Annotated in this window: 58 protein-coding genes and 1 pseudogene (2 of these 59 running past the window's edge); 40 read left to right on the top strand and 19 right to left on the bottom strand. The window is 39.8% G+C overall.

Features of this window, described 5'->3' with window-relative positions:
• Both J2Z48_RS06090 and J2Z48_RS06085 read left to right on the top strand, forming a co-directional pair.
• A pseudogene (locus J2Z48_RS06090) lies at positions 1–1,503 on the top strand (hypothetical protein); its annotated part reaches 126 nt to the left of the window's first position; the annotation flags it as partial.
• A gap of 121 nt (positions 1,504–1,624) precedes the next feature.
• Positions 1,625–1,873, top strand: a complete 249-nt coding sequence (locus tag J2Z48_RS06085) for a hypothetical protein (protein ID WP_307251789.1) — start codon at positions 1,625–1,627, stop codon at positions 1,871–1,873.
• 61 nt (positions 1,874–1,934) lie between these two features.
• On the opposite strand, the gene J2Z48_RS06080 is transcribed toward J2Z48_RS06085, so the two are convergent.
• On the bottom strand, positions 1,935–2,102 hold the full coding sequence (locus tag J2Z48_RS06080) for a sulfatase-like hydrolase/transferase (RefSeq protein WP_307251788.1): 168 nt from the start codon (positions 2,100–2,102) through the stop codon (positions 1,935–1,937).
• A gap of 186 nt (positions 2,103–2,288) precedes the next feature.
• Between J2Z48_RS06080 and J2Z48_RS06075 the strand changes: the two genes are divergently transcribed.
• Positions 2,289–2,903, top strand: a complete 615-nt coding sequence (locus tag J2Z48_RS06075) for a glycosyltransferase family A protein (RefSeq protein ID WP_307251812.1) — start codon at positions 2,289–2,291, stop codon at positions 2,901–2,903.
• Between the two features lie 54 nt (positions 2,904–2,957).
• Here the strand turns inward: J2Z48_RS06075 and J2Z48_RS06070 are convergent, their stop codons facing one another.
• Positions 2,958–3,716: a hypothetical protein gene (locus J2Z48_RS06070; RefSeq protein WP_307251786.1), complete on the bottom strand. Its 759-nt coding sequence runs from the start codon at positions 3,714–3,716 to the stop codon at positions 2,958–2,960.
• A gap of 615 nt (positions 3,717–4,331) precedes the next feature.
• On the opposite strand from J2Z48_RS06070, the gene J2Z48_RS06065 reads away from it, so the two are divergent.
• The 11 genes from J2Z48_RS06065 (at position 4,332) to J2Z48_RS06015 (ending at position 15,529) form a co-directional block, all read left to right on the top strand.
• Positions 4,332–5,408, top strand: coding sequence for a D-alanine--D-alanine ligase (locus tag J2Z48_RS06065; RefSeq protein ID WP_307251782.1), 1,077 nt, complete (start codon positions 4,332–4,334; stop codon positions 5,406–5,408).
• Positions 5,409–5,413: 5 nt separating this feature from the next.
• A complete protein-coding gene (locus tag J2Z48_RS06060; protein WP_307251780.1) occupies positions 5,414–6,829 on the top strand; it encodes a UDP-N-acetylmuramoyl-tripeptide--D-alanyl-D-alanine ligase in 1,416 nt (471 codons plus the stop codon).
• Positions 6,826–8,022, top strand: coding sequence for an alanine racemase (gene alr, locus J2Z48_RS06055; RefSeq protein WP_307251778.1), 1,197 nt, complete (start codon positions 6,826–6,828; stop codon positions 8,020–8,022). Before J2Z48_RS06060 ends, alr begins: the two co-directional genes overlap by 4 nt.
• 127 nt (positions 8,023–8,149) lie before the next feature.
• Positions 8,150–9,169 carry a CgeB family protein gene (locus J2Z48_RS06050; RefSeq protein WP_307251775.1) on the top strand — a complete coding sequence of 340 codons (1,020 nt, stop codon included), beginning with the start codon at positions 8,150–8,152 and terminating at the stop codon, positions 9,167–9,169.
• A gap of 120 nt (positions 9,170–9,289) precedes the next feature.
• On the top strand, positions 9,290–10,153 hold the full coding sequence (locus tag J2Z48_RS06045; RefSeq protein ID WP_307251774.1) for a HesA/MoeB/ThiF family protein: 864 nt from the start codon (positions 9,290–9,292) through the stop codon (positions 10,151–10,153).
• A gap of 19 nt (positions 10,154–10,172) precedes the next feature.
• Positions 10,173–11,033 (top strand): HesA/MoeB/ThiF family protein, encoded by an 861-nt coding sequence (locus J2Z48_RS06040; RefSeq protein WP_307251773.1) that lies wholly within the window; start codon positions 10,173–10,175, stop codon positions 11,031–11,033.
• A 25-nt stretch (positions 11,034–11,058) separates the two neighbouring features.
• Complete coding sequence (locus J2Z48_RS06035; RefSeq protein ID WP_307251811.1) at positions 11,059–11,496, top strand: DUF441 family protein; 438 nt, start codon at positions 11,059–11,061, stop codon at positions 11,494–11,496.
• Between the two features lie 15 nt (positions 11,497–11,511).
• Positions 11,512–12,552 (top strand): alpha/beta hydrolase, encoded by a 1,041-nt coding sequence (locus J2Z48_RS06030; RefSeq protein WP_307251772.1) that lies wholly within the window; start codon positions 11,512–11,514, stop codon positions 12,550–12,552.
• A gap of 19 nt (positions 12,553–12,571) precedes the next feature.
• Positions 12,572–13,945, top strand: a complete 1,374-nt coding sequence (locus J2Z48_RS06025; protein WP_307251771.1) for a LeuA family protein — start codon at positions 12,572–12,574, stop codon at positions 13,943–13,945.
• A gap of 142 nt (positions 13,946–14,087) precedes the next feature.
• The gene (gene rfbC, locus J2Z48_RS06020) at positions 14,088–14,621 is read left to right on the top strand and encodes a dTDP-4-dehydrorhamnose 3,5-epimerase (protein ID WP_307251769.1); all 534 of its coding nucleotides are present in this window, start codon (positions 14,088–14,090) and stop codon (positions 14,619–14,621) included.
• Positions 14,618–15,529, top strand: coding sequence for an NAD-dependent epimerase/dehydratase family protein (locus J2Z48_RS06015; protein ID WP_307251767.1), 912 nt, complete (start codon positions 14,618–14,620; stop codon positions 15,527–15,529). Before rfbC ends, J2Z48_RS06015 begins: the two co-directional genes overlap by 4 nt.
• Positions 15,530–15,573: 44 nt before the next feature.
• Here the strand turns inward: J2Z48_RS06015 and J2Z48_RS06010 are convergent, their stop codons facing one another.
• From J2Z48_RS06010 to J2Z48_RS05980, 7 genes are all read right to left on the bottom strand, one after another.
• Positions 15,574–16,806: a methyltransferase domain-containing protein gene (locus J2Z48_RS06010; RefSeq protein WP_307251765.1), complete on the bottom strand. Its 1,233-nt coding sequence runs from the start codon at positions 16,804–16,806 to the stop codon at positions 15,574–15,576.
• A 14-nt stretch (positions 16,807–16,820) separates the two neighbouring features.
• On the bottom strand, positions 16,821–17,876 hold the full coding sequence (rfbG, locus tag J2Z48_RS06005; protein ID WP_307251763.1) for a CDP-glucose 4,6-dehydratase: 1,056 nt from the start codon (positions 17,874–17,876) through the stop codon (positions 16,821–16,823).
• 1 nt (position 17,877) lies between these two features.
• Positions 17,878–18,645 (bottom strand): glucose-1-phosphate cytidylyltransferase, encoded by a 768-nt coding sequence (rfbF, locus tag J2Z48_RS06000; RefSeq protein ID WP_307251761.1) that lies wholly within the window; start codon positions 18,643–18,645, stop codon positions 17,878–17,880.
• On the bottom strand, positions 18,642–19,424 hold the full coding sequence (locus J2Z48_RS05995; RefSeq protein ID WP_307251810.1) for a glycosyltransferase family 2 protein: 783 nt from the start codon (positions 19,422–19,424) through the stop codon (positions 18,642–18,644). Before J2Z48_RS05995 ends, rfbF begins: the two co-directional genes overlap by 4 nt.
• A 386-nt stretch (positions 19,425–19,810) precedes the next feature.
• Complete coding sequence (locus tag J2Z48_RS05990; RefSeq protein WP_307251759.1) at positions 19,811–20,611, bottom strand: PHP domain-containing protein; 801 nt, start codon at positions 20,609–20,611, stop codon at positions 19,811–19,813.
• Between the two features lie 63 nt (positions 20,612–20,674).
• On the bottom strand, positions 20,675–21,019 hold the full coding sequence (locus J2Z48_RS05985; RefSeq protein ID WP_307251758.1) for a transcriptional regulator: 345 nt from the start codon (positions 21,017–21,019) through the stop codon (positions 20,675–20,677).
• 169 nt (positions 21,020–21,188) lie between these two features.
• Positions 21,189–21,359, bottom strand: a complete 171-nt coding sequence (locus tag J2Z48_RS05980) for a DUF896 domain-containing protein (RefSeq protein ID WP_307251757.1) — start codon at positions 21,357–21,359, stop codon at positions 21,189–21,191.
• Between the two features lie 77 nt (positions 21,360–21,436).
• Between J2Z48_RS05980 and J2Z48_RS05975 the strand changes: the two genes are divergently transcribed.
• The 8 genes from J2Z48_RS05975 to J2Z48_RS05940 all read left to right on the top strand — a co-directional run bounded on the left by J2Z48_RS05975 (position 21,437) and on the right by J2Z48_RS05940 (position 29,548).
• The gene (locus J2Z48_RS05975; RefSeq protein ID WP_307251756.1) at positions 21,437–22,114 is read left to right on the top strand and encodes a YneB family resolvase-like protein; all 678 of its coding nucleotides are present in this window, start codon (positions 21,437–21,439) and stop codon (positions 22,112–22,114) included.
• Positions 22,111–23,184, top strand: a complete 1,074-nt coding sequence (locus J2Z48_RS05970) for a M42 family metallopeptidase (RefSeq protein ID WP_307251755.1) — start codon at positions 22,111–22,113, stop codon at positions 23,182–23,184. The genes J2Z48_RS05975 and J2Z48_RS05970 overlap by 4 nt, the downstream gene beginning before the upstream one ends.
• Positions 23,185–23,308: 124 nt before the next feature.
• A complete protein-coding gene (locus J2Z48_RS05965; protein WP_307251754.1) occupies positions 23,309–23,998 on the top strand; it encodes a response regulator transcription factor in 690 nt (229 codons plus the stop codon).
• Positions 23,995–25,797, top strand: a complete 1,803-nt coding sequence (locus J2Z48_RS05960) for a HAMP domain-containing sensor histidine kinase (RefSeq protein ID WP_307251753.1) — start codon at positions 23,995–23,997, stop codon at positions 25,795–25,797. Before J2Z48_RS05965 ends, J2Z48_RS05960 begins: the two co-directional genes overlap by 4 nt.
• Before the next feature lie 112 nt (positions 25,798–25,909).
• Complete coding sequence (locus J2Z48_RS05955; RefSeq protein WP_307251751.1) at positions 25,910–26,599, top strand: N-acetylmuramoyl-L-alanine amidase family protein; 690 nt, start codon at positions 25,910–25,912, stop codon at positions 26,597–26,599.
• Between the two features lie 36 nt (positions 26,600–26,635).
• A complete protein-coding gene (locus tag J2Z48_RS05950) occupies positions 26,636–27,454 on the top strand; it encodes a polysaccharide deacetylase family protein (protein WP_307251750.1) in 819 nt (272 codons plus the stop codon).
• A gap of 114 nt (positions 27,455–27,568) precedes the next feature.
• Positions 27,569–28,645, top strand: a complete 1,077-nt coding sequence (locus J2Z48_RS05945; protein WP_307251747.1) for an oxidoreductase — start codon at positions 27,569–27,571, stop codon at positions 28,643–28,645.
• 39 nt (positions 28,646–28,684) lie between these two features.
• Positions 28,685–29,548: a metallophosphoesterase gene (locus J2Z48_RS05940; protein ID WP_307251744.1), complete on the top strand. Its 864-nt coding sequence runs from the start codon at positions 28,685–28,687 to the stop codon at positions 29,546–29,548.
• Positions 29,549–29,588: 40 nt separating this feature from the next.
• Here the strand turns inward: J2Z48_RS05940 and J2Z48_RS05935 are convergent, their stop codons facing one another.
• The gene (locus J2Z48_RS05935; protein ID WP_307251741.1) at positions 29,589–29,879 is read right to left on the bottom strand and encodes a DUF3817 domain-containing protein; all 291 of its coding nucleotides are present in this window, start codon (positions 29,877–29,879) and stop codon (positions 29,589–29,591) included.
• A 206-nt stretch (positions 29,880–30,085) separates the two neighbouring features.
• On the opposite strand from J2Z48_RS05935, the gene J2Z48_RS05930 reads away from it, so the two are divergent.
• Positions 30,086–30,865, top strand: coding sequence for a DUF6585 family protein (locus J2Z48_RS05930; protein ID WP_307251740.1), 780 nt, complete (start codon positions 30,086–30,088; stop codon positions 30,863–30,865).
• A 22-nt stretch (positions 30,866–30,887) separates the two neighbouring features.
• Here J2Z48_RS05930 and J2Z48_RS05925 read toward each other — a convergent pair whose 3' ends face one another.
• Entirely contained in the window at positions 30,888–32,183 is a 1,296-nt protein-coding gene (locus tag J2Z48_RS05925) for a purine/pyrimidine permease (protein WP_307251738.1), read from the bottom strand.
• 191 nt (positions 32,184–32,374) lie between these two features.
• Between J2Z48_RS05925 and J2Z48_RS05920 the strand changes: the two genes are divergently transcribed.
• Positions 32,375–32,920: a flavodoxin family protein gene (locus tag J2Z48_RS05920; protein WP_307251735.1), complete on the top strand. Its 546-nt coding sequence runs from the start codon at positions 32,375–32,377 to the stop codon at positions 32,918–32,920.
• 35 nt (positions 32,921–32,955) lie between these two features.
• Positions 32,956–34,131, top strand: a complete 1,176-nt coding sequence (locus J2Z48_RS05915) for an iron-containing alcohol dehydrogenase (RefSeq protein ID WP_307251734.1) — start codon at positions 32,956–32,958, stop codon at positions 34,129–34,131.
• A 46-nt stretch (positions 34,132–34,177) separates the two neighbouring features.
• On the opposite strand, the gene J2Z48_RS05910 is transcribed toward J2Z48_RS05915, so the two are convergent.
• The gene (locus J2Z48_RS05910) at positions 34,178–34,570 is read right to left on the bottom strand and encodes a thiol-disulfide oxidoreductase DCC family protein (protein ID WP_307251732.1); all 393 of its coding nucleotides are present in this window, start codon (positions 34,568–34,570) and stop codon (positions 34,178–34,180) included.
• Between the two features lie 109 nt (positions 34,571–34,679).
• Here J2Z48_RS05910 and J2Z48_RS05905 point away from each other — a divergent pair, with 109 nt between their 5' ends.
• From J2Z48_RS05905 to J2Z48_RS05880, 6 genes are all read left to right on the top strand, one after another.
• On the top strand, positions 34,680–35,024 hold the full coding sequence (locus J2Z48_RS05905; RefSeq protein WP_307251729.1) for a metal-sensitive transcriptional regulator: 345 nt from the start codon (positions 34,680–34,682) through the stop codon (positions 35,022–35,024).
• Between the two features lie 118 nt (positions 35,025–35,142).
• Positions 35,143–35,622, top strand: coding sequence for a DUF2975 domain-containing protein (locus tag J2Z48_RS05900; RefSeq protein WP_307251728.1), 480 nt, complete (start codon positions 35,143–35,145; stop codon positions 35,620–35,622).
• Positions 35,623–35,631: 9 nt separating this feature from the next.
• The gene (locus J2Z48_RS05895; protein WP_307251727.1) at positions 35,632–35,850 is read left to right on the top strand and encodes a helix-turn-helix domain-containing protein; all 219 of its coding nucleotides are present in this window, start codon (positions 35,632–35,634) and stop codon (positions 35,848–35,850) included.
• Positions 35,850–36,653 carry a DUF817 domain-containing protein gene (locus J2Z48_RS05890; RefSeq protein WP_307251809.1) on the top strand — a complete coding sequence of 268 codons (804 nt, stop codon included), beginning with the start codon at positions 35,850–35,852 and terminating at the stop codon, positions 36,651–36,653. The genes J2Z48_RS05895 and J2Z48_RS05890 overlap by 1 nt, the downstream gene beginning before the upstream one ends.
• 238 nt (positions 36,654–36,891) lie before the next feature.
• Positions 36,892–37,791: a GAF domain-containing protein gene (locus tag J2Z48_RS05885; RefSeq protein ID WP_307251726.1), complete on the top strand. Its 900-nt coding sequence runs from the start codon at positions 36,892–36,894 to the stop codon at positions 37,789–37,791.
• Positions 37,784–37,969 carry a hypothetical protein gene (locus J2Z48_RS05880; RefSeq protein ID WP_307251725.1) on the top strand — a complete coding sequence of 62 codons (186 nt, stop codon included), beginning with the start codon at positions 37,784–37,786 and terminating at the stop codon, positions 37,967–37,969. Before J2Z48_RS05885 ends, J2Z48_RS05880 begins: the two co-directional genes overlap by 8 nt.
• A gap of 77 nt (positions 37,970–38,046) precedes the next feature.
• Here the strand turns inward: J2Z48_RS05880 and J2Z48_RS05875 are convergent, their stop codons facing one another.
• The gene (locus J2Z48_RS05875; RefSeq protein ID WP_307251723.1) at positions 38,047–39,543 is read right to left on the bottom strand and encodes a solute symporter family protein; all 1,497 of its coding nucleotides are present in this window, start codon (positions 39,541–39,543) and stop codon (positions 38,047–38,049) included.
• Positions 39,544–39,864 carry a DUF485 domain-containing protein gene (locus J2Z48_RS05870; protein ID WP_307251721.1) on the bottom strand — a complete coding sequence of 107 codons (321 nt, stop codon included), beginning with the start codon at positions 39,862–39,864 and terminating at the stop codon, positions 39,544–39,546.
• Between the two features lie 272 nt (positions 39,865–40,136).
• On the opposite strand from J2Z48_RS05870, the gene J2Z48_RS05865 reads away from it, so the two are divergent.
• Both J2Z48_RS05865 and J2Z48_RS05860 read left to right on the top strand, forming a co-directional pair.
• Entirely contained in the window at positions 40,137–41,741 is a 1,605-nt protein-coding gene (locus J2Z48_RS05865) for a bifunctional metallophosphatase/5'-nucleotidase (RefSeq protein ID WP_370872886.1), read from the top strand.
• Positions 41,742–41,840: 99 nt separating this feature from the next.
• On the top strand, positions 41,841–42,074 hold the full coding sequence (locus J2Z48_RS05860) for a nucleotidyltransferase domain-containing protein (RefSeq protein ID WP_307251720.1): 234 nt from the start codon (positions 41,841–41,843) through the stop codon (positions 42,072–42,074).
• A gap of 188 nt (positions 42,075–42,262) precedes the next feature.
• Here J2Z48_RS05860 and J2Z48_RS05855 read toward each other — a convergent pair whose 3' ends face one another.
• Positions 42,263–42,748 (bottom strand): GyrI-like domain-containing protein, encoded by a 486-nt coding sequence (locus J2Z48_RS05855; protein ID WP_307251718.1) that lies wholly within the window; start codon positions 42,746–42,748, stop codon positions 42,263–42,265.
• 119 nt (positions 42,749–42,867) lie between these two features.
• On the opposite strand from J2Z48_RS05855, the gene J2Z48_RS05850 reads away from it, so the two are divergent.
• On the top strand, positions 42,868–44,457 hold the full coding sequence (locus J2Z48_RS05850) for a right-handed parallel beta-helix repeat-containing protein (RefSeq protein ID WP_307251717.1): 1,590 nt from the start codon (positions 42,868–42,870) through the stop codon (positions 44,455–44,457).
• Between the two features lie 47 nt (positions 44,458–44,504).
• On the opposite strand, the gene J2Z48_RS05845 is transcribed toward J2Z48_RS05850, so the two are convergent.
• Complete coding sequence (locus tag J2Z48_RS05845; RefSeq protein ID WP_307251716.1) at positions 44,505–45,749, bottom strand: NAD(P)/FAD-dependent oxidoreductase; 1,245 nt, start codon at positions 45,747–45,749, stop codon at positions 44,505–44,507.
• Positions 45,750–45,896: 147 nt separating this feature from the next.
• Between J2Z48_RS05845 and trhO the strand changes: the two genes are divergently transcribed.
• The 4 genes from trhO to J2Z48_RS05825 all read left to right on the top strand — a co-directional run bounded on the left by trhO (position 45,897) and on the right by J2Z48_RS05825 (position 53,631).
• Complete coding sequence (gene trhO / locus J2Z48_RS05840) at positions 45,897–46,784, top strand: oxygen-dependent tRNA uridine(34) hydroxylase TrhO (RefSeq protein ID WP_307251807.1); 888 nt, start codon at positions 45,897–45,899, stop codon at positions 46,782–46,784.
• A gap of 201 nt (positions 46,785–46,985) precedes the next feature.
• Complete coding sequence (locus J2Z48_RS05835) at positions 46,986–49,265, top strand: immune inhibitor A domain-containing protein (protein ID WP_307251715.1); 2,280 nt, start codon at positions 46,986–46,988, stop codon at positions 49,263–49,265.
• Positions 49,266–49,606: 341 nt separating this feature from the next.
• Positions 49,607–51,190, top strand: a complete 1,584-nt coding sequence (locus J2Z48_RS05830) for a N,N-dimethylformamidase beta subunit family domain-containing protein (RefSeq protein WP_307251714.1) — start codon at positions 49,607–49,609, stop codon at positions 51,188–51,190.
• 164 nt (positions 51,191–51,354) lie between these two features.
• Positions 51,355–53,631: an immune inhibitor A domain-containing protein gene (locus J2Z48_RS05825; RefSeq protein WP_307251713.1), complete on the top strand. Its 2,277-nt coding sequence runs from the start codon at positions 51,355–51,357 to the stop codon at positions 53,629–53,631.
• Between the two features lie 66 nt (positions 53,632–53,697).
• Here J2Z48_RS05825 and J2Z48_RS05820 read toward each other — a convergent pair whose 3' ends face one another.
• Both J2Z48_RS05820 and wecB read right to left on the bottom strand, forming a co-directional pair.
• A complete protein-coding gene (locus J2Z48_RS05820) occupies positions 53,698–54,639 on the bottom strand; it encodes an alpha/beta hydrolase (RefSeq protein ID WP_307251805.1) in 942 nt (313 codons plus the stop codon).
• A gap of 357 nt (positions 54,640–54,996) precedes the next feature.
• Positions 54,997–56,109 (bottom strand): non-hydrolyzing UDP-N-acetylglucosamine 2-epimerase, encoded by a 1,113-nt coding sequence (gene wecB / locus J2Z48_RS05815; RefSeq protein WP_307251711.1) that lies wholly within the window; start codon positions 56,107–56,109, stop codon positions 54,997–54,999.
• Between the two features lie 113 nt (positions 56,110–56,222).
• On the opposite strand from wecB, the gene J2Z48_RS05810 reads away from it, so the two are divergent.
• Together J2Z48_RS05810 and J2Z48_RS05805 are read left to right on the top strand one after the other, a co-directional pair.
• Positions 56,223–56,504, top strand: a complete 282-nt coding sequence (locus J2Z48_RS05810) for a hypothetical protein (protein ID WP_307251709.1) — start codon at positions 56,223–56,225, stop codon at positions 56,502–56,504.
• Between the two features lie 8 nt (positions 56,505–56,512).
• Positions 56,513–56,716 carry a hypothetical protein gene (locus J2Z48_RS05805; RefSeq protein ID WP_307251706.1) on the top strand — a complete coding sequence of 68 codons (204 nt, stop codon included), beginning with the start codon at positions 56,513–56,515 and terminating at the stop codon, positions 56,714–56,716.
• A 33-nt stretch (positions 56,717–56,749) separates the two neighbouring features.
• Here J2Z48_RS05805 and J2Z48_RS05800 read toward each other — a convergent pair whose 3' ends face one another.
• Positions 56,750–57,671, bottom strand: the 3' portion of a protein-coding gene (locus tag J2Z48_RS05800; protein ID WP_307251703.1) for a glycosyltransferase family 2 protein. 308 nt of this gene lie beyond the right edge of the window; the window shows 922 of its 1,230 coding nt (coding positions 309–1,230); its start codon lies off the right edge, out of view; the stop codon is at positions 56,750–56,752.

The following is a 57,671-nucleotide window of genomic DNA, read 5'->3' as shown; positions in this document are numbered from 1 at the left end:
GTTACGGGAGCTACTGGATCGACAGGGTTAACCGGCATTGGATTAACAGGACCGACGGGGGCGACCGGAACCACCGGAGTTACTGGAATAACAGGAGCTACTGGGTCAACTGGACCAACGGGAGCCTTGGATACAGGTGCTTCCTTATTCCTAGTCCAAGGAAATAGCGGAACGAGTGGAAGTGTTCCTCTGGGTTTTGGGGACACGCTAAATTTAATATCTGATACACTGGATATTAATGTAACCCCTGGTTCAGCCATAGTGAGACTAGAAGCTCCGACAGGAACAAATGGTTCAACCGGAGCAAAGGGAGCCGATGGGGTCACTGGATCAACTGGAGCCGATGGGGTCACCGGAGCAACCGGAGCCGACGGAGTCACCGGTTCAACCGGAGCCGATGGAGTCACCGGAGCAACCGGAGCCGATGGAGTCACCGGATCAACTGGAGCCGATGGGGTCACCGGATCAACCGGAGCCGACGGAGTTACTGGAGCTGATGGAGTCACAGGGGCTGACGGATCCACCGGATCAACTGGAGCTGACGGAGCGATCGGACCGACCGGATCAACTGGTATTGGACCAACTGGACCGACCGGAGCCGATGGGGTCACCGGATCAACTGGAGCCGACGGAGTCACCGGAGCAACTGGAGCCGACGGGGTCACCGGATCAACTGGAGCCGACGGAGTCACCGGAGCAACCGGAGCCGACGGGGTCACCGGGTCAACTGGAGCCGACGGAGTCACCGGATCAACCGGAGCCGACGGGGTCACCGGATCAACTGGAGCCGACGGAGTCACCGGATCAACCGGAGCCGACGGAGTCACCGGATCAACCGGAGCCGATGGAGTCACCGGATCAACTGGAGCCGACGGAGTCACCGGAGCAACCGGAGCCGACGGAGTCACCGGATCAACCGGAGCCGACGGGGTCACCGGATCAACTGGAGCCGACGGAGTCACCGGATCAACTGGAGCCGACGGAGTCACGGGAGCTACTGGAGCTACAGGATCGACCGGAGCAACAGGGGCAACGGGGATCACCGGAGTGAATGCAGTAGAAAATAATGCTATCTTTACACCTTTAAATGGTACACCTGTAACAACTGCTTTAGCTAATATTCCTTTTAGTCCACCGGTAGTAAATGGAAATCCTGCATTTATTTCATTTACTCCACCAGATACAATTAATTTAGTAGAAGGCTTGTATTATATATCTTACGATATACGAGTAACGCTAACCCCTGGTAGCGCTTCAATCGGTAGGCTTGAAGTTACTGGTTCTCCTGCACCTTTCCTATCTTTGACTTCACAAGTTGCACCTGTCGGAGCTTCAGGTACTGCAGCACCAATTGGTCGAAATATTACTTCAGGAGGATTAATCCAAGTACCTGGGGGAGGATCTAGTCTTATTCTTCAGATTATAGGAGTGCCAAATGAAGCTATCACCAGTCTTACGATATCTTCAACCTTCTCAAATGTCTCCATTATAAAAATTGATTGATCATCTATGTACAAATCCTTAAAGGAAAAAATAGCTTGAAGAACCGGGATCGGAAAATACAAAAGCATCTATTTCGTAATAAAAAAAGAATTTCCTTCAAATAAAAGGGAATTCTTTTTTTATGTCAAGTAATCCCTTTTTCTGCATAGAGTTAACAGAGGTGATGACATTGGATGGGGATTTAAGTCCAGATGCAACCTATAGTATTGGGAATACAACTATACATGTTATTGCACCCAAGATTACAGAAGAAGAGAGGCTAGCTCGATTAGAGGATATCAAGAAGCTGATTATACAACTACGGTTATCAAATGAATCTAACCAACAAAATAATAAACAAGTTTGCTACACAAACAAAATAATCAACTGAAGAACCTCAAAAGCCAAATATACTTAATTCCACAGTATACAACAAAACGTTTTTTACGCAGTCACCTGTAAAAGGTACTTTGGGTTACGTTATTTTCCGCTATCATGTTCTCAAATAAAATCCCATCTTTAGCTAGTCCATCGATGTTAGGACTAATATCATCATGATATCCATAACATCCTAAACGGTCTGCTCGCAAGGTATCAATAGCAATGAGTATGATTTTCAAAAGTACACCTACTTTCCATCAGGATGATATGAATAACATATGATGAATGAGAGGAATAGGTGTTTATTTCAAACAAGATGGATACTACGAGAAGCGAGGAGTTTGCTGATATTGTCATACTCACACGATTTCCATAATAAAATAAAACAATATACCCAACTACAAAAGGAGATAATCACATTGGAGATGAAATTATCTATTTTAGTACCTACAACCATTGAACGACTTACTCATGCATCTAGGACGATGGCGGAATTGCAAAGGCAAGCTCATCAGCTTCCTGTAGAAGTATTAGTTTTAGTTGATAATCGAAAGAGCACGATAGGAGCTAAGAGAAATACGCTTATGGATCTAGCACAAGGTGCATTTATCTCCTTTGTCGATGATGATGATCGGATCGAGATAGATTATGTTCAAACCCTATTAGAATGTATTGATCAATATCCGGATGCTGATTGTATTAATTTTGAGGTTGAAGTAAATTTAAGTGGATTAGGTAAGAAAATTTGCAAGTATGACGTGAACTACTCACATTCCGAGGATGAGCAATATTACTATCGAAAACCAAATAGTCGCGTGTGCTACGCCAAAAAAATAGCCGTCCAACACCGGTATCAGGATAGTAACTACGGAGAAGATGATGAATGGGGATGGAGAGCCTGTCAGTCAATAAGGAATCAAATTCAAATAAATAAAACATTGTACTATTATGATTATATATTGAAGAGACCTTCCGATAACCGTGGATTAAGAGACTGGGAAGATCATTTAATGCAACAATCATTAAATAGATATATGTAAATAAAAAAGAAATGGACGCTCACTAACGGAGTATCCATTTCTTTTTTATTTCTTTTACTTTGACGGTACTTCGGTCAAAACTGCCTTGATTCTTGGAATGTAATACTTCGTAATACCCTCGTAACCAGAATCAGTACCTACAATTAACCAAAGTTGTCCTTTGCTATCTGATTTGATATAGAAAGGCTTGGATTCATGCTTGAAGTTTTTGATTTCGTAGGAATCATCCGCTGTATGCAATTTGCCTAAATCGCCAACTAGTATAGCATTTTTCCCATCATTCTTTTGATCACCATGATCGATATTCAACCGATTATATCCCTCTTTTACATACGTCTTGGGCTTGACGATAGATGCCCCTACTTTCACATGGAGGGAAGAGGCTGGAGATCCCCCTATACCGAATGAATCGGCTGCTTCATTGGTGGCAATATCAAAATCGAAATCCACCTTATATGTCGTATTTGGTTTCACTTTATGGGTCATATGTACAGGCTTGGTAACATACATAAACAAATCATCGCTATGGTTATTTCCACCCAGAAAAAGAGCTTTTTGTTTGCTGTCTAAATTTGCAGGAAGATGTTTTAAGGAATAGGATAATTCATAAAATTCTTCACTTCCAACGGGGTAGTCTGAAAAGCTACCACTCCATCCGTTAGACCCTTGATTGAATGTATCTTCTAAGACGATTGGCTGAGCTACTTTTTGCTCTGTTTTTGCTTCTACTGGTTGAGTAGCTGTAAAAGTGGTAAAAGCTCCTCCTAGCATGAGGGATGTAGCGAGAACAACAGAAACCGTTTTCTTTTTCATCTTGTTCATACCTCCATTGATATTATTTTTACTTTCTAAGGGTTTCGTTATAAGGAACCCACATGCTCCATAATAGTCTTTGTAAATTTTTTTAACAACTATAAATTTATAAATAAATATAAAGAATTATAAATTATTTTTTAAGAATATGTATTTCTATATGATCCAGTTGGTCAACTATATCTTTTGATCAGTTGATCTATTTGATTCCAGTTACTCAAATAATTGATTTTAGGTTGATACGATCTTTATATAATCTTTATCTCTCTGTTCTATGATGTAATTCTACGATAATCAGGAAAAAGGTGACGTGATCAAATTGAAACATAAAAAGTTGATTTTGACAGTTACTACAGGAATAGTGTTAGCGGCCTTATTATGGTTCACCAAACTCCCGAGAAGTGGGAAGAGTAGTGGTACGAAAATATAAACTACTGATATGACCGATAGCATGAAGACTTTTCTAGCTATCTTACAATTTTGTAATGGAAGTGTAAGCTACTTCATTGGCTGTTTTTTTCACGAACGATTACTATGAGCATACAAGTATTGCTTAATATAAATTCTGTTATTTAGATTTAATATAAATTATGAATATAGAGGTGCGGAGAAAATATGAAGACCCAAGTATATGTCTTATACGGTGGAAAGTCTGTTGAACATGAAATATCGAAGCGGACAGCTGTAGCAATCATAAATGCGTTAGATAAAGAGAAGTATGATGTTTATTCCATTTACATCAGTAGTGAGGGAATTTGGGGTACTACAGGAATGGTGAAAGAAGAATTAAAAGAGCTACAAGAAGGCAAATCAGACTCTGCTATGACACCAACCCTTTCACTAGCAAAAGTTTTACAGGAGTGCTTTTCTCAAAGAGAAGAATGTGTAGTAATTCCTGCTCTGCATGGTACGCATGGTGAGGATGGAACGATACAGGGGCTATTAGAATTAATGGATGTTCCGTATGTAGGTAATGGAATTTTATCTTCTGCTATCGGCATTGATAAAGCAATGACCAAAGAAATCTTTTCCAAAGTCGGCATTCCACAAGCGGAATACGTATTCTTTACTCTCCATGAATGGCAACGACATACGAACCGAGTTTATGACCAGATCGAGAGAAAAATTGGCTATCCGTGCTTTGTTAAGCCTGCAAAGCTAGGATCTAGTGTGGGAATTCACCGTTGTCAAAATCAAGATGAACTAAAGGAAGCTGTAAAGGATTCTTTTACCTTTGATCAAAAAATAGTAGTAGACAAAGAAGTAATTGGGCGGGAGATGCAAATAGCTGTAATAGGAAATGAAGATCCCAAATGCTCTGTCGCGGGTGAGTATATTTTAGAGAAATCTTTTATGGATTATAACGCGAAGTACGTAGATGGAAAATTGATTCCTATTATACCGGCAAACATTCCTGATTCACTCCATCAAAAGATGCAAGAAATTTCCCAGCAAGCTTTCCAAGTATTAAATGGTTCTGGATTGATGCGAGTGGACTTCTTTGTGACTGAAGAAAATGAGTTGTACGTAAATGAAGTGAATACGTTTCCGGGATTCACGGGTCACAGTATGTTCCCTGCACTGTGGGAAGCGACGAATGGCATTACGTATTCAGAGATCATCGAAAAGTTTATTGATCTTGCTATTGAACGTCATCAGAATTCAAGACAAATTCAATACACCAGGGGATGAATGACATGATAAAACGAACGATACAGCAAATGGTAGAGATGATGGATGGAGCATTTTGTACGAGTCTAGATCAACATATCCAAATTCAAGGTGTTTCCATTGATTCGCGAACCGTGCAACTTCAAAATTTATTTATCCCTATTAAAGGGGATCATTTTAATGGCCATCAATTTGTGCAAAAAGCCATTGATTTGGGAGCTGCCGCTACGTTGTGGATGGAAGATGAACCAAGTCCACCTACTGAAATTCCGGTTATTTATGTAAAAGATACACTTGTAGCGATACAATCTTTGGCGAGAGAGTATCGGAAGCAACTAAAAACGAAAGTGATTGGGATTACAGGAAGCAACGGTAAGACATCTACGAAAGACATATTAGCGAGTGTATTAGAAACGCAGTTTAAGACTCAAAAAACATACGGTAATTTGAATAACCACTTAGGTGTACCCTTGACTATCTTACAGTTGTCCTCACAAACCGAGATGGCTGTGATAGAGATGGGGATGTCTGATCTGGGAGAAATTGAGCTATTATCCTCTATTGCCTTACCGGATGTTGCGATTATCACAAATATTGGAGAGGCCCATCTGGATCAATTAAAATCGAGAGAGCGAATTGCACAAGCTAAGCTAGAGATTCTCTCGGGTTTACGACATAATGGTATTTTCATTTACGATGGGGACGAGCCCCTATTACAAGAAGCTGTTCGTCTACAAAACCTCGGTGATCACGCGGTGACAGTTGGATTACAGTCTAGTAATTCGTACTATCCTAGTTTTATTTCGATTGAAAGGGAAGGGGTCTCGTTTGCTCTACCGGCACAACGTCCCGTATTCCATTTACCTATGTTAGGAAAGCATCAAGTGTTAAATGCCTTATCTGCCATTGCGGTTTGTCACTACTATGGAATTTCAAACGAACAGATCCAAAACGGATTCCTGAAAGCTAAAATTACGGGGGGACGTAATGAGATCATCAAGACACCTAAATATACCGTCCTAAATGATTCATATAAATCAAATCCATCCAGTCTTCGTGTTTCGTTAGAAACGCTTTCAACTTTACATGACTATAAGAAAAAAATCGTGGTCTTAGGTGATATGAACGGCTTAGGCGATGATGAAGTCTCTTTACATGAGAAAGCAGGAGCACAATTAGATCCAAATAAGATCGATTATGTTTTTACTGTTGGTATGCTTGCTGAACATATTGCTAAGATAGCAAAAAAACGCTTTATAGAAGGAAGAGTATCTTCCTATCAGTCAACACAACAAGAAGAGTTAATCGCCCAATTAAGAGAAGTTGCAGAAGCGAATTCCATTATTTTGATAAAAGGCTCTAGAGAAAACAAATTGGATCAGTTAGTAGACGATTTGAAAGATAGTCGTGTTTCAATGAGAGAGGCAGTGGGGGTATTATGAACACTTCTATGATACATCGTGATGCATGGGTCGAAATTTATCTTGATTGTATAGAAGAAAATATTCGACGGATTCGTGGGCATCTACCTCGTTCTACTCAGTTCATGGCAGCTGTAAAAGCAAATGCATACGGACATGGGGATATTCAAATAGCCAAAATCGCTCTAAAGGCAGGAGCGGATTTGTTAGCAGTCGCTCTGTTGAGTGAAGCGATTGTATTACGTAATCAAGGAATTAAAGCACCGATTTTAGTACTAACCCCGGTACTACCATCTAATGTAAATCTGGCTATCGATTATGACCTAACACTTACCGTTTTCCAAGCAACGTGGTTAAAAGAGATGAGGCAATATAAGAAGAGTACAAGCCCTCTTAAGATTCATTTAAAGATGGACACAGGATTAAGACGGATCGGAATTCGTGAAAAGCGGGAATGGCTCGAAATCCTCCCTCTATTACGGTATCAAGATGTGAACTTAGAGGGTGTATATACTCATTTCGCAACTGCCAACAGCAATGATACTTCGTATTACGATAAGCAGTATGCACGTTTTGAGGAAATGATGGAGTGGGTAAAAGAAGCAGGGATATCTATCCCCTATTATCACTGTGCTAATAGTGCATCTTCACTACGATTTCCAGAAAAGGCCCTCGATGTAGTAAGAATTGGTGTGGCTATGTTTGGAATTTATCCATCTCAACAGATTAAAGAAGAGATACCATTTTCCCTACAACCTGCTTTATCTCTGCATTCCAAAATTGCACATATCAAGAAACTCAAAGCAGGGGATTTTGTTGGATATGATAATGCATACCAAGCAGAGGATGAGGAGTGGGTTGCCACTATTCCAATTGGATATGCAGATGGCTGGTTTCGTTGTTTTCAAGGAATGGATGTATTGATAGATGGTAAGAAGATGCCTATTATTAGCAAAATATGTATGGATCAGATTATGGTCAAGCTTCCTTGTAAATACCCCCTCGGTACTCAAGTGACGTTGATTGGACGGCAGGGGAAGGAAGAAATTACACTATATGATTTAGCAGAGCATATTGGGAGCGTTCCCCAAGAAATTCCTTCTATGATTACGTATCGAGTTCCGAAAATCTATTATTATCACGGAGAAATAGTAGAGATTGTAAGTGAAGGCAACGGAAATACCAAACAATCCTATGCATTACAAAGTTTATAACAAAAAGTTCGCTAGTACCCTTTTCACAGGAATACCGTTTCAGTGTCCATTTCATGAGAATTGTGAACCGAAGACAGCCTCCATCCATATAATATGAAGAGATCACTGTGTCTTGGGAAAGGACCAGATGTGTATGAGAATTTTCTTCATTTCATCGGGATGTGGGTTTGAGTTTCAGAATCATCTGTCGGACGAGGACTCAAACATTTTAGCAGGGCTACAATCTATTGGAAAAAAGCGGACAAATTTCCATTTTGAAAAATTTATGATTCGACAAGATAAACGCAAAGAGTTGATTCCAAAGATTAAGGAGTTTCGCCCTGATTTTATTTTGGTATTTCGTGGACCGTTTTTGCCTGCTCATTATGTGAAATCCTTGAGGAAGATGAAGATTCCGGTAGGAATATGGGTGGTGGATGATCCTTATCGATTGAAGACACATAAAGAGTTAGTCCAGCCTTATAACTTAGTCATCACACAAGATAGTAATAGTGTTCCATTTTACCAAGAACTAGGGAAAACAGTGATTCATTTGCCGTTGGCAGTAAATCCGGATAAGTATCGACCAATGAATGTAGGCGAAAAGTATCAGTCTGATATTTGTTTTGTCGGGAGCGCTTTTCCGATTCGAATCCGTTATTTTGATCAATTGACCCCGATCCTTTTAAAGAATAAAACCAAGATTATCGGTCAATGGTGGGAGAAGCTAAAAAATTATTCTAAGTTAAAGAAATGTATTTTAAATAATCCCATTGCTCCTGAGGAAGTAATCAAATATTACAATGGTGCGAAAATCGTACTGAATGTTCATCGTACGAATAATGATCGAAAAGATAATCCGAAAAATATAGCAGCGCACACACCGAATAATCGAACCTATGAGATTGCAGCCTGTAAAGCATTTCAGCTAACCACGTGGCGTACAGATCTTTATCAGCACTTTGCAGAAGAAGAGATTGCTAGTTTTCATACATTGGATGAATTAAAAGAAAAGATTCACTATTATTTATCACATAAAGAGGAACGAGAGGAAATGGCGGCCAAAGCATATCAGAGTGTTCGTCGTATGCATACGTACCAGAAACGAATTCATGATTTACTTGAATATTTAGAAGGTCATGTTCATTACAAGAAAAACCGCGGCTAAAACCAAAGTCGCGGTTTATTTGTTTTTTATACACAAAATGATGGCTCTTATGGACCATTACCTTCTATTCGTACCCACGATAAGATAGAGGGTATTGAAATACATAACCAGGAGGTCGACATGTTCCAATCATTTCAAAACGAATCCGATTTTTACTGGGAATTAGTTAAGAAAAACGTCGGTGTCTATTCAGAAGCAGAACAACTTACATTAAAAGAAGCGAAAGTCGTTATTTTTGGATTAGGGGGAGTAGGAGGGGTTCAAGCGATCCTTTGTGCTCGTATGGGAATTGGGCATATCACGGGTGTGGATGCAGACGAGTTTGAAGTCTCAAATATGAATCGTCAGATGCTCGCATCTACTTCTGTTTTAGGAGAAGCGAAGGCAAAAGTAGCTGAGAAAACAGTAAAAGATATCAATCCATACATATCAACTCGATTTGTCCAAACCATGGTGGATGAAGCAAATGTAATTGAGCTCATTAAAGATCACGATGTGGTGATTGAAGCAGTCGACGACATGCCTTCACGGGTTATTATCCATCGAACGGCACGGGAGCTAGGGATTCCAAGTGTGGGCATGTCAGGGAGCCCACCTAATCGGGGCTTTGTATCCTCATTTTTTCCAGATGGGGTTCATTATGAAGATATCTTAAATCTACCTGGCAAGGGCGTTAAACTTACGGACGAAAGTGTGCGACAACAGATTGCAGACATAAAAAAAGAACGAGCTAGATATTCAGTGGAACAAGGGGCTCCAAAGGAATGGGCCGAGCAATTTTGCGAAGGAAAAGCTGGCTGGATTATTACACCCGTACGGGCAATGCTTTTAGCTACTTTTAGTTTCCACGAAGCAGTTCAGATCATCACGAAACGTACTCCTTCGGTTCCTGCACCTAAGGCGTTACTCATTAATCTGGATGCAGAGCAACCTGTCCAAATTAAAACAGCACCAGACGGTGGTTGGAATTATGCACATCTCTAAAATTTAGGAGGAAAACAAAATGGAAACCCAAACTATACAAAATCTATATGAAGCAAGCTTTGTTCGTAACGTAGGCGTTATTTCCAAAGAAGAGCAAGAAAAACTCCGGAATGGACGTGTCACAGTAGTAGGAGCAGGTGGAGTGGGAGGAATTACTCTTATTCAGCTAGCTCGCATGGGCGTTGGACATATCCATGTGATTGATCGTGATGTATTTGAAGCGAGTAATTTGAACAGACAAATGCTTAGCTCTGTGAGCCGAATTGATAAAAGCAAAGCAGAATCTGCTAGAGAAACATTAGAAGATATCAACCCGGATATCCAAGTAAAGGTAACAGAGCAATTTGTAACAGAAGAGAATGCGAGAGAGCTGTTACAAGGCGCGGATGTGATCATCGATGCAACAGATAATCTTGTCGCACGAGTGATTATTCATCGTACAGCGGCGGAACTAGGGATTCCTTCTATCTGGATTGCTGTAACCCCACCATTTAGAGGAGGCGTTATGTCGCTTACTCCTACTTCGGCGCCATATGAAGTGGTTTTAAGCCACCCTTCCTATCAACAACCTTTGACCGAAGAAATGAAACAGAAGATTAATGCCTTAAAAGATGGACGAGCTGTGCACTCAGTTCAATACGGTGCAGACGAAAACTGGGCAAATTCTTATGTAAAAAAAGAGGCTCCATGGGCCGTTCTTGCTCCAGTGGCAAATATAGTAGGCGTTTTGGCTAGTTTTGAAGCGTTTAAGTTTCTGGTAAAACGAGAGGATCTAAAACCAGTTGTGGGTCCAGACTTAATTCGTATCAACTTGGCAAGTCAGCAGATGGTAGAGGTTCAAACGCCAGCGGATGGGTACTGGGACAATACCGTTTTATAGGTGAGGGATTAAGATGATTCAGGTAGTGATTGCTTTTTTACTCATTGCGGGGGTATCCGCTATTTTCAAAGATTATTGGTTAGCATCCGCCGCTGTGGTATTGCTCTTGGTTTACTTGATCCAATGGAAGCCGATGATTACGTTGTTACAGAAACATTCTTTCCATGTAGGGATTTTCTTTTTGATGATTTTTCTCTTGTTCCCTTTAACAAATGAGAAGTTAAACTTACTTGCTTTAGCCAAGGAATTATTCTCCCCGATCGGGTTATTTGCTCTTCTAGCTGGGTTTCTCGTTTCTTATGTGGGCGGAAAAGGGATTGGAGTTCTCACTACTCAGCCTGTTATCTTATTTGGTGTTATCATCGGCACGCTTGTTGCTGTTCTCTTTTTCCGTGGTCTCCCAGCAGGGCTTATTATCGCAGCTGGATTGATTGCCATTTCCAAGTATTTTGTTTCGACATAGATGGAGGAAGTAAAAATGAATTTCAAAAAAGTCTTACCTGTACTAGCTGTTATATCGATTGGCATAACTAGCATCCTAAGCGGATGTCAATCAAATACAAATTCGAATCAAACGAAAGAGTCGATTTCCTTAGAAGAAACGAAAATACCATCCGAGGGCGGGACTCAAATTTATCTCCGCCATAAGAAACAGTCTAATGCAAAAGAAGCCGTTCTTTTTCTAGAGCCTTTTAGTGTTCCGACTGCAAAAGCATTTGATGTACCTGGCTACTCATGGATGGATGATTTAGCTAGCAAAGGGTACGATACATGGGCGATGGACTTTAGAGGGTTCGGAGGATCTACTCGTCCGGAGGAAATGAAACAACCTCCTAATCAGAACAAACCCGTGGTTACCCATACAGAAGCGATAAAGGACCTCGCTGCGACTGTGGACCACATTAAGAAAACACAAAAAGTAGAGAAGATAAGTATTGTAGGTTGGTCTTGGGGGGCGGTAGTAGCAGGTGAATACGCCGCTCAAAAACCAGAAAATGTAAATAGATTAGTTCTCTATGGATTTATGCACGGCTTTTCTCTTCCTTCTATGACGAAGTCATTTGAATCACCAGAAAAACCTGGTGAATTTAATTCTAAGTCTCCTGCTTATCAAGTAATCGACTTTGACAATGGTATGCATCACTGGCACATGATGATGAACGGAAAAGCACTTGCTTCAGACGATGCGATGAAAAAAGTGCGAGCTACGTTTATAGAGTCTGATGAAACAAGCAAAACGAGGGAGAACCAAGCGATTCGTCGCCCTATGGGACCGTTGCAAGATTTATTTTCGATTTGGTCAAACCGTCCACTCTATGACTTATCCAAAATCACTACTCCTACGCTTGTCATCTATGGAGATTCGGATTTCTTTGCAGAGAAAAATCTGTTGCAGAAGCTAACAGGCGTGAAGGATAAAAAAGAGGTTGTCATTCCAGAAGCAACACACTGGGCTCTATACGAAAAGAATAGAGATCAGCTTCTAAAAGCAACCGAACAATTCTTACAAACAAAGTAACAAGTGGAGGAGAACGAGATTGCGTCTAAAAATACTAGACTCTACACTAAGAGAAGGCGAACAGCAATCGGGAGTTCGCTTCCATAGTCAAGATAAAATCCATCTTCTTCGCCTGTTAGAAGAGTTTCAGGTCGATATCGTGGAAGTGGGTCATCCGGGGATTTCAGCAGAAGATGAACAAGTTTGTAAAGAGGTAGCAAGCGCTTCTAGACGCGCGGAAACGCTTATGCATGCACGAGCGATTTCAGAGGAAGTCCAAGCTGTTCATCGGGCTGGTGCAGACTGGATCGGGATTTGGGCTTCAATTAACCCGATTTCGCTTACTGCTAAGTTTGGGGATAAATCACCTGCTCAGATAAAAGATCGAGTAGCCTATGCGATTGAAGAAGCAAAGAAGTTAGGGCTCCAAGTTCGGTTTACGATTGAGGATGCCTCTCGCACTTCATGGGAAGATCTTTTCTATCTGGGAAAAGCGGCAGTAGGAGCAGGGGCTGATCGAATTAGCCTAGCGGATACAATCGGAATCTGGACACCTAATGAGTGTGGAGAGACTGTGAAACGGGCTGTCGAAGAGATTCACTCTGATATCGAGGTCCATTTGCATAATGATCTAGGGCTGGCAACAGCCAATGCATTAGCTGCTATTGATGCAGGAGCTTCGGTTATCGATACTTCGATACTGGGGATTGGAGAAAGAACTGGCATCGTGGATCTTCTTCAACTAGCCGTCATCTTAAAAGAGAAAATAGGATTTCAGCACTTTCCATTAGAAAGAATTCCTGAGCTATCTCATGCAGTCCAATGGACAACTGGATTTCGCCCTGATCACTTGAGGCCGATCGTAGGAAAAAATGCATTTACACACACATCTAGATATCATGTACAAGCTGTACAAAAAGAGGCTCATACCTATGAAATGTTTCCTCCAGAGCAGGTTGGGCGGAAGAGGAAGGTAATAGGGGAGAGACCCCAGTTAGACTCTCCTGTGCTATCTACTGCCTTACGAGTGGGGAGTCCATTTGAAAAGGGAGCTTCTGAATTAAAATATCATCGTAACGGACCCGGAACTCGGTGGGTACTTATGGATCATCGGGTGGATTCTCGCTCTACCTTATATGCGATCCAGCGCACTTTCGAAGATAATGAACCTGAAAATCATGTGGATCGTCATACACATGATTGCGATAGTGTGTTTGTCTTTTGGGGAGATCGTCCGGACGGAACTGGTTTAATTTGTTGCGTGCAAATGGAGGGAGAAGAGCAGGTGGTTCATAGTCCAGCTTCTATCTTTATTCCAGCTGGAATTGAGCATGCTTATTATTACGTATCAGGTAAAGGAACCTATACAAATATTGTGTTAGCACCTGAATATAATCAAAGCTTACGTTCTTAGAATCGTAAAGGCGACCCCACGAAGGTCGCTTTTTTTTATCAAAAACTACTTTATCAGACATGTTTTAGTCATGTACTCTATATTTAGGTATAAATATGGAGATAAATGGTTTTTTAGTTTCTAGGAGAGCGAGTGGTGTTCAATGATTTTTAAAGAACTAGAATTAGAAGGTGCGTATGTCATTGAATTAGAGCCCATTATCGATCATCGAGGTTTATTTGCAAGGACGTGGTGTGAAAAAGAATTTTCAGCACAGGGATTAACTAGTAATTGGGTTCAATGCAACATCTCTGTGAATAAAAAGAAAGGAACGATTCGAGGAATGCACTATCAGGCTCCTCCATATGAGGAAGTTAAATTAGTTCATTGTGTAAAAGGCGCCATTTATGATGTCATTGTTGACTTGCGTCCTGAGTCAGCTACCTTTAAAAAGTGGACCTCTGTTATGCTAGGAGGCGAAAATAGAAATAGTTTGTATATCCCTGAGGGATTTGCTCATGGCTTCCAAACATTAGAGGATGATACCGAGGTTTTTTACCAGATGGGACAATATTTTCATCCAGAGAGTGTGCGAGGCGTACGCTTTAATGACCCGGCTTTCCAGATACAGTGGCCAGATCCAGAGCATACTGCTATTTCGGAAAAAGACTTAGCTTACGAGGATTTTGGACTATGAAGAAGGTTTTAGTAACGGGAGCTAACGGTTGGATCGGAAAGAATGTATTACAGCCATTGCTTGAAAAAGGGTATGAAGTTCACGCAACGAGTACGAAGGTAGTGGATTCGTCTAATCAGTATCAATGGCATAACGTTAATTTGCTTCATTTCCAAGATATAAAAGAAGTTATGAAGCAAGTGAAGCCCACTCATTTGCTTCACTTAGCATGGGAAGCGACTCCCGGACAATACTGGATGTCCAAGGATAATTATCAATGGGTTCAATCAAGTATAGAACTAATCTCACATTTCGTTGATCATGGTGGGCAAAGAGTAGTGGTAGCTGGTACATGTGCAGAGTATGACTGGGATTATGGATACCTTACAGAAGAGACAACCCCTTGCTCCTATAAAACGCCTTATGCCGCATCAAAAAATGCATTACGATTATTAGTGCACTCATTTTCAGAGTTAGTGGGTTTGAGTTATGGCTGGGGAAGAGTGTTTTTTTTATACGGTCCAAATGAGCATCCAAGAAGACTGGTTCCTTCTGTTATTTCTTCTATCCTACATAAAGAAGAGATCTTATGTACACATGGGGAACAGTATCGTGATTTTTTACACGTAAAAGATGTAGCCAATGCTTTTGTAGCACTTCTGGAAAGCGATATTCAAGGAACTGTTAACATTGCTTCAGGCCAGCCGGTCCAAGTGAAGGAATTAATTTTAAAAATCGCGCAAAAGTTGGGATATCATCAGCCCATTCAGTTTGGAGCGATTCCGTATCCTGAAAACGAATCAACCTTTATGGCAGCGAATGCGGAGCGATTAAGACATATAGTTGGATTTAGTCCAAAACACACGCTGGATTCGGGTATAGAAGAGTCGATTCAATGGTGGAAAAATAATGATAGCAACCCCTTCTGATAGATTATTCAGAAGGGGTTGCTATTGAGTATAAAAGCTATTATCTACTCAATCACTTCAACCTCTGGGATGATGACTACGAACTTTCCTCCCCATTCACGAATAAAAGAGCACTGCTCCACAATTTCTTCTCTTAAGTTCCAGGGCAGGATTAAGAGATAGTCTGGTTGAGTCTGTTTAAGGATCTCTGGATTCTGTATGGGAATTCGTGTACCTGGTAGATATAGCCCTTGTTTGTGAGGATTGGCATCCACTGTATAAGGAAGAAACTCTTTCCCCACTCCATAGAAGTTTAAAAGGGTGTTGCCTTTCGCTGGTGCACCATACCCTACAATTTGTTTGTGTTCCTGTTTTGCTTCAATAAAGAATTTTAACGTATTGACCTTCAACGCTTCGATTTGTTTGGTAAATTGGAGATAGCTATTTAGCTGATCGAGACCTTGTTCGACTTCTTTTTGTATTAAATCTTGAACTCTAGCATTTATTCTTATGTCTTTGTGTTCATGCTTAATAAATAGTCTCAACGATCCTCCGTGAGTAGAAAGTTCTTCTACATCGACAATCTGTAGTTGATAGTGTGATAAAATTCTTTTTACGCTAACAAGAGAAAAATACGAAAAATGTTCGTGATAAATGGTATCAAATTGCTTCTGAGTGATTAATTGCAACAAATGAGGAAACTCGATGGTAATCACTCCATCGGTCTTTAATAACGTTTTTAATCCTGCGACAAAATCATGAAGGTTAGGTACGTGAGCTAGTACGTTGTTTGCAACAATTAGATCTGCTTGCATGTTTTCAGATCGCAATTCTTTAGCTAATCGATTGCCGAAAAATTCAGAGATGGTATTTATCCCTTTTTGAAGAGCTGCTTCTGCTACATTTTTGGCAGGTTCAATTCCAAGAGAAGGAATATTTTTCTTTTGAAAATATTGAAGTAAATATCCATCATTGCTAGCGATTTCGATTATTTGCGATTTTTCTGTCAAATGAAAACGCTTCGTTGCCATTTCTACATATTCTTCAGCGTGAAGTAGCCAACTGGATGAATAAGAGCTGAAATACAGATATTGATTAAAGATATTCTCTGGGGATTCAAATTCGTTTAGTTGAACGAGTAAGCAATTTTTACAAACAAATGTATGAAGGGGATAGAAGGGCTCCATCTTGTTCAATCCCTCAGAATCTACAAATGAGTTAGCAAGAGGAGAAACGCCCAAATCCAAAAAAGTGTGATCTAGGCTGGACTGACAAAAACGACATTTTTTATGATTCACTTTTTAGCGACTCCTTATTTAGTAGTAAATGCATTGATTTGTTGAAGTGTAAACACAGATAGATCTTCTCCGGCTATACATCTCTGATACCAATCAACAGTCCAAGCAAGTGATTCTTCTGTTGATAGCTTAGGAGTCCACCCTAGTTCTTCTTGTGCTTTCGTGCTGTCGAGTGTCAAGATTTGTGATTCATAGAATGAAGAAGAGGTAGGATAGATAACTTCTAATTCTTTCTCCCATAGCTTCATAGTCATTTTGGCTATTTTTTCGACTGTAATAGAAGGTTGATTAATGGGTCCAAAATTCCAAGCTCCTACGTATTTCTCATCTTCCCACAACCGTTCTGCTACGAGCATATATCCGTGTAGGGGTTCAAGAACATGTTGCCATGGGCGAACTGCATAGGGGTTTCGGAGATACAGTTGTTCTGAGTTTATATAACATCTCATGAGATTTGGTAATAAACGACCTTCAGCCCAATCCCCTCCGCCAATCACATTACCTGCGCGCACAGAGGCTAAACGGAGCGGGGAGTCTTGGAAAAATGATCTTTGATAAGAGGTTGCGATTAATTCAGCACAAGCTTTACTTGCGCTATAGGGATCATGCCCACCTAATCGGTCACTCTCTTGAAAGGAATACCCACCTAATCCGTCATTTTCATAGCATTTGTCACTCGTTACATTTATGACAACCTTTACACTCGCTACATTTTTTGCTGCTTCTAAAACATTGGCAGTTCCCATCACATTTGTTTCAAACGTGGAAAGGGGCTGTTTATACGAGGTATGTACCAATGGCTGGGCTGCGAAATGGAAAACGATCTCAGGTTGTGCTGTATCCATGGCATGTAGCAAGTATGGATAATGCGTAATTGTTCCTTGTAGAGAGTTACATACTTCTCTTACATTTGCTTGTTCAAATAAATAAGGGCTTGATGGTGGTTCTAATGAATATCCCACGATATCTGCCCCTAGTGAAGCTAGCCATAATGTAAGCCAAGACCCTTTGAATCCAGTATGTCCTGTAATAAAAACCTTTTTATTGTGCCAAAAGTCCTTGTGACCCATTTCACCAAACCTTCCAAGGAGCTTCCCCGTTTTCCCACAGCTCCACTAATTTTTTCTTGTCACGTAATGTATCCATGGGGTGCCAGAAATCTTTATGAAGATAGGCATTTAATTGGCCCTGCTCTGCTAACTGAACTAAAGAGTCTGTTTCCCAAATCGAATCATCGCCTGAAATATAGTCAAAGATTTGAGGTTCTAGCACGAAGAATCCTCCGTTAATCCAAGCACCATCTCCTAAAGGTTTTTCTTTAAATTCGGAAACGCTGTCTCCTTCAAGTATCAGCGAACCAAATCGTCCAGGAGGTTGAATGGCAGTAACAGTAGCTAGCTTTCCGTGCTCCTTATGGAACTGAATTAAGTTTCGTATATTTACGTTGCTTACCCCATCCCCGTAAGTAAGGCAGAAGGATTCATCTCCGATCGCATGTTGGATTCGTTTAATTCGCCCACCTGTCTGTACATTTTCTCCTGTGTCGATAAGAGTTACCTTCCAAGGATCAATTTGAGGCAAATCGGTACTTATTTCATTTGTACGTAAATCGATTGTAAAGTTGGACATATGCAGATGATAATTTTTGAAAAAGTCTTTTATGACATGACCTTTATATCCCAAACAAATAACAAACTCTGTAATACCGTAGTGACTAAAAAATTTCATGATATGCCAAATAATAGGCTTACCGCCGATTTCAATCATTGGTTTTGGTATTAAATGTGTTTCTTCACCAATTCGAGTTCCATATCCGCCTGCAAGAATTACGGCTTTCATTTTACCCCTCCAAAATGTGGAAACATATACTTGTATTCATTCGTTAGTCGTAAATCAGTTGTTTTTTGTGATATTTCGGTATACCATGTTTCTAATTGATTTCTGTCCACACGATGATGTATCCCCGCTGTTGGATGAGGAGCTAGTGTAGGAGCAATTTGCAATTTCCTTTGGACGATTTCTTCATTCCAAGGACTATATCCAAACCATAAGAGATACGCATGATCTGGATAAGGAATAGAATGATGTCCAGAAGAATGTCGCCCAGGAACGTAGGATCCGTGGGAATGGCAATGGATGAACCGTCCGCGACTATTGGATCCGATATAATGCCAACGAAGTTGATCTAGGAGATATCCATGATATTTTTGTTCCACTAAAGGACGTTCGTAAGTGAGTTCTTTATGACGTTCATTAGGGTGATCAACCATGAAAATGCCTTCTATGTGATACATCTGTGAGCCTAGTTTACTGAGAGAACGTAAAAATTTAGTTCTATCAGCGAAGCAGAGGAATTCCGTAATATTTAAAACCATTTTCCAACCGATTGCTTCTGTTTCTGCTTTCATTACCTCATGATCCGTTTGGAAGACATCAAAAAATGAGCCCGTATCTGAATGACGAATCTCCCAATGGGGTGCATATTCTTTACAAATCTCTACTGACCTATCCGTTGAGCCTTTATTAATTAAAATCCCATGATCGAATATTTTCGTATGATGCATTAACCACCATGGAAGTAAGTATTCTTCATTGTAAAAATGTGCGATGACGGTCATTTTCACGTAAAATACCACCCTATTTAGAAATATATTTGTGTTACTCATCATATTCGGGCGTATAGGGTGGTATTCATCTCGCATGGGAAAATGTACAGAGTTATGAACTCCAAATAATTAGCTTACAAAAGTGTAAGGTTTTTGTAAGCTAATTCGGTAGTCTGAGCCCTCATTTTAGTTTATAACTATGTTATAAGGAATTAAGAACACCATACGATTTGCCAACCAGTTGGTGTTTAGACAATCCTAACAACCCTGCCCGGGTTACCATATGTGAAGAATATTGGTAAAGGACTTGAGATTAGTAAACTCAAGTCCTTTTTGTTTGTTTTCAACAATGTAAAAGCCGACTTGAGTCACGTGTAGACACTCAAGTCGGCTTTTAATTAAGTTGGCTTTTTGATAAAATCACCAAGTTTATGAGAGGGATTATGATAGTCGGAGCCTCCTGTGACAAACAAATGATGCTCTTGGGCAAGGCGGATATAGTATTCCGAGTCCTTCCAAGAATGGCTCCGATGCCATACTTCAATCCCATCAAAGCGATGTTGGAGGAGGAGAGGGACCCAGCTTCGATCAGGCAGATAGACAGGGTGTGCTAAAACTGCTTTTCCACCTGTTTGGTGGATCATCTGAATGCCATCTTCTACGGAGATTTCGAGTTTGTCCTCGGCTGCGGGTTTCCCATCTCCTAGATAATGGTCAAAGGCAAATTGGAGATCAGGCACATAACCTTTTTTCACAATTGCGTGGGCAATATGAGGGCGAGCGATTAAGTGATCACCACTAAACTCTTTTACTTCATCTAAGGTGAGAGGCATCCCAAGCTGACATAGCTTCGTTACCATTCTTTCTGCTCTGTGTGTTCTTGCTTCTCGAAATGGACGAAGGAGCTCTTCAAGCAAATCGAGGTCTTCCATTCCATAACCTAAAACATCAATATTCTTCTTTTGAAATCGGGTGCTTATCTCTACACCTGGGATCACATGGATTCCTGCTTGTATACCAGCTGATCTAGCTTCCTGAACGCCATATATCGTATCGTGGTCCGTAATGGCAATGGTTTTTAGACCTTTATCCACTGCCTGCTGTACAATTTCAGAAGGAGTAAAAATTCCATCAGAGGCAGTTGTATGGATGTGTAAGTCGAAGGAATACAGGGGGAGATCTAGATAAATGTTAGCCATTTAGCCACCTCATTGTTGTTTTTCTCTCTAGAATATGCAGTATACATGATTTGGAATCCATGGTTAACCCGGAAATGCAATACTTGTCTCTTGGGACCACTGTTTTGTAATCTCTCGAATATGGTCAATCTGCTTCCAATACTCTACCAGAGCATGGGACCCAGTCGGAGTAATTTGGATGGTTGTCTGGGGGATTTTTTTTCTGAGAAAAGACTTTCCAATCAAGACGTAATTCGCTTTTTCTAGCTTGGAGAGATGGCTAGACATATTTCCTTTTGTTAGACCAGTCAATTCTTGCAAGAAGAGAAATTCAGCCATTGAACAAGCTTCTAGTGCACTCATGATTGATAGTCTGGCAGGTTCGTGAATCAGTTTATCCAAGCGAGCCATCTCTTTAAAAGGCATCATAGGTTGTATCCACTCCTCTAACAATGATTAACTAGTTTGCATTATAAACTAAATACACATTTATGTATATATTTCTGTTAATTTATGTCATAATAAAGCTCTGACTAAGAAAAAAGGGCTAGTTGAGATAATCAACTAGCCCTTTTTGTGTAGTTCGCTATAATAGAATTTAGTCTACAAATTCAATTGAATCAAGTTGTTGCTTCATCTGCCCGCGGATTCCTGCAAGATAGATTTTGTATAGTTTGGCTTGTTCTTGTTTTTCTTCCTCAGAAAGACCTACTGTTTTTTTCTTGCGAGACAGCTCATTGATACGTTGGATTAATTCTGGGCTAATCATGCCGATCACTTCCTTCTATCATACTTTAATAGATTTTTACAGGTACTGCAAGATTGAGAGGACGGGATATATCCACCATGAATGCCATCATCTATGCACGGGTTAGCACAAAAAAAGAAGAACAGGTGACGAGTCTAGAAAGACAACGAGAAAATTTAGTCTGCTGGGCTGAGGAATTAGGCATGCAAGTAGTGGAAGTAGTAGCGGAACAACACAGTGGATTTGATCTAAACCGTCCTGGGCTCGGACGATTATTACAAGCGATCCGAAAACACAGAATTAAACATCTCTTCATCCAAGACGACACTAGACTTGGACGGGGAGAAGCAAAATTAGCGGTGATTCACCAATTATGCAAATTAGGATGTAAGATTTATAGCTTTCAGCAGAAAAAAGAGCTAGAGTTAGAGGCAGGAGAATCAACCGTTCTCCATATTATTGCGAAGGTAGAAGAATTGCAACGCAAGATGATGAACCAAAAAATAAGCTGGGGAATGCAACGAGCAGTTAAAGAAAAGGGGTATAATCCTGCTAAAAACTTGAAAAATCAAGGGATTGGCGGTCGTGAGAAGATTGAGGTCCCGATAGACCAGATTGTGTCATTACGTGAAAAAGAGCTAACCTATGATGAAATTGTGGCTACTCTTAAAGGATTTGGTTACTCTATCTCAAGAGCAACTGTTCATCGTCGCTACACGGAATACATACTCACACAAGAAGCAAAGCTGAAACAGGAATTGGAGGAATCACGATGACAACAGTCGATTGGAAATTACTAGAAGAACTTACACAAGCTCCGGGGGCACCGGGGCATGAACATGAAGTCCGAAAAATAATGGAACGTGAAATTCAAAAATATACTTCTGAGATGGTTTCTGACTCTCTAGGGGGCATCTTTGGTATAAAAAAAGGAGCAATCGATAGTCCTAGGGTACTGGTAGCAGGTCATATGGACGAAGTATCCTTTATGATCACTCGGATCTCGAAGGAAGGTTATCTTTCTTTTACGGCTCTTGGAGGATGGTGGTCTCAAGTACTCCTCTCACAACCTTTCGAAGTCTATACTACTTCGGGGAGAGCGATTCATGGCGTAATTGGGTCGACACCGCCTCATAATCTAACTCCTGAGGAACGTACAAAAGTATACCCAATGAATAAAATGTTCCTCGATGTAGGAGCTCGTGATGAAGAGGAAGTAAGGAGTTGGGGAATCAAAGAAGGTTGTGTCATGATCCCTTATTCGCCGTATCGCGAACTTGAAGGTGGCCATCGCTTGCTAAGTAAAGCGTTTGATAATCGGTTAGGTTGTTCTATGTCATTAGAAGTACTGAGGGAATTACATAAGGAAGACTTGCCTAATACCTTAATCGCTGGTGCGACTACACAAGAGGAAGTGGGACTACGTGGAGCGCAGACTTCTGCCGTTCTCACAGAGCCGGATGCTTTCTTTGCCATCGATGTATCCCCCGCTGGAGATAATCCAGGTGCAAAAGATGCATTTGGCTATCTAGGTAAGGGAGTATTAATTCGAATTTTAGACCGCACGATGATTACACAACCTCTCATGCGGGACTATCTTTTAGATACAGCGGAGTCTCTCGGAATCCCGTATCAAATATTTGTTTCCCAAGGGGGAACCGATTCAGGAAAAGTTCACCTTTCAGGCAAAGGCGTTCCATCTGCTACATTGGGAGTATGTGGAAGATATATCCATTCTCATACGACCATTGTTGACCGAGAAGATATAGAAGCTTTAAAGACATTCGCCACTGAAATAGTACGACGATTTGACAATAGTACATTTCAATCTTTGATCTATCGGTAATACTGAAAAAATGAAAAAGCCCTTCTGACCCCCTTTCGAAAAGAATGAGGGGGGTTTTGGTTTGTCCGATTTGATACGTTATAATATGGTTATCATAAAAGAAATTAGTTGGAGAAGTTAACTTATGAAAAAAACGATTTTAGTGGTAGAAGACGAAGAGATATTGCGTGAAATCATTAAGGATTATTTATTAAACGAAGGCTATAGTGTTCTAGAAGCGACAGATGGAAACCAGGCTTTATCTCATTTCGAGGATCATGAAGTCCACTTGGTTATTCTCGATATTATGTTGCCGCAATTAGACGGGTGGTCTGTTTGTAGACGAATCCGTAAGACATCTAATGTGCCTATTATTATGTTAACAGCCCGTGCTGATGAAGATGATACGTTGCTTGGTTTTGAGTTGGGCGCAGATGATTATGTAACGAAGCCCTATAGTCCCCCGATTTTATTAGCAAGGGTCAAACGACTTATGGAAAGTAGATACTCTTCTTCTGTAGTGGAGCCTGTAAAGAACGATACGTTACACATTGATGGGATTGGGATTCATATACCATCTCGAAACGTTACAGTGGGTGAAGAGCCTATTAATCTGACTCATACCGAGTTTGAAATCTTATTGTACCTAATGCAAAATCAAGGAATTATTATCACCCGAGAACAGCTGATTACAAAAATTTGGGGCTATGAATTTGCTGGTGATGATCGGACAGTAAACAGTCACATTCGTAACCTGCGTCACAAATTAGGAGATAAAGCTCAATATATTGTTACAGTCGTGCGGGCGGGTTATAAATTTGAGGGAAGAGCATGAAAAAAGGAATTGTATTTAAGTTGTTTTTATTTACAACTGGATTATGCCTGCTGATTATCGCAACTATTTTCATCGGGCAAACCGTGTTTTTTGAACGATATTATGAAAGTCAAAAAGAAGCTGATTTGAAAGAAAGAGTCTCCACTTTCCATGGAAAATACGTAGCAGCAAAAGGCGATTCTACTAAAATCAGGTCTCTTGAGCAGGAGTTTCATCGTGACTATGCCATTTGGATAACGACGTTAGATAATCAAGGAACCATGAAGTATGGCAATGATTTTTCCATAGAAGTCCAGGTACAAGAGGAGATATTCCCTAGACTTAAGAAATATCCTCAAAAAATTATTCAAATACCCATGTATAACTTTGTAAATGTTGAGGATGAAAAGAGCAAATCTAACTTAGTGGTGGGGAAGGATATTACCATTCGAGGTATTGAAAAGGATAATATCTTTACTCCATCAGGGATATATTCAGGGAAAAATATGCCCAATGAGCAGTTAGAAGATAAATTGGATAAGGTAGAATCCAAACAATGGAACATTGTTATAGTAAAAGGGACAATCAAGGAAATACATTTCCCCAAGAGTGATGTAGCTTCTAGTTTCATTTATACCAATCGAATATTCCTTGAAAGAATGAAAAGCTTTCAAAGTAGCTTAATAGTGACCGGATCTCTGTCTGATCGGGATGGATACGCTGTAAGGAGTTATGGAAAAGGTCAATACTACGTGGAAGACTATGGCGAGAGTGGTATTACCTATAAAGTATTAACACAACCCATTCTAGATCCTGATGGGAAAACCAATTATTTGTTCGCTATGACTTCTCTACAGCCTGTTAACGAGGCAGTTCAGATGATAAACGGGTACTATGTTTATCTTATTATCTTAGTCCTCCTGCTTACTATGCTCCTTTCTTTTTACTATTCCAAGCAAATTGCGCGACCTCTGCTTCAAATCAATGAGACGACCCAAAAAATGGCACAGCTTGATTTTTCGGAGATGATTTCGGTCGATTCAAAAGATGAAATCGGGGATTTATCACAAAATATTAATGAGCTTTCTAATAAATTACAGTCTTATATTGAAAAATTGCAAGATGATATTGAGAAGGAAAAACAGCTAGAGAAGACGCGAAAAGAATTTATTGCGGGTGTGTCACATGAGCTGAAAACACCTTTAAGCATCATGAAAAGCTGTGTCTCTATCCTACGGGATGGGGTTGCAACACATAAAAAAAACCATTATTTTAACGCAATGGAAAAAGAAGTAGACAAGATGGATATGCTCATCGTGGACATGTTAGAGTTGGCAAAGTTTGAATCAGGGACGTACAAACTAGAAATGCAGTCATTCTATATCGATGAAGTGATGGAACAAATTTGTGATCAATTGATATGGAGAATGGAGAAAAAGCATTTACAGTTAGAGAAAGAACTGGATCACGTCGGAGTGACCGCCAATCAAAGTCGGATTGAACAGGTGCTCACGAACTTTATTACAAATGCAATCCGTTATACTCCAGAGGGAGAACGAATTGTCATTTCCACTATTATCGAAAAAGATCGTGTAAAAGTATGTGTAGAGAACAAAGGGGCTCATATCCCCCAAGCGCAGCTCGATAAAATTTGGGAACGCTTCTATCGCACTGATGCAGCGCGCCAACGATCAACTGGAGGCACCGGGTTAGGACTTTCTATCTCTAAAAACATCTTAGAATTGCATGATGCCATGTATGGTGTGCAAAATACAAAAGATGGTGTTCTCTTTTATTTTTATCTGAAAACAAGCGTGTAGGATAAAATTTCCACACGCTTGTTCGTTTCTTTAACTCATGTTTATGTCGTCTGCACCTGATCTTGATATAAATTCTTTATGATCTCCTTAGAACAAGCAAAGGAGATTATTTATGAAAAAGAAGATTATTATTTCCATTTTACTAATCGCATTATCCATCGGGATTGGTTATCAATTTCTCGATTTAGATATAGTTGATAAAGTTACCGCAGAAGACCTACGCTTGAAAGGGAAAACCATTATACTTGATCCAGGGCATGGAGGAATGGACCAAGGAACAAAAGGAAAAAAACAGGGAACGATTGAAAAAGATCTAAATTTAAAGGTAGCGAAAAACATCAAGAAAGAATTAGAAGAAAGAACAGATGCCAAAGTCATTTTGACACGTGATACAGACACTAGCGTACTACCTCAATTAGATCAGAAAAAAGAACTTCAAGCTCGTGTGGATATGGTAAAAAAGGAATCTGCAGACATATATGTGAGTATTCATCATGATTCTTATGAAGACCCCAACGTAGAAGGAATTACGACTCATTATACTGCTTTTCGATCGGATGATAAGAAGCTAGCACAGCTTGTACAAAAAGCTATATTTGATCAAAAGATTGATAGTCGTGATCGAGGAGTAAAAGATAGTGATTATCTAGTTCTCAGAGAAAATAAAGTGCCAGCTATTTTAATTGAATTAGGATTTACCTCAAACGAAAGCGATGAAGTACGAATGAACTCTACGGAATTCCAAGATAAAGCAAAAAAAGGAATTGTAGATGGTATTATTGACTTTCTTTCAAAAAAATAGGGGTCTACTACACAGATCATCGGGGAGTCGATTGAGATGAGGATTTTTAAAAAGAAGAATCGAATTATCATCATTTTAGCGAGTATGCTATTACTATGTTCCGCTGTGCTACTATTTTTCAATATAGATTTAAATGCTTCAAAGCCTGCTGAAGCGAATCAAACTGAAACGAATCAAAAAATAGCAAATCCCGAGAAACCTGTAAATCCCACCAACTCTGATCAGACAAAGAAAAGTGAATCAAAGAAAGTCGTCTATCTAACATTTGATGACGGACCCAGTAAGTTAACCGAAAACTTTTTAGATCTATTAAAGGAACATAATATCAAAGCCACCTTTTTTATGATCGGAAAAAACATTCAAAATCCTGACTATCAAAAAAATATGAAGCGTGCAGTAGACGAAGGCCATTATATTGGGGCACATAGTATGACACATGATAATACGAAACTGTATAAGAAAAAACAATTTCTTTCTGAAATGGATAAAACAACATCCCTTATCCAGGATGTTATAGGACAAAGTCCCAAACTAGTTCGACCTCCATATGGTTCCGCGCCAGGTTTGAACAATAAAGGTATTCGAGACCAAATTGCCAAAAAAGGATTGAAAGTTTGGGACTGGACGATTGATTCGAATGACTGGAAACTCAAAGATAATCCTAAACAGATCATTGAAAATGTAAAACAACATACCTCCAAAGACATAGAGGTTGTGCTCATGCACGAAACGCCTCAAACATTAGAAGCATTGCCTGAAATTATAAAGTTCTATAAAGATGAAGGATATGAATTTGATGTATACAGCGAATCAGCACATTTTGTATGTAATTTTCAAAAAGATGAACGTTTGTAATCTGGGATCATATCTACTATTTCTATAACTCTGTATTTATAGCTCAATATGGCGTGCATAGGAATTTTATATATAATGTAGCTATATGACTGAATGGATCAGGGGGATCTCTCATTGAGTATAGCAAAAGTGCGAGTTGGAATGATTGGTTATGGATTAGCTGGAAAAGTATTTCATGCTCCATTACTAAAAGCAAATGAAGGTTATGAAATTGTAAAAGTAGTGACAACGCGAGAAGAGGAAGTTGAAGCAGACTTGCCTGAGGTTGAAATCGCGTATTCGGCAGAAGAAATCTTTGAAGATTATTCGATTGATCTTGTCATTATTTGTACACCTACAGAATCTCATTATTCCTTAACCAGAGCCGCTCTACAAAGTGGAAAACATGTTGTCGTGGAGAAGCCATTTGTGGTTACATCAGCAGAAGCGAAGGATTTGATAGAATTAGCTCGTGAAGAAGAGCTAATTCTTACTGTTTTCCAGAACCGTCGTTGGGATGCTGACTTCCTCACTCTGCAAGAATGTATGAGCCAAGGTTTATTGGGAGAGATCCATACGTATAAGGCACATTTTGATCGGTATCGTCCAGAGGTAAAACAGCGTTGGAAAGAGCACTCCCTCTCTGGTGGGGGTGTGCTTTATGATTTAGGGGCTCATTTAATCGATCAAGCACTCACCTTATTTGGCATTCCGTTAACCGTCTGGGCAGATGTACAATCACAACGGGCTGGTTCTACAGCTCCTGACTACTTCCATATTATTTTTGGATATGAAACAGGTTTACGTGTTGAATTGCGTGCAGGATCACTTGTTATTCAGCCAGGGCCAAAGCTTGAGGTGCATGGTCTAAATGGAAGTTTCCGTAAGTTTGGATTGGACCCACAAGAGGAACAGTTAAAAGCAGGAATGACGCCTACTTCTGAAAAATGGGGACAGGAAGAAGTAGCCAATTTTGCAGAGGTAACGACGATTATTGACCCTTTGAGCGGAGAACAGGAAACATTTTCGATTCCAAGTATTGCGGGCAACTATGATCGTTTTTATGATGAGGTGTATGATGCAGTGATTGATGGAGCTGCTTTGCCAGTCCATCCAACAGAGGCTTTAGAAGTGATTCATGCAATTGAATTAGCAATAAAGTCGTCTAATGAGAAAAGAGTCATTCAGTGGTTTGATGAAGTGGAATATTGATTGACCCACGGAACTCTGTAGAAAGGTGAATCGAATAGAATGAAAGAAAGTCGAAAGATCAGCCGAAGGAGTTTCCTGAAGAAAAGCATGTATTATTCAGTGGGGACGATAGGTGCTTTAGGTTTGTCGGGTGCTTACTCCCGTTGGATCGAGCCGTATTCGATCGAAACAACTAATATTACGATTAAGCTTTCTCATTTACCGACCGCATTTGAGGGCTTCCGAATCTGTCATTTTAGTGATTTGCATCTAGGATTTCATATGGAAGCAAAAGATTTAGAGCCTCTATTTGAGCAGATCCAGTCTCTGAAGCCAGATTGTATTTGCTTTACTGGAGATCTTTTCGATCATCATTCAACGGGAGCTTCTGAAACGACACGCTATCTAAGCAAATTAGAAGCTCCGTACGGGAAGTATGCTGTACTCGGAAACCATGATAATTGGGGCAATCGAGAGGCTGTAAATCGAGTTTTAACAAAATCGAACTTTACTATTTTGCATAATGAAAATAGGCAAATAAAAAAGCAATCCGATTCTATCTATATCGTTGGAGTAGATGATCCATGGGTGGGAGGCGCAGATATTCTTAGCGCACTACAGGGGGTGCCGAAAGATACTTGTAACATCTTATTAGCTCATGAGCCAGATTTCGCAGATGAGTTTTGTCAGTATCCAATCGATTTACAATTATCTGGGCATAGTCATGGAGGACAAGTTCAAATTCCATTTATCGGAGCACTTCACACTCCACCCCACGCACAAAAATATATTGATGGTTTATATCAAGTTGAAAACTCTTCTATGCAAGTCTATACAACGAGAGGAATTGGAATGACCCGAATGCCGGTTAGATTTAATTGTAGGCCTGAATTAGTTTTGATTACACTAAAATCAAGTAAATAAAAAATTCCCGAGTATGCGCATATACTCGGGAACCTTTTATTTATACTTGATCACGAAGCTTTCTCTCTAAGACAAACGTTCCAAACGGGATTACAGATGCAAGAACAGCTCCAGCTACTTTTGTAACAGGCCATTTGTATCGTAAGGTTACAATGCCTAAAACGATCATAAACCAGACAAAAAGGATACCGTGTAAGCCACCCACGATGGTCACAGCCAAAGGTTGGTTAAACATGTATTTCAGTGGCATGGCGATAAATAGGAGTAGTAAGAAGGAAATTCCTTCAATAAATCCAACAATCCGTAATTGGTCAATTATGTTTCGAAACATCTTTATCCTCCTCATTCCAAATCTAGTACTATAGTATCAACTATGAAAGGTATATTCATTTCTAATTCAATATATTTGTTGCGATTGTATGAACGGTTATATGATATAATTTTGTTATTTGTTAAACTCTTTTTATTACTCTTTACATGGAACATGATATTTGCTATAAATTTCTTATATTTCCAGTTGCCAAGGGGGCAGAGAAAATGGTCCAGTATGATGATTCACAACTGGGAGACAAAGGAAAGCTATACTCTGTTAATAAAGGAAAAGTATTGACCATTTCACTTTTATATGGCTTCGTGGCCATTTTGATGAGTGCTGGGTGCGTATATTTTACTTGGAAAGCACAGCAAGGAAAGGCAGACGTGCTTCTAATCAGCCAAATGATTGCTACAGGGATGTGTGGTTTGTTTGGATTTGTCATGATGTTATGGAAAGGAAAAGATCTTAGCGAAAAAGTTCGATTGTACCAAAATGGGATTATCGTGTTTGGTCGTAAAAAAGAGATTTTGTTACCTTATTCAAGAATGGATCGAATCTACTGGAACATTAGGAGCAAACGGAAGTGGTCTGGAAAAGAAAAAACCATTCACACTCTAAGTATTGATTCTCTAGATTATGACGAAGAAATCTCCCTATCAAGTAAGCGGTTGGTAGGGGCTAAGGAACTAATGGAGCAGGTGGAAAGAGGCGTAAGTAGTTGGCGTCTGGATATTTTATGTGAAACCTTATCAAAAGGGGAGGAGATACATTTTGATGATGTTTCTCTGCACATTGATTATGTACGCATCCCGGATGGCTACATAAACTGGTCTAACTTTGGAGGTATCACTCTGCAAAATGGCATGGTATATCTTATCAACAAACAAGATGAGCCGTTTTATGGAGTAAAGCTATCCAAATTCCCTAATTTCTCTCTTTTCACTAACGTAACGCAACATATTTGTGAGCAACATGAGCAGCAAAAAGAAATCGTTGTATAAAAAAAGGTAGCCTTTCCACAGGCTACCTTTTTTCTGGTTTCCAAATCAATTCTAATAGGATGGATAAAATCATCCCAACTAATAAACCATTCCCAACTATACTTTGCACAATGGTAGGCATAACTTGAAAAAATTTCTCTGGAAGTGACATAATCCCAACAGCCATTGAGATAACGATCCCTAAAATCGTCATTCTTCTTGCATCCAATGGCTCTTGGAGAACGGTGTTTAATCCTAATCCAAACATAGTAGGGAAAGCTGCTAGAAGAGTCGCATAGGCGATCGGTCCAGGTAGTTGTGCGAGAAATCCAGTAATGATAGGAAAGAAAGAGAATAAAGCAAGCGCGCCACATGCGATTAAGAAAGGTCTTCTTTCCTTTTGTCCAGTCATCCGAATAAAGCCCGCCGCAACCGAAAGTGGCACCATCCCTACTGTCGAGAATACGGAGCTTAAAAGATTCGTTACTCCACCCATCAAACCAGCTCGATTGAGAACTTTTGAGGAAGGGATTGTCGTATCAGAAATCGTTTTTTGTACGGCGTTGATACTGGCTACTGTGTTAGACATAAGAACAAGTGAAACCAAAATACCTGTGATGATCATGCTTCCATTCCATATAGGCATACCCCAAGCAAATGGAGTAGGGAGTTGAAACCATCCCGTGATGGAAGGAGCGTCTGCGTGATATCCAATGAAAGTGAAAGCGCCCCAACCGAACACGATTCCGATTAGAACCGCAAAGCTTTTTAACCAACCTTTTCCCCAAGTAGAGAGGGAAAATACCAGAATGACTACGCCAATGGAGACCATAGCTTCTAGAAGGTGAGGAGTTGGTTGATTTTTACTAATTCCTAAAGCCCCTTGCATAAATGTCCCACTTAATTGGATCGCTAGTACCATGAGGTAAGATCCTGTTACCAAAGGTGTAAAGAGAAATAACAACTTTTGAAACCAACCGATCCATCCCGTAAAGATTAAGATGAGTCCACTCACAATCATGGCAAATTCGAGTGATTGAAGTGTCAGCTTTAGATCGGTTCCTTGTGCAGAGGCTAACCCGCCAACGCCAATAAATATCCCTAACCAGATTCCAGCAGGACCATCTAACAAAGGGAGACGGTGACCTAACCACCCCTGTAGCAAAGAGGAGAGACCAACGATAAAAAAAGTTCTTTGCATAAGTTCTGCCACTTCTACATGACTAAGGTGAAACACACTTCCGATTACAACAGGAAGGGCTAATGCATTTGCTAATAGAAAGACCAACCATTGAACAGAGCCCATGGTGGTCATCGTGAAGCGATTTGCTGAATTCATTGATTTTCATCCTAACTACCACATATTCTCATCATAAGTTAACATTCTAACATAAAATGTGATTCATACATAAAATCAAAACGAAAAAAGGGTAAACTATCAATATACCTACAATGAAGGAAGAAGGGACTCCATAGACAACTGAAGAATTAATCCAAATGGATAATCTGATAAATAAAGGAGAAATCATAATGAAGATCTTAGCACTTAATGGAAGTTCTCGAGATAATGGAAATACAGAATATATGGTAACATCCCTATTAGAAGGGATTGAGGCAAGTATTGTAGATTTACGGAAGTATACGATCAATCCTATTATAGACAAAAGACATGATCCTGAAGGATTCGGACCTGTTGATGATGATTATGATACGGTTATCAGTCAAATTCTGGATCAAGACATTTTGGTCTTTGCAACCCCTCTCTATTGGTACGGAATGTCAGGCCACATGAAAAATTTTGTGGATCGTTGGTCACAGAGTTTGCGTGATCCACGTTATGATTTTCGCAAGATCATGTCCGAAAAAAAAGCTCTTAGTTTAATCGTAGGTGGAGATCGTGTATATCAAAAAGCGTTACCCCTTGTACAACAGTTTGCATTGATTTATGATTTTATGGGAGTAGAAAATCTCGGATACGTAATCGGGAGTGGATCAAAACCCCAAACCGTTCAAGCAGATGGGCGAGTTGCGGGCGATCTTCGCTTTTGGAATGAATATCTAAAGCAAACGATTTAATATCTGAGTAGACAACCAGAAGGAGCGAACAGCACATGGAGTCATATGTAGCGTATAATCCAACGAAATGTATCTTTGGAAAAGATCGTCTGTCAGAGTTAAAGAATGAGATTCCACAATACGGTAAGCGGGTTTTATTGGTTTATGGTGGTGGAAGTATCAAGAGAAGTGGTCTTTATGATAAGGCGATGGGATATTTACAGGAAATAGATGCAGAGGTATTTGAACTAGCAGGAATTGAGCCTAATCCACGTGTAACAACTCTACATAAAGGAATTCAAATCTGCAAAGACGAGAATATTGATTTCATCCTCGCCATCGGTGGTGGTAGTGTCATCGATGGTACAAAAGCAATTGCTGCAGGGGCAAAATTTGACGGAGACATTTGGGATATCGTAACGAAGAAAGCAACTGCCCAAGATGCACTTCCATTTGGAACCGTGCTTACCCTAGCTGCAACTGGCTCTGAGATGAATGCGGGTTCTGTGATTACGAACTGGGAGACAAACGAAAAGATTGGATGGGGCTCTCCTTATGTGTTTCCTAAGTTCTCCATCCTAGACCCGACACATACGTTTACAGTGCCTCTCGATCAAACGATCTATGGAATGGTAGATATGATGTCTCATGCTTTGGAGCACTACTTTAGTCCGTCTCCTAATACTCCTTTGTTAGAAGGGATGACGGAATCGCTTTTATCCACAGTGATTGAGACAGCACCGAAGTTGCTAAAGGATCTTCAGAATTATGAGCTTCGGGAGACGATCATGCAATGTGGCACGATCGCTCTTAACGGCACCTTGAATCAAGGGATGATTGGTGACTGGGCTACACATGGCATCGAACATGCGGTATCTGCTGTTTACGACATTCCCCACGGTGGTGGTCTAGCGATTATCTTCCCAAACTGGATTCAATACGCAATCCAAAAAGGGCACACTCAAAAAGCTAAGCAGTTAGCAGTAAGAGTGTTCGGTATTGATCCAGCTGGTAAGTCGGATGTAGAACTCGCAGAGCAAGCAGTGAAAGAGTTGCGCAATTTCTGGGTCAGTATAGGAGCTCCAAGCCGCTTAGCTGATTACAACATCGATGATTCTAAGATCCAACTGATGGCTGAGAAGGTTGTCAGTATTAGCCCGTCAGGAGTAGTTGGACGTTATAACCTGTTAAAGCAGGAAGATGTATTAGCGATTTTGAAAATGTCTTTGTAACAACACCCTATAAAACAACCTCCTTCATCAATTGAAGGAGGTTGTTTTATAGATAAAAGCGATTACGCACTTCTGGAGTTGGAATCATACATACTTCGCTTTTTCCAAACCAGCGATATCGATTTTTCGCAAAACGACGATAAAGGTTGTCCCGGATAGATTCAGGAATGAGAGACAACACGTACAACAACTTCCACCCTTTTCCTAGTTCTCTAATGATTCGTAGAACGGCAGTTGAGTGGGAGTAAAGCTTATCACCATCTATGAAATACATACTATCTTCTAACTTGACTCCGTTTTCCGAAACCCAGTTTTGTACAAAATCGGATTGCAAAGAAGCGAAACGGAGTTCTTTTTTCTTATCATGTTTTAGAAGGAACTGCACTCGATCGTTACAAAAGTTACAAACGCCATCAAATAAAACAATTTTTTGTTTCATATGGATCGTCCATTCTGATGTAAGATGTATTTACCTCTAGTATAGCATGAACATTTGCTTTTTTGGCTTCCCATACCTATACAGGGTATACTAGATATAAGAGGTGAGTATGTTGAAAGATGAAAATCTACTAATACATTCTAGTGATGATCCATGTTGTAGCGGTAAAAATGAAGAGCGGAAGAGCCATCATTCAGATGAAATGAAAAAAAATATGATATCTCGATTAAATCGGATCGAGGGGCAAATTCGTGGAGTGAAAGGCATGGTTGAACGAGATGTATACTGTGATGATGTGTTAAATCAAGTAGCAGCCATTCAAGCAGCCTTAAATAGTGTAGGCAAATTATTATTAGAAGGACACATGAGGAGTTGTGTGATCGAGAGAATCCAAGCCGGAGACGATGCGGTTGTGGATGAGCTTCTTACTACTATGAAAAAATTAATAAAATAAATAGGAAAGGATTATTACTTGTCTATGACATACAACGTTCAAACGATATTTTTTTATTGTAAAACGATAAATCATGAATTATAATTACCTTAACTATAACAAAGTGAGGTATCTTTTAATGAATCATGGATCCACGCTATTTCTAAAGATAGTTGTTTTTCTGATCGGTATTCCCGTTCTGGCTTTATGTTTATATGGTTTGTTTTGGTTCATTCACCACCCATTCAATTCCAATTATTCCTATATCATGTATCCTATTTTAATCGGCGTATATGGATCAGCGATCCCGTTTTATATTGCCTTGTACAAGGCTTTGCAACTTTTAAGCTATATTGATCGAAATAAAGCTTTCTCACAAATGTCTGTTACTTCCTTGCAACAGATAAAGTACTGTGCAATCACCGTTAGCGGGTTGTATGTGGTACTAATGCCATTTATTTATCTGGTAGCTGAAAAAGACGATGCCCCAGGGCTTATTATCATTATTGGGATCATCCCTATCTTTGCGTCTACAATCATCGCAGTATTTGCTGCTGTTCTGCAAAGGCTTTTACAAGAAGCGATTGATATAAAATCAGAAAATGACTTAGTGGTCTGAGGTGGTAGTATGGCAGTAATCATTCATATTGATGTGATGCTCGCGAAGAGAAAAATGAGCGTGACAGAGCTTTCGGAGAGGGTTGGGATCACGATGGCTAATCTTTCTATACTGAAAAATGGAAAAGCAAAAGCGATTCGCTTATCCACTTTAGAAGCGATTTGTAAGGCGTTAGATTGTCAGCCTGGAGATATTTTAGAATATAGAAGTGACGAGGATCCTTCATGATGAGAGCACTAAGACAGCTCATTCGGTTTGGTTGGGAGCAGGCTTTATCTTGCTTATTTCCAGTCGTGATTTTCACCGCTTTAGCATTTACACAAATGGTGCCACTTCCTTTTCTACCACGGTATGATTGGCTCCTGATTATTTGTCTTTTGATGCAGTGGTGTATGGTGTATTCTGGGCTTGAGACAAGAGATGAACTAAAAGTCATCACCTTGTTCCACCTGATTGGACTAGCTCTGGAACTCTTTAAGGTACACCTGGGTTCATGGTCATACCCAGAGGAAGGATATTTCAAAATATTCGGGGTTCCTTTATATAGTGGATTTATGTATGCAAGTGTAGCGAGTTATCTTTGTCAGGCATGGAGGAGGTTTAACGTTGAGCTGGTGAAGTGGCCATCGTTTTTACTAGTAGTCCCTATTGCCACAGCAATTTATGTAAACTTTTTCACTCATCATTATTGGATTGACATACGCTGGTGGTTATCCGGACTGGTCGTAATTGTCTTTTGGAAATCATGGGTTACATACGAGGTTAATGGAACTCGTTATCGCATGCCGCTAGCGCTTTCTTTTGTCCTAATCGGATTTTTTATATGGGTAGCCGAAAATATCGCAACGTTTTTTGGAGCTTGGAAATATCCGAATCAAGCGGATGCGTGGAGTCCTGTTCATTTGGGGAAGGTGAGCTCTTGGCTCTTATTAGTGATCGTTAGCTTCCTTATTGTATCGACATTAAAGCACTTGAAAAAGTCTCAATCTATCTCCATTCAGCTACCATCTGATGTTCATTTTAAAAGTTAATTCAGCTCAGCATGCTGCCCTCTTTTGGATTTGAAAGAGGGCTACTTTGCAAGGAATTAGATCTGGTGTATATTTTTTACTTCTCTAATTCACCACACTATACCATCGTATGTTCCTTCACATATACTACATGATAGCGAAATCATCTTGATATTTTCATGTTATTTTTTTAAGAAAATAGGGAATATTTCATTTTAAACACCGTATGTTACCTTTTCTTCCTCTGAAAGGGGTAGTGATGATGAACTGGGATGCCATTTTTGAGTTTTTTAAAACCCTTGATGAAAATGGGGGTTGGTTTTTTGATTTTTTATCATTTTTAGTGGCGGGCACGCTAGCGGTAATTGTTCTTATTTACTTTTACCGCTTAGCTAGGGGGGATATTGACTGGTTTGGAAGGAAGATTATCGATCAGGAGTCAATTGAGGAAACCGAAAAGATAAAAATGGAGTTACAGGAACAATTAACCGTGGTAAAAAGCGAAAATGCGCAATATACTCAGGTAATCCAAGAGCAATCCAAAAAGCTAACTGAAATCCAGAATTTATTTACGGAGCTAGATAGTAAGTATGATGACGAAACGTATTTCACAAGCCAAGTGATGTACGCTGCGCAAGAGGTGGCAGCCGCGATAGCAGCGACAAATGAATTTGAAGGGAATCGGGATGATACGTTTGATTATCTATTGGACTATCTCATTAATAGTTTAAAAGGATTTCGAGAGAAGAACCCAAGAATTGTCATTCATGTGCAACATAGCAAATCAACAGAGAAATTGAGTCATTATGTACATTCTAGTGGACATTCTCCCCGAGTAAAAGAGTATGAACCGATTATTGATGGAAGTGCCGCAGGACGATGTTGGAGGACGAACAAGATCTACTATATTCCAGATACAGAGCAAGATTCAATCGAGTATGAAAGAATTGAACTAGTAACAAAGCAATATCGTAGTCTTCTGTGTATTCCCATTCATGCAGGCCCTGATAAAAGTAAGCGAATTGGAGTTATGTCCCTGACGGGCAGAGAAGTTCATGCATATGAACAAATAGAGATCGAAAGAGCTGTTCTATTTAGCTATCTATTATACCCTCTCATCTATACAGATCTAAAGAATAGGGGGGCACTACATGGATGATTTTGAACATCTATCTCAAAATGTCCGTCATGAGTTAAGTAGACTATACCGCAATGGAGAAATCACCAAAAAGCAACTGATGGAGCAGATGAAAAATGGTTGGTTTGATCACGAGCGTATGAAGATTAGGGAGAAATTTCTAAAGTGGATCAAGAAAGACACTCCTTCACAGGATTGATCAGGAGCAAAAGGCAAGCACCATCTTGATGTAAGATGGTGCTTGCTAATGTTCACTATTACTGGACGAAATCCAGTCTAATCTTTCATACCAATGCCTGTATTGGCCCTTACATACAACTCTGTGTATGATTCCTCAGAGGTTGTATTTTTTGATAAAAGCGTACCTAAAATGGCACCTATAAAACCAAGTGGGACAGAGAGGAGTGCTGGATTTTTGAGCGGGAAAATGGCGCTAGCTTCCATCACATTAGGACTAATGATTACCAAGATGATCGAGCTAAGTAAGCCTGTTAACATACCAGCTACTGCTCCGTAAGTATTAAAGCGCTTCCAAAACAAACTAAAAATAATCACTGGTAAGTTGGCACTAGCTGCTACAGCAAAAGCAAGTGCAACTAGAAACGCTACGTTCTGGTTTTTGCACAAAAGGGCTAAGATGATCGAGATAATTCCTACTCCAACAGAACCATATCTTGCAACCTTTATCTGCTCTGATTCTGTCGCTTTACCATTACGTAGTACATTTGCGTAGAAGTCATGGGCAAATGCTCCAGCTGCTGAGATGACTAATCCAGCTACAACAGCTAGGATTGTCGCAAAAGCAACTGCTGAAATGAATGCGAGGAAATAGGGTCCGCCAAGAGCTTCTGCTAGTAATGGTGCAGACATATTACCTGATTTGTCTGCTAACATAATCTTGTCTTGACCTACAAGCAAGGAAGCCCCAAATCCTAAAAATGTAGTCATGATATAAAAAGCTCCAATAATCAGCATGGCCCACACTACTGATTTTCTTGCTTCTCTCGCGGTAGGAACTGTATAGAATCGAATTAAAATATGAGGTAAGCCAGCAGTTCCGGCAAGTAGGGCTAAGCCAAGGGAAATATTATCAAGTGGATTTTTGTATAGCTTCCCTGGCTCTAAAAAGGATTGACCATATCGTTCTGAAACTTGGTTAAACATCTCTACCATGCTGAAGTTAAACTTACTTAAAACAAGAAAGCTTAAAATCACTGTACCTGCCATCAGAAGAACAGCTTTAATGATTTGTACCCAGGTGGTTGCGAGCATTCCTCCGAACACAACATAGAAGATCATCAGAACGCCGATGATAATGATAGATAATTCGTAGTCTAAGCCGAGCAGAAGCTTAATAATGCCGCCAGCTCCAACTAATTGAGCAATCATGTAGAAGGTAGAAATGGTAATCGTACTAAGAGCAGCTACTGCACGAACAGGCTTTCTACTCATCCGATAGGCGAGCATGTCCGCAAGAGTATACTGACCTGTGTTTCGTAAAGGTTCAGCTACTATAATGAGAACTACCAGATAAGCAACTAACCAACCCACAGAATACATGAAACCATCAAATCCATTTAAAGCAATAATCCCGGCAATCCCTAAGAAGCTAGCTGCACTCATATAATCGCCTGCAATGGCAATGCCATTTTGCCAACCTGAGATTGATTTTCCTGCTACATAAAAGTCTGCTGTAGTGCTTGTACGTTTAGATGCCCAGTAGGTAATCAACAATGTTATAAGGACTATGATTGAAAAAAAGAGAAATGCCATTTAGGATAAACCCTCCTTTGATAGGTCTTTTTTGATTTGTTCAATCGTTTGATCCAGTTGATTGGCGTGTCGAACATAGATAAAAGCAAGAATCCATGCCATAAAAAATTGAGAAAGGGCAAAAAGATAAATTCCATTTATTGAACCAAAAACACTTTTGTTTAATAAATCTGTATAACCTGCTAGTACAGGGAGTGCAAAGTAATACAAAACAAAGAATATTGCCGAAAAAATCTGAAATTTTTTCCTCTTTTTCATTAGTTTAATAAATTCCGATGAGCGAGCAATTTGCGCCCATTGATAAGACTGTCTTGGCTCCAACGGGATTCCTCCTTGGGATTTCATTACGTATATATATAACATATAACGTATATATATAATATAGCATGCACAAAGAAATAATTCTATTTTTTTATCTATATTTTTACTATGTTTATATCAATTTATTAAATAGAAATACGAGAGTTGCTTCCATTAATTATAAATTATATAGAAAATAGTTACTTTTGTGCTAAAATGAAAACGTTGCAGTCAAATTGATGGGTAAAGCTGATTGATCGCAATGATGAGAATATAAAGGAGAGTTGATATTTTTGAAATATCCAATCAAACGCACTTCAATCGGATTTATGACCGGTGTACTTATCTCAGCTAGTTTATTAACAGGCTTTGATAGGGGAGCGAATGTAGAAGTTGGTGATCCAGATCTACATTTGCAAATTCTCAGTATCAATGATTTTCATGGACAGATTGATAAAGCTGGGAAAGCAAATGATAAAGTGACGGGTACTGCTGAATACCTAGCTGCACATCTCAAACAACGTGAAGCACAAAACAAGAATACACTGCTCGTCCATGCTGGCGATATAGTGGGAGCGAGCTCTCCGGCATCTGCATTATTGCAAGACGAGCCGACTATTGATATCTTAAATAAGTTGAACTTTGACGTGGGCACAGTAGGTAATCATGAGTTCGATGAGGGTTTAACTGAGCTAAAGAGAATGATTGATGGAGGTTATCATCCAAAGACAGGATTCTTTAAAGGAGCAAATTTCCCCTATATTGTAGCCAATGTATTAGACAAGAAGACGAAGAAGCCAATTCTCCCTCCGCGTGCTATTAAAGTAGTAGAAGGTGTAAAGATTGGATTCATCGGAGTTGTTACCCAGACCACCCCGAGCGTTGTAACGCCAGAAGGGGTAAAAGATGTAATCTTCACGGATGAAGCAGAAGCTGTGAATCAACAAGTAAAGGAATTAAAGAAACAAGATGTCAAAGCGATCATGGTTTTAGCGCATGAAGGTGGATTGCAAGATGCTTCTACGGGCAAGATTACTGGTCCGATAGCAGACATCGCCCAAAAGCTTGATCCGGAAGTAGACGTTGTATTTGCTGGCCATAGTCATACATATTTAAACGGAACAGTGGATGGCAAGATGGTTGTACAAGCAGGTAGCTATGGAAGTGCTTTTGCTGATGTGGATCTAGTGGTGGATAAGAAAACGAAAGATGTTGTAAAAAAATCTTCTGAGATCGTTTATACCTATCATGAGGGCATAACGCCTGATGCTCGTACACATGAAATTGTGGAGAAAGCGAAAGCCAAAGTAGCTCCGATAATTAGTAGGGAGGTTGCGCAATCTTCAGGAGTTATTACAAGAGCAGAAAATGCCTCTGGTGAGTCAGCACTCGGAAACTTTATCGCAGATTCGCAACGCTGGAAAATGTCAACAGACTTTGCTTTTATGAATCCAGGAGGCATTCGTGCAGATATGCCAGCAGGGAAAGTTACATGGGGAGATCTTTTTACCATCCAGCCATTTGGTAACGATCTCGTTTCGATGAAGCTTACTGGGGAGCAGGTAAAAAGAGTGCTTAATCAACAATTTCAAGATCCAGATCGTGTTCGAATGTTGCAAATTAGTGGTTTAACTTATAAATGGGATAGTGCTCGTCCTGCTAATGATCGAGTATATGATTTGAAAAAATCAGACGGAACAGAGATTGACCTAGCAAAAGAGTATACCGTAACAACCAATAATTTCCTTGCAACGGGAGGAGATGCATTTACTGAATTCGGAAAAGGAACTCATCGTACTGTAGGGCCTACGGATTTAGATGGTCTGGTAGAGTTTATAAAACAATTACCACAGCCTTTCCATGCAGAAATAGAAGGGCGCATTACCAAAGGGAACTGATTTACACAGGTAACTTATCAGGCTAAGATAAGTTACCTGTGTTTTGTAACGTTATTTTATTTTGTTTCAGGATCAAACACATGTCAGGAGGGATTTTATTTGATTTATTCCCCAGAGCTTAATCTGGTTGTAGAGATAATGAAGCCGTTTCGTTATCCATGGTTTATCGCTGGTGGCTGGGCCTTAGATTTGGATCATGGTAAACAAACACGGCTACATAAAGATGTGGACTTATGTTGTTTTCGCGAAAACATACACGAGTTGCTGAACTATTTTTCGGATTGGAACCGGCAGGTCGTTATTCCGGGTGATCATCATAACGTCAGTTGCTAACTGTAGCAACTGACGTTATTTTCATTTCTCATTTTCGCCAAAATCCTACTAATTTCTCAAAACTATAGTTAACTCTATCTAGTGAGAAGTAAATCTAATTAGATAGCACATGAAAAATACTGTAATTAATAAGGGTTTGTCTCCATCTGATACATCAAGGTTACAAAATATTTGTTTTGTAACCTTGATTAGGCTTGTTTTATTGATATATAGACATCCACAACCGCCTTCTCTGGATTTTCGCTTCTTTCATCATATAATTCAAAGTCTCCCGCGAAGGCTCTCTCTAGGTCATGCTCTTGAAACCATTTCCAAATTCCTTTCCACGTTTCGGGTACTATTTGATGAACCGGACCTACTTTCGAGCTAAAAACCAAATATGCAGATGCAGGAAGTCTCACTGTTACTAGATCGTCATTTGGTCGATTTGTTTCAGATATTTGTTGTCCGATTAACATCAAATAATCTCCCTCATCCTTATTTTCATACTGAGTATAAACTCCGAGCACTTCTGTTGAAGAAGACTGAATGATCTTGTGAGAAATTTTCTCTGTGTAAAAACGACTCCATAGTTTAGGGATATCTCCTGAATCGGAAACTTCTCGCTTGTTGTTTGTTTTTACGGCAATTCCTGTGATTAACATCTCTTCCTTGTGAATTAACTTTGGTTCCATGTCGCATGAACTCCCTTTTTGTGGATCTCAAATACACTGACTCTATTTTTCCATTTTATACTAATACATCAGTAATATACATATCCATATTATTAGTATTCTTTTGGGAGGTGAGCACCTTGCAAGTTGCCAGGATCTCAATCAGTAAGGTCGATAGAACCCCTTATGAACAAAATGATGTAGGTAGGTTCCAACGCGCCATTTCATCCCTGCAAGATGGCGGTGAACTAATCGTCCCTAGCGGAACCTATTATCTAGACTCCGTGCTCATCAGAAAGCCAATCCACATTAGATGCGCTGGGGTTGTTGAGTTCATTCCCACAGATCGTAATAAAGATATTTTTATCATTGAAGGAACTCGAAATGATCTCTCCTATCAGCTACTCGAACCAGCAAATCGACGAGATCAGAAAATCAATCTTTCGATAAATCCAAGTGATATCAAACCTGGGGATATGATTGTTGTAACAGATGATTCGGTGCGATTTAAGGATAACCACACTGATCTAAACACAGAAGTACATGAAGTTTTTTATGTGGAGAATAATACAATATGGCTTCGAGATTATATACGCTTACCCAAGTCCCCTTCCCCATCCGGAGTAAATGTATATAAGGTAAATCCAGTAGAGAATGTAAAAATAGATGGTTTTCGGTATCGGATGTTAGAAGGATCCACTTGCGGAAGAGGTATTTATGCTAACTATGTTCGCAATCTTCAGGTTACAAATATTCAAGGAACAAGGGGTGCCGGATCTGGAATACAGGTGCGAAAAGCGATCCAAACACGCGTAGAAGGTTTTGAATTTACCAATCCTCAAGTAGTTGGTGGCGGTCAAGGTTACGGGATTCAATTTTTCGGTGGGTGTAATGGTATTACCGTTCGGGATGGATATACATATGGAATGCGCCATTCAGTCGATCTAGAAGGCTCGTGCGAAGCATTGATAGATAATGTAGTAGATGTTTGTGCTGCTGGAGCCTCTTTCTTGCTTAGTCACAATGGTTATAGCTCAGATATTACGATTCAAAACTGCAGGGCTATTAACTCAGCTGGAACCGGGATTGTAGCCGATTCACAAGCAATCAGTTCAGGGAATCCTGATAAGTCCTCTCCCCTTCAACTTACTTTTTATGGCTTTCAAATTCGTAACTGTGAAATTATAAATTTCAGCTTTGGCAACGCAGGAATCCATTTCTATTCCCCGTGTAAAGAAGTATTTATCGAAGGATGTAAGATTCGATACCGTTCAGGGAGTGAACAAGAGCTATCGAAGTTATCAAACGCCGGTATTCGCTTATACCCTGCTCAAACAGATGCTCGAATTGCGAACTGTACCATTGAAGGTTACCGGAGGGGTATCGCTTTTCAATCTCCCGCAGGTGACTATGACAATCGTGATGATTGCCAAATCCACATAAGTAACACAGTAATTCGAAACTGTTGTTCAGCCCTCTTCTTTAACCACGGTCGTTCAAAGAGGTTCCGAATCTCTCACGTACATTGCGAGGGTATTGAACAGCAGTTTATTGAATTAAACCAAGGGGATTTTTCTTATCTTCAGATAGAAGATGTGACGATTATCCGTTCTCCCAAGTTGCGATTTGCCAACCATAAGATACAGATGACTAGCAAAAAATCAGCTGGAGCCGTTCGGAATATATTTATCGACAACAAGGAGTTCTCTCCCCTTCCGCACATCCCATAAGAACACAAACCACCTGCCGTGTATTGGCGGGTGGTTTGTTAAGAATGCTATCGCTGAAAATTAAACAGATCTAAATCTGGACTCTTTGTTCCCTGATATAGATCAAGTAACAATTTTGACCCAGTTAAAACAGAAAGGATTCCATTACTTCCATATCCCAAGTTGAAATAACAATTTGGATAGTAGTCGACTTGACCAATAAAAGGAAGCCCATCCTTAGTGTTATTAAAAAGTGCATGGTATTGGAATTCAATGTCAGAATGCTGCACTTGTAACTGGGGAAAGAGTTCTTGAAGTTTGGTCAACAACCGGTTATATTGCTGTTCGACCAATGGATCGTCATCATCTAGGTTGGATATCTTACTACTCACACCACCGGCATTCACATCTTCTCCGCCGATGATAATTCGTTGATCTTTTGTACCTCTAACATATGTATAAGGTTCGTCAGTATCACGTATGATACATCGATCATGCCAACCAGGAACCTCTGAATAAGGCTTGGTGACAATGTTAAATGTACGGGCTAATGATCCTAAGCGTTGCCCTCGAATCAAGTTCTTAGCCTCGTATCCTGTACAGATGATGATTTTGTTGGCTGTTATATGGAAGCCGTGTTGAGTGGTTACCTTTGTTTGACCATTAGAGGGATCGTCAACAATTTTGTCTATATCTGTATTTTCATAAATACGTGCCCCTGCTTTTTCTGCTTCTCGGAGCAGAGCATGTGTAAGCCTATATGGATTTACCGTTCCAGCTCCGTCAGAAGATAAAATTCCTCCCGCAATCGGAAAAGCAAAACGTCCATTGTCTTGTTCTGATTGAATCCACTCTACAGGAAATCCATGCTTTCTGCGAAGATTGAACTCTCTCTCTAGCCAGCGAACATCATTCTTTTTTGGTGAATAATACAGGCAGGATGAGCGAGAAAATTCACAGTCATCATCGAGAGTCTGAATCACCTTTTCTAAGTCGGATACAGCATCAAAACATAATTGAAATGATCGAACTGCCGCATCAATCCCATACATACTTTGCAACTGTACCATATTGGTATCTATTTCATATTGGAGAATCGATGTCGAAGCTCTAGTACTTAGATATCCAATAATTGTCTTCTCAACTAATACAGTTTGAATTCCAGCTTTTGCAAATTGATAGGCTGTGATTGCTCCTGCGAGCCCTCCGCCTATGATAACAACCTCTGTTTGAAGATCAGTTGTTAGATATGAATATTGTTTGGGAATTGTTGTCTGAGCGGTCCAAAGACAGTTACCTGCTACATATCGCATCTCCATCACTCCTAATACTCAGTTTCGACAGAAACGCACGATATAATGCATAAAAAAAGAAATTAAATGAGATGATTGAGATTCTCTTGATATTATGTCACCATATATAGTTGTACTTTAAAAAAGCAGGTGATATGAATGTCTAATATAAATACCAAGGAACCTTATCAAGTTATACTCTATTATCAATATGTACCGATCGAAAGTCCAGAGCAATTTTCCAAAGAACACTTATATTTTTGCAAAAGGATCCATCTGAAAGGGCGAATTTTAGTCTCTCACGAAGGGATTAACGGCACTGTATCAGGGAAAAAAGAAAATATTGAACGCTATATGGAATATATGAGATCTCACCCTCTTTTCCCGGGTATACAATTTAAAATAGATCCCCATGATGGACATGCCTTCAAAAAAATGCATGTTCGCCCGAGAAAAGAGCTCGTTGCTTGGAACTTAGACCCTGAGGTCGATATCGATCCAAATCGAATTACAGGGAGACATGTATCTCCGAAAGAGTTTCATCAATTACTACAACAGGATGATGTCATTATTATTGATGGCCGTAATGATTATGAGTATGACCTAGGTCATTTTCGTGGAGCTATCCGCCCTGAGTTGCAAACTACTCGAGAATTTCCCAAATGGGTTCGTGAGAACTTAAGTGATTTTAAAGATAAAAAAATCCTTACTTACTGTACGGGTGGAATCCGTTGTGAAAAACTATCAGGCTTTCTATTAAAAGAGGGCTTCCAAGATGTAGTTCAATTAGATGGCGGGATCGTCACCTATGGAAAAGATTCAGAAGTCCAAGGTGATTTGTTCGAAGGATCATGTTATGTTTTTGATGATCGAATTTCCGTCCCGATCAACCACGTTCAGCCCACTGTAATCACAACTTGTCATCATTGTGGAACAAAAGCAGATCAATATACAAATTGCCAGAACGCCCTATGCGACCAACGCCATATCGTCTGTCCGAAATGCTTAGAAGAGCATCAAGGATATTGCTCTGCTACATGTAAAGAAGGTAAATAAATAAAAAATAAAGCCCCTTTCCCCTCTTCTGGATTGGGGTTTTGTTTTTTATTTATTCATTTGGTGGACTTTTCTTGTTTTTGAACATTAAAATTATGAGAATATCTATTGATAATAATTTCACTCCAATTTATAATAATATAGTATTAAAATAATTACTAATCTTAGTATATTACTAGGTTAAAGAAGGAGTGCTCTATATTGAAGACCAAGAAATCGGTCGTTGCATTACTCACTACCTCATTCCTCGTAGCTACATCATTTGCAACCCCAGCACTTCAAACGAATGTAAATGCTATCCCGAAAGATCCTTCTCAGGATAGTCATATTGATTGGTCTGTTGTCAATCAAGACAAGTTGATTCGTGCACTGAAAGAGCAAGGTAAGATCAAAGAGAGTTCTTCTCAGAAAGAAATTGAAACAGCGGTTGAACAGTTTGTCAAAAAAGGTGAAACTCCCTTTTCTAAAACAGATGGTATTGATACCAGATCGAAGTTTGGTAAAGATGCTAAGAAAGGGAAAGAAGGAAATCAACAGAAAACCTTAAAGGAAGTTGAAAGCCTACAAGAATCAGACAACACCCGTTTAGAATCGAATTCTAAAAAATCAAAACACCAAGAAAACGGAGTTGTTGCTTTAATCGAATTTCCGAATTTTAACCATAATCAAATCAAACAAGATTCTCCTCACGACTTCTGGGTAAAGGATTTTGATCAGAGCCATTATCAGAATTTACTCTTTAATGCTAATGGTTTCAAAACAGATACAGGCAAGAAGTACCTCTCCTTCCGTCAATACTACCTTGAGCAGTCATCAGGGTACTGGGATGTAGATGGTACAGTAACTCCATGGATCCAAGCAAAAAACGATGCGGCTTACTACGGTGGACATAAAGGTGCTGCAAAAGATGCTGATCCACGAGCTCTTGTTAAAGAGACATTGGAGACTGTAGGAAAACAAATTGCAGGCAATGAAGCAAAATATGATGTGCGTGATCCATATGATCTTGATCAGGATGGCAATGTAATGGAGCCAGACGGTATCTTGGATGCACTCTTCATCGTTCACTCAGGTACGGGTGAAGAAGCTGGTGGCGGCGAGCTAGGTGAAAACGCTATTTGGTCCCATCGCTCTGTTATCTCTGATAAACCGGTTGAGATCCCAGGTACAAATCTGAAAGCATTTGACTATATTATTCAACCAGAAGATGGTGCAGTAGGTGTCTTTGCACATGAGTATGGTCACAATATTGGTTTGCCTGATGAATATGATACTGGATATTCAGGGTCTGGATCTCCTGTAGAGTACTGGTCCATCATGTCTGGTGGTAGCTGGGCTGGTAAGGTATTAGGTACCGAACCAACAGGATTTAGTCCATGGGCTAAACTTTATTTCCACGAAACCTTTGGAGGCAATTGGCCAGTGCCAAAAGTAGTTGATTTGGATAAACTGGGCAAGAAGAAAAAGGAATTTAAGCTCGATGAAGCAGTTAAAGATGGTAAAAAAGGTAAGCTTGTCAAAGTAAACTTGCCTGATGTGGAAAAGCCAGCCATAACGAAACCTATGGGGAAATTGGCTTACTTCTCAACCAAGGGTGACTCATTAAACACCAAAATGACATCACCTGAAATTGATCTAACCAATGCTACAGAGTCAAAACTTAGCTTTGATTCTTGGAGAGATATCGAACAAGATTACGATTACCTATATGTAAATGTTTATGCGGACGGCTCCCCTACTCCTGTTAACATCAAAACCTATACAGGAACCAACGGTAAATGGGAAAACGAACAACTTGATCTAAAGGATTTTGTTGGTAAGAAGATTAAAGTTGAGTTTAACTACGTAACGGATGTAGGGCTAGCGCTGGAAGGTTTCGTTGTTGATAACATTCTAGTGACAGCAGATGGAAAGAACGTATTCCAAGATAATGTAGAAGACAAACCATCTTTTACAATGCAAGGCTTTAAAACATTTGATGGCGCACCTACCCCATTCCCTAACTACTACTTGATCGAGTGGCGTACTCATAACGGAGTGGACCAAGGACTTGCTAACCTCCGCCGTTCAGATAGTCTTCTGAAGTACGATCCAGGTATGGTTGTATGGTATTATGATGGTCGTTATGGTGAAGATAACATGACCGGAAAACATCCAGGCGAAGGATTCCTTGGAGTGGTTGACTCGCATCAAAATGGACTTTATTGGGATAATGGAACGGTAGCTCCTACACGCTTCCAGTTAGCAGATGCTGCTTTTGGTTCCACCAAAACATCTTCTATTGATGTTAAGTATCCAACCTATGCGATGAAATACCCTTCTCAAGCTGGGATTCGCACCTTCGATGATCGTTATAACTATGCAAGTCCAGCTAGTCCGGAATCCGGTAAGATCTTACCGAGAAATGGTTTGAAAGTAACTCTGAAAAAGTCTACAGACAGAGGACGAAGCGCAGTAATTGAAATTTCAAAAACAAAATAATGAAAGAAGAGAGTACTGCTAATTTCAGCGGTACTCTCTTCTTTTGGTTGCGATTAGATAGATGGTCCATCTGCAAATCTAACCATACGTATATCTGTTTGATATGTTCAACGAGTAATTGCCTTAATATGTTAACATAGTGTACGTAAATAGGGGGTTGGATAAGGTTAATATGGGTATTCCAAGTTAAATACTCGATTAGGAAGTGGCTTATGAATCGAAGAGAATTTTTAAAAAGATCTATACAAGTTGTTGTTACTACTATTTCTCTATCTATCCTTCCTGCATCAGATATACTAGGACGTTCCGAAATAGTAAAAAGATATATGAGAAAACATCCATTGGGCAAAAAAATAGACTATGATTCAGCACAAATTACGAAAGCGATGCAATCGATATTAAAAATTAAGTATAAAAATCCACTACCTAGGGCGCTATCCATAAATATGGTAATTGACAAAGATATCAATATTCCTTGTGGGGAAAATAATAAACCGATTACAGAGATAATACCTATATCAAAGATTCAAGTCGAAAAAGATAAAGATAGTGAAGAGATATCAATTGTTAAAATAAATATCTCTCCTGAACTATTTGCAGGCAGTCCAATCTATGTAGATGTCCAAAGTAAACATCCTCATCAAATTCATCCTATTGACATGGAATTTGAATTTAGCTCCGCTCCGATCGTAGAGAATAAACATGATATAGAAGGATATGCACCTTTTGTCACATATAATCCAGGAGAGAAAATGGAATTAAAAGTTCACTCCCCTCTTCCCTCTTTTTCAGTTGATTTTATTCGCTACGGTGCCAAGGAAAAGCTCGTTCATCAGATTAAGAACATTCATGGAAAGAAACAAAACTATGATCTCTACGCATATCGAAACGGTGCCAATTGGGAGACAAGCCACTTGTTTCAAATCCCTCTAGATTGGCAGACAGGATTGTACGGAGCAAGGCTGTATGATGCATCTGGAAAAGAATTTCATATCCCATTTAACTTACGAGATACTTCCTATGTAAGCAGACCTAAAAACAAACGAATTGCTATTCTCTCATCAACCAATACATGGCAGGCTTATAACTCATGGGGAGGTGCTTCACTTTATTGGTATTTTGCACCCGATCACATTAAGCCATCGGATTCTGCCCAATTAGTTAACACCCAACGCCCTAATCCTGCGGCGACACCTGTAGGCGAGGTAACTCATCTTGCAAGCGGAGAAAAATACATTTTAGCTTGGTTAGAGAACAATCATTTTCCCTACAGTCTCATTTCAGACTGGGACTTACATCATCAACCCCATTTACTAAAAGACTTTGGGACGCTTATTATTAATACTCATGGGGAATATTGGACGAAAGAGATGTATGATGCATTGGAACAATTTATGGATCAGGGTGGGAATGTTGTTTCTCTGTCTGGAAATGGATGCTACTGGAAAACAGTTATAAAGGAAAACTTGATGGAAGTAAGAAAAGATGGTTCCCATCATCTATTAATTGGAGAACGGGGTGGATTATGGAGGGATTTAGAGCGTACAGAATCGAGAATGTTGGGTGTACGTTATAACGGTCCTGCTACGGATTCATTTTATCCATATAAAATAAAAAATGCAGATCACTGGATTTTCGCTAATACGGGATTAAAAAATGGAGATTTAGTAGGAGAAAAAGGATTGCGAGGGGGAGCTTCCGGTCATGAGACAGATATTATGGACGAGTTCACTCCGAAAAACACGATATTACTCGCTAAGGGAACCAATCCAAAAAAGAAGCAAGGCGCTGAGATGATTTACTACGACCATCCTAAAGGTGGTGGAGTCTTCTCTGTAGGTTCCATTGCTTTTGGAAGCAGCTTAATTATGGACTCCGATTTAACGAAAATAGTAAAGAATGTTCTAGATCGTTTTCTTAAATAATAATAGACTAACAATCATTTAACAGTTATATAAATAAATAGCAGGATAGTTGCTAAGGATTTCTAAAGGCGCTATCCTGCTATTTATTTCAAAATTTATTGATAATACAAATATATTTGAATTATAATAAAAATGTAATTAGATCTATCTTATATAGGAGGGTTATGATGAAGCATAGTAAATCGATAGTTGCCCTACTCTCTACTTCATTACTGGTTGGAACGGCATTTATAACACCTTTACTCCAATCTAATGTTCACGCGACAACGAAGAAAGCTCTTTCGGATACAGATCATATCGACTGGTCTGTTATCAATCAGGACAAGCTAGTCCGTACTCTGAAGAAGCAAGGGAAAATCAAAGAAAATGCGTCTCAAATTGAAATTGAGAAAGCTGTTAAACAGTATGTCCAGAATGGAAAGACTCCATTTGCTGACACAGATGGTTTAGATGTTACTTCTAAGTTTGGGAAAAGAGCGGAAAAAGGGAAGAAAGCAAGTTTTGAACGTAGTTCGAAAGAGATTGCGAACTTTACAGAGTCTGATACCTCTTCCCCTTCCAAACCTACGAAACACAATGAAAATGGTGTTGTTGCTTTAATTGAATTCCCTAATTTTAAACACAATCAAATCCAGCCGGATTCTCAGTTTGACTTTTGGGTAAAGGATTTTAACCAGAAGCATTATCAGGACTTACTTTTTAACCCAAAGGGTTTTAAGAATGATAAAGGTGAGAAGTTCCTCTCCTTCCGTCAATATTATATGGAGCAATCATCGGGCTTTTGGGATGTGAATGGCACGGTAACCCCATGGGTGCAATCGAAACATGAGGCGGCTTATTATGGCGGGCATCAAGGAAATGACAAAGATGTTAACCCAAGGGAGCTAGTTGTAGAGACGCTAGAAAGTGTAGGAAAACAAATCAAAGGTAACGAAGCAAAGTACGATGTTCGGGATCCATATGATCAAGATGGAGATGGAAATGTAATGGAGCCAGATGGCATTCTAGATGCACTCTTCATTGTTCACTCAGGTACGGGTGAAGAAGCGGGTGGTGGCTCACTAGGTGGAGATGCTATTTGGTCTCATCGCTCTGTTATCGCCGATAAACCGGTTGAAATCCCAGGTAGTAGTTTAAAGGCTTATGATTACATTATCCAACCAGAAGATGGTGCAGTAGGCGTGTTTGCCCATGAATATGGACATAACATTGGTCTACCTGATGAATATGATACAGGTTCAACAGGCTCAGGATCTCCTATTGAATATTGGTCTGCTATGTCGCTTGGAAGTTGGGCTGGGCGGACATTAGGGATGGAACCCCCTGGTTTAAGCGCATGGGCAAAGTTATATTTCCATGAGACGTTTGGGGGCAATTGGCCTGTTCCGAAGGTAGTGGATCTGAAGAAATTAGGGAAGAAAAAAATGACATTGGAACTAGATGAAGCGGTAAAGAACGGAAAATACGGAAAACTAGTTAAGGTTGACTTGCCTGATGTGAACAAGGAAGCAGCAACGCAACCTTTGGGAGAATTATCCTACTTCTCCACAAAAGGGGATTTTATCAATACCAAAATGACGTCACCTGAGATTGATTTGACAAGTGCTACCACTGCAAATCTTTCTTATGATGCTTGGTGGGATCTGGAAGTAGATTACGATTATATCTATGTAAACGTTTATGTCGATGGCTCTACTACCCCCGTCAACATCAAGACCTATACAGGTACGAATGGAAAATGGCAAAATGAGCAATTGGATCTAGCTGCCTTCGTTGGTAAAAAGGTTAAGATTGAGTTTAATTACGTAACAGATATCGCCATTGCACAAGAAGGCTTTTTTGTGGACAATATTCGAGTGAAAGCAAATGATAACATTGTTCTCCAAGATGATGTGGAAGGTACTCCTGCTTTTACGTTACAAGGATTTAAAACCTTTGATGGCTCCCCTACCCCCTTCCCGAACTACTACTTGATCGAGTGGCGTACTCATAATGGTGTAGACCAGGGATTAGCCCATATTCGTCGTCACGAAAGCCTCCTTCGATATGATCCGGGTATGGTTGTATGGTATTACGATGGACGTTACGGCGAAGATAACATGACAGGGAAACATCCGGGGGAAGGATTCCTTGGAGTGGTTGACTCGCATCAACAAGGATTTTATTGGGATAATGGCAATGCCGCACAAACAGGAATCCAGCTAGCCGACTCCGCTTTTGGTCTTACGAAAACATCGCCTATTGACATCAAATATCCGACCTATGCAATGAAATACCCTTCTCAATCTAGCGTTCGGACCTTCTTTGATGGAAACGATTACACAAGTCCTTACAAGCCTGAATCTGGGAAGAAACTACCTAAAAACGGCTTGAAAATAAAGGTTAAAGATACATTTAGTGGAGGGCGAACTGCTCTTATCGAGTTTTCTAAATCAAATTGATGTTGAAAAGAACCCGGTTTTTTCACTATGATTAGCGAAAAAACCGGGTTCTTTATTTCTAGATTACTATTCTTTTAACCAAGAGTTAGCAAGCTTCATAGCCCCTTTAGCTGCCTCTGTATCTGCTAATGCATTTAGCATAACAAAATCATGAATAGCTCCTTGGAAACGTACAGATGTAACTTTTACTCCAGCCTCTCTAAGCTTATTAGCATAAGCTTCCCCTTCATCACGTAATACATCTGCCTCAGCTGTGATGACTAATGCCTCTGGTAATCCTTTTAGTTGTTCGGTTGTAGCACGTAAAGGTGATGCTGTAATCTGATTACGATCCTTTTCGCTTGTTGTATACTGATCCCAGAACCATTTCATCGCGTCTTGACGCAAGAAGTATCCCTCTTTAAATTGTTTATATGATTCCGTTTCAAAGGAAGCGTCTGTTACTGGATAAAATAGAAGCTGTTTCTGGATCTTTGGACCTTTTCTTTCCTTTGCCATTAGCGTGATAGCAGCTGACATGTTTCCGCCTACGCTATCCCCAGCAACGGAAATCTTATCAGGGTTCATCCCTTTTTCCTTACCATTTTTGCTAACCCAGTTTAGTGCAGAATAAACCTCTTCGATGGCTTTCGGATATTTCGCTTCTGGCGAAAGACTATAGTTGGTAAAAACAACAGCTGATTGTGATCCAACAGCTAGTTCACGAATTAGGCGATCATGAGTATGTGCGTTTCCAAATACCCAACCAGCACCATGTGTGTATAAAATAACAGGAAGGTCCTTAGGAGCATTTTTTGGTTTCACAATTCGTACAGATACTTTTTCCGATGATGACCCTACCGGTATTGTAATGTCTTCCATATCCACATCTGGTTTTTTAATAGGGTCTGATTGTACTTTATCTACTGTTTTTCTACCTTCAACTGGACCTAAATCAAATAAATAAGGTGGATTCTTCGTCGCATCTGCAAATTCTTGTGCTTTTGGCTCTAGTACTACTTTTTCCATTTTCTTCTCACTCTTTTCTTTCGAATTTTGGTTATCTGTTTTCCCTGTAGCATTTGAACAAGCTACTAAAGCAAAAATCGCTCCGGTAACTAATATGCCCATTTTTGCCGCTTTTGGAATTGATGCATATTGTTTTGACACCATTCATTCCCCCTGTGTTTTGTGTTGTGCAAAATTAAATTTTGTAAAACAAATATAGCACGGATATTTATTGTCGTCAATAACATTTTTATTAATTATATTTTACACAATTTAATTTCTGGATTTAAAGATAATAAGGCTCTTACATTTGAAGTCATGACTTCAAATGTAAGAGCCTTATTATCTTTTTTCTTTTGAGAATATATATACATGATTTCAATCTTGAAAGTATGTTTTTAATACCTTTCGAATACGGTGTGCGGAAAAGCCATCTCCATATGGATTTTCCGCATTTTTCATATCCTCGTAAATCTGTGTGTTGCTTAGTAATAGATGAATCTGCTGGTAGATCTCCTGTTTCTCAGTTCCTACTAACCGGATTGCTCCTGCTTGTAATCCTTCTGGTCTTTCGGTTGTATTTCTCGTTACCAAAACAGGGACATCCAGAGAGATCGCTTCTTCTTGAATACCCCCTGAATCGGTAACAATGATAGTCGATCGCTTCATCACATGGCAAAATAAATGATACTCCATTGGTTCCACAAGCAAGATTCGTTTATGACGCGGAAGATATTTTTGGACTTCTTTTCTTACTTTCGGGCTTTTATGAACGGGGAATACAATTAAGGTTTGTTCATAGGACTGAACAATCATGTGGAGTGCTTGATACACTTCTTTTAATTCTTCTATATTTTCTCTGCGATGCGTTGTTACCAAGATGATTTTCCATTGGCTTGATTCTATTAATTGTAATTTTTTAGGCAATGTAATTGGGATTTGTAATGTAGTCATCAGAGCATCGATGACCGTGTTTCCTGTTACAAATATGTTTTCGGATGGAACCTGTTCTTGTATCAAATTCGCCCGATTTTCCTCTGTGCAAGCAAAGTGAATACTGGATAGTCTGGTTACGAGTTGGCGATTTAATTCTTCCGGAAATGGAGAATCAAGCCTATATGTTCGCAGTCCAGCCTCCACATGTCCTACGGGAATCTGATTTAAAAAGGCTACATATGCCCCTATTAAAGTTGTCGTGGTATCCCCATGAACTAGTACCAAATCGGGTTGTATTTCTTGATACACCTCGTTCAGCTTTAAAATGAGGTGGCTTGATAGCTCAACTAACGATTGGTTGGGTTTCATCAAATTTAAATCATAATCTGCCTTTATCCCGAAATGTTGCATGACTTGATCTAGCATCTCTCTATGCTGAGCTGTATTGATCACTACTACCTTAAAAAAAGGGTCTAGCAGAAGCTCTTGGATAACAGGTGCCATTTTAATCCCTTCTGGCCGTGTTCCAAATACAATAGCCACTTTTCTCGTCATCTTTCATCATTCATTCCTCTCATGTTCATTTAGGGAAATAGGTGATTGCTAGTTTCGAATTACTATAACGTTCATATAATAGTTCGAACTCTGCAAGAAAGGGATGTGATCGGGTGAGTATCATGGCAAGTATCTGGATACTATTCCTAATTCAAATTATATTGATGGTTTTGATGATTGATCTAAGTAACCGTGTTGATCGTTTTTCCTTACGAAAACGGGCACTTCGTCGCTTACTTCGTTCAAATCTACACACAGTCGTAAACATTATGACAGATGCAGGGGTGGTAACAGGAGTGCTGCAACAGGTAGGCTATGATGGGATTCAGTTAGAAGAAAGTAATGGAGATTTGGTCATGGTTCCGATTCTTAGCATTCGTGCGATTCTTTCTTAGGAGTGATTATGTTGAATTTAAGACAAATGTTACAAGCACAAGTAGGGGAAAACGTTGAGGTTTATTTTATGAATGAGGTGTTGGAAGGAAAGATACTTGCCGCTAGACCGAGCGCATTTGAAATTGAGATATCTGGTGGAACTTATACCAGTCCATTTACAAAAGCCAATATCCCTTATCATGCTCTCTCCTATGTTCGTGTGCTAATATAGTGTCAAGTAAAAGCTCGATTCGATATCGAGCTTTTACTTTTTTATATCCATTAGCCATTTTGAGTAGGTGTTTCTCTTGGCTTGGTGTGTAACACTAGCAGAATGGAGTCTGCGATGATAGATGGGTGTTGGAAGAGAGATTGTGTTCATTTGGTTCATTTTTAAACGATATAGGAGCTCTACGTCTTCATAAAGCCTGCCTTCCAAAAGCCCTTCTTCATTCCAAGCATTGATTTTCGTCAAGGCATCTGTTGAATAAATCCTAGGACAAACGACAGTACCAGATTGAATGATCTGCTCGATTTGCTCCAGTTTGGGAGAGATTTGAACTCCTCGATATCGAAGTTCCCTCTTCCCTTGTTCCCATAAATAATAATTTCCATAAAGAAAATGGGCCTTATCTTCCTTAATCCGACCTGTAGCTTCATAGATAGACTGGATAGCATGCGGGGCTAGCCAATCGTCTGAATCCAGCTCCATCAGCCATGGGGTGCGTGTATGTTTCAGAATTTGATTTAAAGCATATGCTTTTCCTCTGTTTTCTTTTCCTCTAAGAACCGTTACGCGAGGATCACGTACTTCATTTTGCAACACATTCGTGGTGGAGTCAGTAGACCCATCATCATAAACAAGTAAATGCCAATTAGGGTTTGTTTGATTTTTGACACTTTGCAGGGTCCACATTAACATATGACCCATTTGATAAGTAGCGATTCCAATTGTGACCATTGGGTTTACTATGTTAATTGGATCTAGATGATGATTGGGTTGAATGATGGGTAAGATCAGCTTATCAACCTCCTCTCTCTTCTCCCAAGTGAGAGCACGAGTAGAGGGAATATATCCATACTCTTCTGCGTTGCAATACATCCATTGCTTATCACGAGAGTACTGTAATTGATCTTCACGTACATAACGTTGAAAAGGGAGCTTATCCCATTCTGAAAATGGTATA

The organism is Croceifilum oryzae (assembly GCF_030814315.1).
Lineage (GTDB): Bacteria > Bacillota > Bacilli > Thermoactinomycetales > Thermoactinomycetaceae > Baia > Baia oryzae.
The sequence above is the reverse complement of the archived record's forward strand: the minus strand, read 5'-3'. Positions and strand labels throughout refer to the sequence as shown.

Coding starts and splice junctions, on each gene's coding strand:
- J2Z48_RS06085 (WP_307251789.1), top strand. CDS start 1,625: ATGTCAAGTAATCCCTTTTTCTGCATAGAGTTAACAGAGGTGATGACA.
- J2Z48_RS06075 (WP_307251812.1), top strand. CDS start 2,289: ATGAAATTATCTATTTTAGTACCTACAACCATTGAACGACTTACTCAT.
- J2Z48_RS06070 (WP_307251786.1), bottom strand. CDS start 3,716: ATGAAAAAGAAAACGGTTTCTGTTGTTCTCGCTACATCCCTCATGCTA.
- J2Z48_RS06065 (WP_307251782.1), top strand. CDS start 4,332: ATGAAGACCCAAGTATATGTCTTATACGGTGGAAAGTCTGTTGAACAT.
- J2Z48_RS06060 (WP_307251780.1), top strand. CDS start 5,414: ATGATAAAACGAACGATACAGCAAATGGTAGAGATGATGGATGGAGCA.
- alr (WP_307251778.1), top strand. CDS start 6,826: ATGAACACTTCTATGATACATCGTGATGCATGGGTCGAAATTTATCTT.
- J2Z48_RS06050 (WP_307251775.1), top strand. CDS start 8,150: ATGTGTATGAGAATTTTCTTCATTTCATCGGGATGTGGGTTTGAGTTT.
- J2Z48_RS06045 (WP_307251774.1), top strand. CDS start 9,290: ATGTTCCAATCATTTCAAAACGAATCCGATTTTTACTGGGAATTAGTT.
- J2Z48_RS06040 (WP_307251773.1), top strand. CDS start 10,173: ATGGAAACCCAAACTATACAAAATCTATATGAAGCAAGCTTTGTTCGT.
- J2Z48_RS06030 (WP_307251772.1), top strand. CDS start 11,512: ATGAATTTCAAAAAAGTCTTACCTGTACTAGCTGTTATATCGATTGGC.
- rfbC (WP_307251769.1), top strand. CDS start 14,088: ATGATTTTTAAAGAACTAGAATTAGAAGGTGCGTATGTCATTGAATTA.
- J2Z48_RS06015 (WP_307251767.1), top strand. CDS start 14,618: ATGAAGAAGGTTTTAGTAACGGGAGCTAACGGTTGGATCGGAAAGAAT.
- rfbG (WP_307251763.1), bottom strand. CDS start 17,876: ATGGGTCACAAGGACTTTTGGCACAATAAAAAGGTTTTTATTACAGGA.
- rfbF (WP_307251761.1), bottom strand. CDS start 18,645: ATGAAAGCCGTAATTCTTGCAGGCGGATATGGAACTCGAATTGGTGAA.
- J2Z48_RS05995 (WP_307251810.1), bottom strand. CDS start 19,424: ATGACCGTCATCGCACATTTTTACAATGAAGAATACTTACTTCCATGG.
- J2Z48_RS05990 (WP_307251759.1), bottom strand. CDS start 20,611: ATGGCTAACATTTATCTAGATCTCCCCCTGTATTCCTTCGACTTACAC.
- J2Z48_RS05985 (WP_307251758.1), bottom strand. CDS start 21,019: ATGATGCCTTTTAAAGAGATGGCTCGCTTGGATAAACTGATTCACGAA.
- J2Z48_RS05980 (WP_307251757.1), bottom strand. CDS start 21,359: ATGATTAGCCCAGAATTAATCCAACGTATCAATGAGCTGTCTCGCAAG.
- J2Z48_RS05975 (WP_307251756.1), top strand. CDS start 21,437: ATGAATGCCATCATCTATGCACGGGTTAGCACAAAAAAAGAAGAACAG.
- J2Z48_RS05970 (WP_307251755.1), top strand. CDS start 22,111: ATGACAACAGTCGATTGGAAATTACTAGAAGAACTTACACAAGCTCCG.
- J2Z48_RS05965 (WP_307251754.1), top strand. CDS start 23,309: ATGAAAAAAACGATTTTAGTGGTAGAAGACGAAGAGATATTGCGTGAA.
- J2Z48_RS05960 (WP_307251753.1), top strand. CDS start 23,995: ATGAAAAAAGGAATTGTATTTAAGTTGTTTTTATTTACAACTGGATTA.
- J2Z48_RS05955 (WP_307251751.1), top strand. CDS start 25,910: ATGAAAAAGAAGATTATTATTTCCATTTTACTAATCGCATTATCCATC.
- J2Z48_RS05950 (WP_307251750.1), top strand. CDS start 26,636: ATGAGGATTTTTAAAAAGAAGAATCGAATTATCATCATTTTAGCGAGT.
- J2Z48_RS05940 (WP_307251744.1), top strand. CDS start 28,685: ATGAAAGAAAGTCGAAAGATCAGCCGAAGGAGTTTCCTGAAGAAAAGC.
- J2Z48_RS05935 (WP_307251741.1), bottom strand. CDS start 29,879: ATGTTTCGAAACATAATTGACCAATTACGGATTGTTGGATTTATTGAA.
- J2Z48_RS05930 (WP_307251740.1), top strand. CDS start 30,086: ATGGTCCAGTATGATGATTCACAACTGGGAGACAAAGGAAAGCTATAC.
- J2Z48_RS05925 (WP_307251738.1), bottom strand. CDS start 32,183: ATGAATTCAGCAAATCGCTTCACGATGACCACCATGGGCTCTGTTCAA.
- J2Z48_RS05920 (WP_307251735.1), top strand. CDS start 32,375: ATGAAGATCTTAGCACTTAATGGAAGTTCTCGAGATAATGGAAATACA.
- J2Z48_RS05915 (WP_307251734.1), top strand. CDS start 32,956: ATGGAGTCATATGTAGCGTATAATCCAACGAAATGTATCTTTGGAAAA.
- J2Z48_RS05910 (WP_307251732.1), bottom strand. CDS start 34,570: ATGAAACAAAAAATTGTTTTATTTGATGGCGTTTGTAACTTTTGTAAC.
- J2Z48_RS05905 (WP_307251729.1), top strand. CDS start 34,680: ATGTTGAAAGATGAAAATCTACTAATACATTCTAGTGATGATCCATGT.
- J2Z48_RS05900 (WP_307251728.1), top strand. CDS start 35,143: ATGAATCATGGATCCACGCTATTTCTAAAGATAGTTGTTTTTCTGATC.
- J2Z48_RS05895 (WP_307251727.1), top strand. CDS start 35,632: ATGGCAGTAATCATTCATATTGATGTGATGCTCGCGAAGAGAAAAATG.
- J2Z48_RS05890 (WP_307251809.1), top strand. CDS start 35,850: ATGAGAGCACTAAGACAGCTCATTCGGTTTGGTTGGGAGCAGGCTTTA.
- J2Z48_RS05885 (WP_307251726.1), top strand. CDS start 36,892: ATGATGAACTGGGATGCCATTTTTGAGTTTTTTAAAACCCTTGATGAA.
- J2Z48_RS05880 (WP_307251725.1), top strand. CDS start 37,784: ATGGATGATTTTGAACATCTATCTCAAAATGTCCGTCATGAGTTAAGT.
- J2Z48_RS05875 (WP_307251723.1), bottom strand. CDS start 39,543: ATGGCATTTCTCTTTTTTTCAATCATAGTCCTTATAACATTGTTGATT.
- J2Z48_RS05855 (WP_307251718.1), bottom strand. CDS start 42,748: ATGGAACCAAAGTTAATTCACAAGGAAGAGATGTTAATCACAGGAATT.
- J2Z48_RS05845 (WP_307251716.1), bottom strand. CDS start 45,749: ATGCGATATGTAGCAGGTAACTGTCTTTGGACCGCTCAGACAACAATT.
- J2Z48_RS05825 (WP_307251713.1), top strand. CDS start 51,355: ATGATGAAGCATAGTAAATCGATAGTTGCCCTACTCTCTACTTCATTA.
- J2Z48_RS05820 (WP_307251805.1), bottom strand. CDS start 54,639: ATGGAAAAAGTAGTACTAGAGCCAAAAGCACAAGAATTTGCAGATGCG.
- wecB (WP_307251711.1), bottom strand. CDS start 56,109: ATGACGAGAAAAGTGGCTATTGTATTTGGAACACGGCCAGAAGGGATT.
- J2Z48_RS05805 (WP_307251706.1), top strand. CDS start 56,513: ATGTTGAATTTAAGACAAATGTTACAAGCACAAGTAGGGGAAAACGTT.